We start from the raw sequence: 56300 nt of genomic DNA on the forward strand, positions 1-56300 counted from the left end.
CTGCGCGTCTTCATCGCCGACATCAACAATATCCTTTCGGTGCGCAACGACCTCAGGATCGCCATCCTCAAGGCTCTGCGCGAGCGCAATATCGAGATCCCGTTCCCACAGCAGGATGTGCACCTGCGCGATCTCGACGACCTCAGGGCAGCACTTGCTCGCGCACGGGAGCGCGTCGCCAGCGAGCGCTCGAGCGACGAAAAATAAAACGGCGCGCGAGCGGTCCCCTTCAGTGCGTCGAGCGCACTCCGGCTTCGTGCGGCCCGATGGCACCAACGTCCCAGTCACCGAATGCCTCGGCCGCGAGTCGCATGGGGTCGAAGCGGGCCACGCTGACCTCGATCTCGCCATCCTGGCCGTCGATGGCGACCGGCGCCACCTGGTCCGCATCGAAAGGAGTGCGCGCCTCGGCGGTCAGCGTGCAGTGACCGGCGATGAGCGAGCGCGAGTCGAATGTGGCGGTCGTGCCGCCCGTCGAGGCGAGCAGCGCAACCATTGCAAAGAGGACGATCGCGCCACGTCGCGGCACGCGCTTGCCGGCGAGCCCGGTTGCAGCGGCGGCATTGTTCATTTTCGAGGTCCTCATCGATGCTGCGGGACAATGGACCGAACGCCAGCGACCATGTGGCGGGACGGCGGTTCGCCCGAGAGTGCGCATCTCCGGGTTAACGAGGCGATAATGGGCGTGCCATGGTGGCACGGACGGGCGATGAGTGATCCGCCGCCGCCCCATTCAGTCCGGTGCGCACGCGGGCCTCGATGCCGCTGCTGACGAAATCGTGTTCCGACGCCGCGCGCCTTCGCACTTGCGGGCTCGTGCCTGCGCGCCGAATTTCAACCCGACCCTGTGAACACAGACGTTCCGAAAGGTATCGCCATGCCCCGCTTCCTTGCCGCGCTGTTGCTCGCGACGGTCCTTGCCGCACCCGCCGCGGCCGGTCCCCAGTATGTCGACGCGAGCACGTTTGCCGCCTCCGGATACGACGTCGTCGCCTATCACGATCTCGCGCAGGTCGCGCCCGGCAAGCCACAGCCGGCGGCGGTGCCCGGCTCGGCCGCAATCACCGCCGAAAACAACGGCGCCCTCTGGGCCTTTTCCAGCGAGGAGAACCGGGCCCGCTTCGTCGCCGACCCGGCGCGCTATGCCCCGGCCTTCGACGGCCACTGCGCATTCGGCGTCAGCAAGGGCTACAAAGTGCCCGCCAACCCGCACCTTTGGCGCATCGTCGATGGTCGGCTCTATCTCAACTACAGCACGCAGGCGGCGCGGCTCTGGGAGCGAGGCACCGCAAAGCACATCAAGAACGGTGAGCGGGCGTGGCGGTCGGGGCTGGATGGTGGCCCGGCCAGTCGTGAAGCGGTCCCCGATCTCGACGTCGCGCAGGCCCCGCGCCCTTGAAGCCCGAACTGGCGCCAGCCATGGCGCCCGCCTGGGGTAAAACGGCCTAGTGGGGTTCGACTGGGAGCTGATTGCGAAGCTTGCGAGGGCGCACGATCAATCGTCGCGGTAAACGCGCTCGCGACGCTCGTGACGCTCCTGCGCCTCGATGCTCATGGTGGCGATCGGGCGGGCGTCGAGGCGTTTCAATCCGATCGGCTCGCCCGTTTCCTCGCAATAGCCGTATGAGCCGTCGTCGATTCGCGCGAGCGCGGAATCGATCTTGGCGATCAGCTTGCGCTGGCGGTCGCGGGCTCTGAGTTCGATGGCCCGGTCGGTCTCGCTGGTCGCCCGGTCGGCGATATCGGCATGCTGGCCTGCATCGGTCGTCAGGCTCGCGATCGTCTGCTGGGCTTCGCGCAGAATGTCCGCCCGCCAGTCGAGCAGCTTGCGGCGGAAGTAGAGCTTCTGGCGTTCGCTCATGAAGGGCTCGTCCTCGCTCGGACGGTAGTCCTGCGGCAGGACCTCGATGTCGTTGACGGCCGCGGTCGCGCCAGTGCTCGGCTTGCCCGGCCTCTCGGACGCCCCCTTCGAGGAGCGACGCTTCTGGGATTTTTCAGGCGTCTCGGCCATCTTCGTCCCAACCATTGGCAAGCTTCTCCAGAGTGCCGAAGGGCCTCCGGACCGTCCGCCGTCCGGGGCGCGCAAGCGTCGTCCCGGATGCAAACGGCGTGCCCTTTAGTATTTTTGCAGCCTCTCAAGTCAAGTCACGATCTCAGCCTCGAGGGCGCCAACGCGGGTAGTGCGCGGCGACGGCCTTCTGCGGGGCGATTGTGGCTATTCTCGCATCGTAGATTGAATGCGTTGCAACCGCCCACACAACCCTTGAGTTCATTTCTCTATCGAATGCACGTTTACCGTGTGTTCAGGGATGTCTGGCAACTTCGATATCGGTTGCGCACGAGACGAGCAAGGAGCCCGACTTGTGAACGGGATGCAAGTGGACCCATCCGGATCACCTTCCGGACGCAGGGCCCGAGACCGCCGATGCGCATCGGCGGACGCGTATCCCAATCACATGGGTCAACCGAGCCGGTTCGTTCGACAGCCGTCGTTCGATGTCCGTTCCAGGCGTATCGCGTAATTGCCTGGCAATGGGCATCCAACGGCACGAGTGTGTCATCTCTCAACGCAAGGAGGAGAACGACCACGACCTCGAGGGTCGCCATCAAGAGCACCCCGAGACCCAGGAAGAGATGAAAGCAGCTCGGGTCCGGTCGCCCCACACGACCGCAAAGAGGTCGACGGGCACCCACCCCACACACGTCCGTCCCTCGCACCCCACGATCCCGGGCGAGCTCAATCTCGGATCCGATGCCGATGGGCATCCGGAGGCGTCGCCCCACCCCACGGGCGGCGCCTCTTGCGTTCCAGGGCCCGTGCGCCCCGCCCTGCGGCAGTTGCGACCGAGGCCTCGAGCGCCTAGGGTCCGCGCGATCCAACGGGCAAGGAGGGGCACGGCATGGCGACCGCGCTGGTCACGGGTGCGAACCGGGGCATCGGCCTCGGACTGGTCGAGCGACTGGTCCGGCGCGGTGACCGGGTGATCGCGACCGTCCGTTCCCTCGATGGCGCACGCGAACTGGTGGCTCTCACCGACGATCCGGCGGCTGGCACCCTCGTCGAGATCGTTGCCCTCGATGTGACGGACCCTGGCTCGATCGCGGACCTCGCCCGCCATCTCGCAGGCAGACCAATCGACATCCTCATCAACAGCGCCGGCGTTCTCAACAGCTACGGCGGCATCGACGATCCGGCACACGACGCCGCGGCCTGGGCCCACGTGCTCGCGACCAATGTCACGGGTCCCTATCTCGTCACCCGCGCACTCCTCGCCAACCTCGCTCTCGCGAAAGCACCCAAGGTCGCCTTCATTTCGTCGAGCATGGCCTCGAGCACACGGGCACCGGGCAAGGCCTACCCCTACCGCGCCTCGAAGGCGGCGGTCACCAACCTCGCCGTCAATCTCGCGACCGAACTTTCGCCGCGTGGCATCGCGGTAGCGGCCATCGACCCCGGGTGGGTGCGCACGGCGATGGGCGGCGACGGCGCGGACATCGATGTGGCAACGAGCGCGGCCGGGATCGTCGCCCGGCTCGACGCTCTCACGCTCGCAACGAGCGGCACCTTCGAGACCTATGCGGGCGAGCAGGTCGCCTTTTGAGAACGTCCCGTCAAAACCACCCGCACCGTGCGCACTGCCCCGCGATCCAACCAGCCCCGTGACAACAGCACCGGAACTGCACGCCAATGGCCCGCTTCGAAGGCACCTCCCGCTATGTCGCCACCGACGATCTCAAGATCGCGGTCAACGCCGCCGTCACGCTCGAGCGCCCGCTCCTGGTCAAGGGCGAGCCGGGAACCGGTAAGACGGTGCTCGCACACGAGGTCGCCAAGGCACTCACGGCACCGCTCATCGAGTGGCACGTCAAGTCGACGACCAAGGCCCAGCAGGGCCTCTATGAATACGATGCGGTGAGCCGTCTGCGCGATAGCCAGCTCGGCGACGCGCGCGTGCGCGACATCGCCAACTACATCCGGCGGGGCAAGCTCTGGGATGCGTTCACCCATCCGACGCGCCCGGTGCTCCTCATCGACGAGATCGACAAGGCCGACATCGAGTTCCCGAACGACCTGCTGCAGGAACTCGACCGCATGGAGTTCCATGTCTACGAGACCGGCGAAGTGGTGCGCGCCGCCCAGCGCCCGGTCGTCATCATCACCTCGAACAACGAGAAGGAGCTGCCCGACGCGTTCCTGCGCCGCTGCTTCTTCCATTACATCCGGTTTCCCGATCCCGAGACGATGACGGAGATCGTCGAGGTGCATTTCCCCGGCCTCAAGGGGGCGTTGGTGCGCGAGGCGCTCGCCGTCTTCTACGACGTGCGCGACGTGCCCGGCATCAAGAAGAAGCCGTCGACCTCGGAACTGCTCGACTGGATCAAGCTGCTGCTGGTCGAAGACATCGGGCCGGAGACGCTGCGCGAGCGCGACCCGCGCAAGCTCATTCCGCCCTTGCACGGTGCGCTGCTGAAAAACGAGCAGGACGTGCACCTCTTCGAGCGTCTCGCCTTCATGCATCGTCGCGGCGAGTGAGCCCGGCACGCACCACTGCGTGGCATGAATTCAACGCGCAAAGGCACCTTGGATTTTATCCACAGATGAATGCCAGATGAACGCTCGTTTCAATCGCGGTTCACGGAAAACGCCCCATGATGCACCCAATCCTGCCAGGGTTGCGTCATCGGGAGGTCTACGATGCGGCATAGCCGGGACGGCCACGAGCCCTACACACGCTTCGAGTTGGTGCTGCTCGCGATCTCGTTCGCGGCCGCCACGTTCGCCCTAGTCGGGCTGGCCAGTGCCACGCCCATTCGTGGCGGCGAACCCTCGACCGGCACGGCGATTGAAATCTGGAGTTTTCGGGGCGAGCCCGTGGCTTGGCGGCGCGCCGGCGGCTTTCGCTCGGAGATCACCCAGGTGGCGCATTCCGATCTCGTCGGGACCGTCAGCGCACCGGCCGTCGGCACCGGCACGATCTTTCGCGGCTGGCAGATCGGCCGTCGCCTCGTCGGGCGCGCGGAGATGAGCGTGGAGGGGTGCCCGCTCGCCTTCACGTATACCGTGCGCGGGTGGGTCTCACCGGCCGGCGACAGGGCGGTGCTGACAGGTGCGTCCCCCCGTATCCGCGACTGCCGCATCGTCGGGGAAAACCCATTCGGAGCCGGCTCCACCATTCTTCTCGAGCGCATCGGCATTGCCAGCGCACCCGCCGACTGAGCCCAGAGGCGCGCCCGAGGCGCGGCGCCGCGCTTTGCCGCCTCAGTCGTCCTTGGCGCCGGAGCGGGACCGCTCCTCGATCTTGCGCTCCTCGTACTGGATGAACCATCCGATCATCTGACGCCAAAGCGCCTCGACGAGATCGGGCGGCAGCCCCTCGGCCTCGGCGCGCGCGCGCACTTTGTCGATCACCTGCTGGCTGCGCCAGGGAACGTTCGCCGGAATGCCACCCGCGATCTTGATCTCCCAGGCACGCTCGACGTAGCCGAAGCGCTCGGCGATCATGGCAACGAGGGCCTGGTCGATCCGGTCGATCTCGACACGGACATCGTCCATGTCTGCGCATTCGCCAGGGGCTTTGGCCATCACCTCGTTCCTTTCCCTCGTGGCCGGAGCGCAGAGCCGCGCTTCCGCCGTGGTCATCCCCGTTCGGTGTTCGGTCGCGCTGCGGTCACGATCGGGTTCCCGCGCCCCCGACCGATCCTAGAGCCACCAGTGGGTGGCGGGCTCGAAACGCCCGGCAGCCTCTTCGATCACATGGCCGACCTGAAAGAGCTTATCCTCCTCGAACGGGCGTCCGATGAGCTGCAGCCCGAGCGGCAAACCGGTCGTGGAGAGCCCGGCGGGGACCGAAATCCCCGGCAGGCCCGCCATGTTGACCGTGACGGTAAAAATATCGTTGAGGTACATCTGCAGCGGATCGGCGGACATGTCGCCGAGCGGGAAGGCCGCGTTCGGCGTCGTCGGCGTCAGCAGCACATCGACCTCCTCGAAGGCCTCGTCGAAGTCGCGCGCGATGAGCGTGCGCAGCTTCTGAGCCTTGGTGTAATAGGCGTCGTAATAGCCGGCCGAGAGCACGTAGGTGCCGATCAGGATGCGCCGTTTGACCTCCTTGCCGAAGCCTGCCGCGCGCGTCGCCTCGTACATCGAGACGATATCGTCTCCCTCGACGCGCAGGCCATAGCGCACGCCATCGTAGCGCGCGAGATTCGAGGAGGCCTCGGCGGGCGCGACGATGTAGTAGGCCGGCAGCGCATAGCGCGTATGGGGGAGGCTGACCTCCCTGATCTCGGCGCCAGCCTCGCGCAGCCATGCGACGCCCTGCTCCCAGAGTGCGTCGATCTCGTCCGGCATGCCGTCGACCCGGTACTCGCGCGGCACGCCGATCTTGAGGCCCTTGATCGACTTGCCGATCGCCGCCTCGTAATCGGGCACGGACACATCCACCGAGGTCGCGTCGCGCGGATCGTGGCCGGCCATGTGTCGCAGCAGAATCGCGGTATCGCGCACGTCGCGACCGAAAGGTCCTGCCTGGTCGAGCGAGGAGGCGAAAGCCACGATGCCCCAGCGCGAGCAGCGCCCGTAGGTCGGTTTGATGCCGACGATGCCGGTGAGCGCGGCGGGCTGTCGGATCGAGCCGCCAGTGTCGGTGCCGGTCGCCCCGGCGCAGAGGTGCGCCGCGAGGGCCGCCGCCGAGCCGCCCGACGAGCCGCCCGGCACGAGGTCGCGATCATCTCCCTTGGCGCGCCAGGGATTGACCACGCCGCCGTAGTAGCTCGTCTCGTTCGACGAGCCCATTGCGAACTCGTCCATGTTGAACTTGCCGAGCATGACGGCGCCGGCTTCCCAGAGATTGCGGGTGACGGTCGATTCGTAGTGGGGTTTGAAACCGTCGAGGATGTGACTGGCGGCCTGCGTGTGCACGCCCCTGGTCGCAAAGAGGTCCTTGATGCCGAGCGGAATGCCTTCGAGCGGGCGCGCGCCCTTGCCGGCCTTTTTCAGCCGCTCATCGCTCTTGCCCGCCATCGACAGGGCGAGGTCCGCCGTCACCTCGATGAAGGCGTTGAGCTTGGGGTTGGCGACCTCGATCGCGCCGAGGTAGGCCTCGGTCAACTCGCGCGCGGAGATCGACCGCGCCTTCAGCCGGTCGCGCGCCTCGGCGAGCGTCAGTCCGGTCAACTCCGTCGCTTTGCTCAACTCGACCTCTCCCCGCACCCGCCCGGTGCGCCTTCAATCGATCGGCGCGTGCCAGCCATCCCGGCACGCGCCAGCCGCGTGTTCGAGTGCCACGATCCGGCGTCAGTTGTCCGCCAGCAGGCGCTTGCATTCGTAGATGATCTCGCCCGACGCTTCCGGCTCGTCCGGCACGTCGATGCGCATCTGGAACTCGTCGATCAGCGTGAACTCGAGATCGGTCCCCGGTTCCGGATCGTCACCACCCGACTGGCAGACGGAGCTGACGCGCCAGCTTTCGCCCTTCGTCACCTCGACGACGTTCGTGAACGTGCAGGAGGCTTCCCAGCCGTACCAGCCGTGCGCATCGTAGAAGTCGGGGGCCGTATAGAGGTTCCAGCGTTCGCGCGGGAGCAGTTCGTGCACCACACAGTCCTTTGCCGTTGCCCACGCGCTCTTGAAGAACGTGGCGGGCCCTTCGGCAGCCGCGGCAGTCGCCACGCCCGCTCCCACCGAGAGGGCGCCGACCAGCGCGAGCACACCGCTCTTTCGTGCATATACCAAGGGGCGCATGACCGCCGGAAATCTCAACTTCTCGACCATCCCTATCGGATCTCCAAAAGAGCCAATGTCCAACCACGTCGGATCCGGACGCCGGATCACTCCACCACTTTCGGTACTGCGAAGAAATGACCTTCCTTGAGCGGCGCATTGGCGACGACATCGTCCGGATAGCCGCCATCGTCCACGACATCCTCGCGGCGGCGCATCGCTCGCTGCCCCACGCGCGTCATCGGCTCGACGCCGGTGGTGTCGACCTCGCCGAGTTGTTCGACCCAGCTCAGGATGCCCGAAAGCTCGCCGACCAGCGCGTCCGCCTCCTCGTCGCTGACACGCAGGCGAGCGAGTCTCGCGATATGGTGCACCGTGTCACGGTCGATCTTCATGACCCACTCCTCGGGCTCCCCGAACGGCGGGGCATCGTAAGGCACGCCGGTTCCGTTGCCCGGTCGCTCCAGGTTCTGATACCGGTAGCCGGGGCGCCGCGCAACGGTCGGCGCCGGGCCATGACGGGAGGCGGACGATGGCGGAATTGAAGGCTGCGAATCAGCGCTTTGCAGAACGCGCGCGGGCAGCCGGCCTCGGCGTCGACGTGATCTGCTTCGAGGTTTCGAGCCGGACGGCGCAGGAAGCGGCGGCGGCCTGCGGGTGCGATGTCGGACAGATCGTGAAGTCGCTCGTCTTTCGCGGTGCGCGCTCGGGGGATGCGCTGCTGCTGCTGGTTTCGGGTGCGAACCGGGTCGACCAGGACGGCGTGGCGGCGGCGATCGGCGAAGCGCTCGAGCGGCCCGACGCCGATTTCGTTCGAGCGGTGACGGGATATGCCATCGGCGGCATCCCGCCGCTCGGCCACGATCAGGCGATCCGGACCTATGTCGATCGCGACCTCGTCGCCTTCGATCGGGTCTGGGCGGCGGCCGGCACGCCGAATGCGGTCTTCGAGGTCGCCCCGGCCGCGCTCATCGAAGCGGCCGGCGCAAGCGTCATCACCGTCACCTGATCGCACCCGCCAGAGCGGCGCGTCCGATCCACCGAAGGCTAGCGCTTTGCCAGTAGCGCGCCGAGGATGTCGGAGTGGTCGTCCGTCCAGGCTGCCTCGGGCGAACCGGGTGGGAGTGCCTCGGCACCGTCGAGCGCCTCGAGACGGGCAATCGTTGCCGGATCACGTGCTGCCATCACCACCACCGAGGTCACGGCGTCCATGCTGCCAGCCGGCATACGCCCCTCGAAAAGCACGCCTTCGACGCCCTGTCCCGCATAGTGTGCAAGCACTGAGGCCAGGACCGGGCGCAGATTGAGATGCCGGTTCGAAATGTGCAGCGCGAGCACACCCGTGGGCGCCAGCTTGGCGAGGTAGAGCTCGAACGCCTCGACGGTCAGAAGGTGCACCGGGATCGAGTCCGACGAGAAGGCATCGACCACCAGAAGGTCGAGACCAGCATCCGCCTCGCCGGCAACCGTCAAGCGGGCATCGCCGAGCACGATGTCGGCATCGGGCCGGCAGTGCGACAGGAACCGGAAGCGTGCAGGATCGCGCGCGATCGCTGCCACCACGGGGTCTATCTCGTAGAACCGCCAGGCCTCCTCGCGCCGCGCATAACAGGCCAGCGAACCGGCACCGAGGCCGATCACCGCGAATTCGCCCGACCGGCCGGCGCCGGACGCGATCTCACGCGCCGCGCCGATCGCCGCGGCCATCGGCCCCGCGGCATGGTAGTAGGTCGCCGGAACCGGCACGGCGGTCGGCTTGCCGGCTTCGTCCAGGATCCGCTCGGCCCCGTGCACCGTCGTGCCGTGGAACAGCAGGCGCAGCTTGCCGTCCTCGGATAGCATCACGCGGTGCACTCCGAAGAACGAGCGCTCGACCTCGCCGCGCGTCGTGTTCGACGGCAGGAAGGCTATCGCGACCGCCATCAGCACGCCTGCCGCGAGCTGGCGCGACGGATGGCGCCAGAGCGCGATCATCGCGAGGCCCAGCGTCAAGCCGGCGGCAAAGCGCAGGCCGAGGAGCTTTTTCGCGCCGGTTGCCTCCGCGATGAGCCCCAGAGCGAGGAGCGCGAGGGCCGCCAACGCCACGAGCAGCACGAGGCGCCTCGCCTCGCCGCCCGGCGCGAGTGCCGTCCGCAGTCCAGCGAGCGAGCCGACGATGCCAGGACGGCAGGCAAGGCCGAGCACCAGGAGCAACGGGTATTCGAAGACGGTGTCGAAAACCTGCGGGGCAACGAGCGCGGCAAAGACCCCACCGAGGACGCCACCGAACGACATCCAGAGATAGAAATCGGTCAATTGGCCGACGGCCGGTCGCCGCTCGTAGAGAACGCGGTGGGCAACGAGTGTCGTGACGAGGAATGCGGCAAGCCCGACGCTGGCACCGAGCACCCAACCGCCCGTCCGACCACCGGAAAGGGCAAAGAGTTCGATCGCCACCAGCACCGGCTGCGCGAGAACGAGCCAGCGCATCGGCACGAGGGGCGTCTCGCGAAAGACGATGACGAAGGTCGCCAGGAAAAGCGCCAGCGGGATCACCCAGAGGAACGGCGCCGAGGCGATATCGGTGGTGAGGTGGGTGGTGAAGGCGACCAGCAGCCCCGAGGGAACGAAGGCGAGCGCGATCCAGGCCACGATCCGGGACGGCGCGACGGCTGGCGCGACCTCGAAACGCGAGCGCAGCGCCGCCGCCCGCGGGCCGGGTGCGGCCTGCCCGCCGGCCGCCAGAACGACGCTGAGGTAAATCAGCGCGCCGAGCGCGACGAAACCAAAGGTCCAGGCGAGGCTCTGGGCGGAGAGCCCGATGACAGGCTCGACGAGGAAAGGATAGGCGAGCAGGGAGGCCATGCTGCCGAGATTGCTCGCGCCATAGAGGAAATAGGGGTCGGCGGCGTCGGGGTGCCCGGAGCGCGCGAACCAGGATTGGAGCAGCGGCGCGTTGGCGGAAACCGCAAAGAACGGCAGGCCGACGGCGGTGGCAAAGAGCCCGATCACCCAGAAATAGGCGTTTCCGGCAGGCGGTGCGGCGAAAGCGGCCGGGATCGCGATCGGCAGCGCGAGGAAGGCAAAGGCCATCACCGAGAGATGCACGAGGGCGGCATGGCGGGGCTCGAAATGGCGATTGAGGGCGTGCGCATAGAGGTAGCCGGCGAGCAGCATCGCCTGGAAGAAGCACATCGCGATGGCCCAGACCGAGGGCGAGCCGCCAAGCTTGGGCAGGACCATCTTGGCGAACATCGGCTGCACGGAAAAGAGCAGGCTCGCCGAGAGGAAAAGGGTGAATGCGAAGGTTGCAAGGAGTGCCCGCTCCCGACCCACGCCGGAGAGCTCACGCCCCGCACCGAGCACCGCCGTCAGTCGCATCACACCCTCCGAACCACGCCGAACCGGCCGGAACCCTAGGGGCAAGTGCTTGAATTATCGTGAATGATTTGTGGATGAAGCGGACGGAGCCGGCCGCTCAGAGAGCGGCCCCCATGCCACCGTCGATGGCAATGCCGGTGCCGGTGACGAAGCGGGCGGCGTCGGATGCAAGGAAGGCCACGGCATCGGCGACATCGTCCGGCGTCCCGAAGCGGCGCAGCGGCGTCTGGCGCAGGAGCGCATCGGCGAGCAGCGGGTTCTTCAGGAAGCGCTCGGTCAGCCGCGTTTCGATGAAGCCTGGAGCGACGTAGTTCACCCGGATGCCGAAGGCGGCATATTCGACGGCGAGCGCACGGGTGAGCGCGGAGACCGCCCCCTTGGTCGCGGCATAACCCGCGAGTTGGCGCGTCGCACGCGAGGCCATGATCGAGGAGAGATTGACGATCGCGGCATTGCCTCCCCCGGCGGCCGCCTTGCGCAGGAGGGGAAAGGCGTCGCGCGAGAGGCGCACGAGCCCGTCGAGGTTGGTCGCGCGGATGCGTTCCCAATCGGCGTCCGCCATGTGGCGGAAGTCGCCGCGTACGTTGAGACCCGCGTTGTTGACGAGGATGTCGAGGCGGCCGTGGCCGGCTTCGATAGCGGCAAGGAGGGAGGCCAAATCCCCGGCCCGGGTGACGTCGGCGGCATGCGGCTCGGCCTCTCCGCCCGATGCCGATATCCCGGCCGCCGTGCGCTCGCCCGCCCCGGCGTCGACATCGCTGACGACGATGCGGGCGCCGAGGTCGGCGAGCCGGCGGGCGATGGCGGCACCGATACCCGCGCCCGCGCCCGTGACCAGCGCCACGCGCCCCGCCAGACTGCCTGCAGCAAACGTCATCGCGCCATTCCCTCCCGCGTCAACTGGCCGGCGGCTGCCAGCGGGTGCGCATGGTGACGAGTTCCTCGGCGGCGGTCGGATGCACCGCCATGGTGGCATCGAATTCGGCCTTGGTCGCGCCCATTCGAACCGCGATGCCGACGAGTTGCGCCATCTCTCCGGCGTCCGGGCCCAGGATGTGACAGCCGAGCACGCGGTCGCTCACGGGATCGACGATCAGTTTCATCAGCATTTTTTCATTGCGACCGGAGAGCGTGTGCTTCATCGGCCGGAAGCTCGACTTGTAGATGTGTACGTCGCCGTGGCGGCGGCGGGCCTCGGCCTCGGTGAGCCCGACGGTGCCGAGTTCGGGATGGGAGAAGACGGCGGTCGGGATGCAATCGTAGTCGACCTTCACGTCCTTGCCGCCGAATTGGGTGTCCGCGAAGGCGTGACCCTCGCGGATCGCCACGGGCGTCAGGTTGACGCGATCGGTGACGTCGCCGACGGCGAAGATGCTCGGCACGCTGGTGCGTGAATATTCATCGACCTTGATCGCGCCGCCGGGGCCGCGCTCGACCCCGACCAACTCGAGGCCGAGGCCCTCGCTCGCCGGTCGCCGGCCGATCGCCATCATCACCCGCCCCGCCGTGAGCTGTTCGCCGTTCGAGAGCGTGCACTCGAGGTCCCGGCCCCGGCGCTCGATGGCCTCGAAGACCGTGCCGCAGAGGACGCGAATGCCCTTCTTCTCGTACTCCTCGTGCAGCGCGCGGCGCAGGTCGTCGTCGAAGCCACGCAGGATCTCCTCGCCCCGATAGAGCAGCGTCGTGCGGGCGCCGAGGCCGTGGAAGATGCCGGCGAACTCGACCGCGATATAGCCTCCACCCGCAACGATCACGCTCTCGGGAAAGGTCTCCATGTGGAAGACCTCGTTGGAAGTGATGGTGTGCTCGACGCCGGGCAGGCCCTGGTGGACATTGGGCAATCCTCCGGTCGCGATGAGGATGCGGCCGGCCGTGACCGTCGCGTCCCGCGCCAGGAGGCGGACGGAGTTCGGGCTCTCGACGATCGCCCGGCTCTCGAAGAGTTCAACGCCGACCGCCTCGAGGTTGCGGCGGTAAATGTGCTCGAGGCGCGCGATCTCACGGTCCTTGTTGTCCCGAAGTCGCGCCCAGTCGAAGCGCCGCTCGCCCACGTCCCAGCCGAAACCGGCAGCGTCCTCGAAGGCCTCCGAGAACTGGCTCGCGTAGACGAAGAGCTTCTTGGGCACGCAGCCGCGGATGACACAGGTCCCACCGAAGCGATATTCCTCCGCGATGCCGACGCGCGCGCCGTAGCCTGCGGCGATGCGCGCGGCCCTGACCCCGCCGGAGCCGCCGCCGATGACGAAGAGATCGTAGTCGTGCTCGCTCCTGGCCATGACAATCCTCTCCATGATCGAAATGCGGCGGGACCGGTCCCGGGCGCGGCGCTATCGCGCGGCCGATTGGCGCGGCTCAGGCCGGATCGTCGAAGGGCGGCGCGGTCAGGACCTCGATGCCGTTCGGGCCGGCAATGACGGCGTTGTCGGCAAGGCCTAGGAAAAGGCCGTGCTCGATCACGCCCGGGATCATGCGCAGGGCATCGTCGAGCGCCTCGGGCTCGGGGATTCGCTTGAAGTGGCAGTCGAGAATGAGGTTACCCTGATCGGTGATGTAGAGCTCGCCGGTCGGCGTGCGCCGGTAGACCACCTCGCCGTGACAATCGGCGTCGGCGGCGAGCCCCTCCACCATGGCCCGCGTCGCACCGCAGGCAAAGCGCACGATCTCGACGGGGAGGGGAAAGCGGCCGAGCGTGGCGACGCGCTTCGACCAGTCGGCGATGACGATCATGCGCTGCGAGGCGACCGCGACGATCTTTTCCCGCAGCAGCGCGCCACCGCCGCCCTTGATGAGGCGCAACTCGCCATCGATCTCGTCGGTGCCGTCGATGGTGAGGTCGAGGAAGGTATCCTCGTCGAGCGTGGTCAACGGGATCGACAGCTCGCGGGCGCGCCGCTCCGTGCGCTCGGAGGTCGGCACCCCGACGATATCGAGACCGGCCCGCACCCGCTCGCCGAGCGCCACCAGAAGGTGCTCGACGGTGGAGCCCGTGCCGAGGCCGATGCGCATGCCGGATTCGACGTAGTCCAGCGAGCGTTCCGCCGCCGCCTTCTTCCAGGCCTCGAGATCCGCCACGGCGATTTCCTCCGTCGTTCGGGGGTGACCGGTATCGCCGGGCGGCGGAGCCGGTCGCACCGGCAATGCCGCCGCCCGGCGCGAACCTCAGGCGCCGATGCCGCCCATGAGCATGTACTTGATCTCCACGAACTCCTCGATGCCGTGGTGCGAACCCTCGCGGCCGAGGCCGGACTCCTTGACGCCGCCGAACGGCACCGCCTCGCTCGAGATGATGCCCTCGTTGATACCGATTATTCCGTACTCGAGCGCCTCGGCGACACGCCAGACGCGGCCGATATCGCGGGAGTAGAAATACGCGGCGAGGCCGAATTCGGTATCGTTGGCCATGCGGATCACATCGGCCTCGCTCTCGAAGCGAAACAGCGGGGCGACCGGCCCGAACGTCTCCTCGCGCGCGACCTTCATCTCACTGGTGACGCCCGTCAGCACCGTCGGCTGGAAGAACGAGCCTCCGAGCGCGTGGCGCTTGCCGCCGGTCAGCACCTTCGCACCCTTGCCGAGAGCGTCGGAAATATGTTCCTCGACCTTGTCGACGGCAGCGGTGTTGATGAGCGGCCCGGTGGTGACGCCCGCTTCGCTGCCCGGGCCGACCTTCAGCTTCTCGACGGCGGCGGCGAGCTTCTTTGCAAAGGCGTCGTAGACACCGGCCTGGACGTAGAGCCGGTTGGCGCAAACGCAGGTCTGGCCGGCGTTGCGGTACTTGGAAGCCATCGCCCCCTCGACCGCCTTGTCGAGGTCGGCATCGTCGAAGACGATGAACGGGGCGTTGCCGCCGAGTTCCATGCCGACCTTCTTGACGGTCTTGGCGCACTGCTCGATCAGCACCTTGCCGATCTCGGTGGAGCCGGTGAACGTCAACATGCGCACGACCGGGTTTTCGGTCAGTTCCTTGCCGATGACGCTCGCGCGGCCGGTGACGATGTTGAGCACGCCTTTCGGGATACCGGCCTTCTCGGCGAGGGCGGCGAGGGCGAGCGCGGTCAACGGTGTCTCGGAGGCCGGCTTGCAGACCATGGTGCAGCCGACCGCCAGCGCGGGGCCCGCCTTCCTGGTGATCATCGCGGCTGGGAAGTTCCACGGCGTGATCGCGGCGACGACGCCGACCGGCTGCTTGATGCAGACGACGCGCGTGCCCTGCTTGAACTGCGGGATCGTCTCGCCGTAGACGCGCTTGGCCTCCTCGGCGAAGAACTCGATGAAGGAGGCCGCATAGATCACCTCGCCGCGCGCTTCGGCGAGCGGTTTGCCCTGCTCGGCGGTCATGATCGCGGCGAGTTCGTCGGCGTGCTCGATCTGCAGTTCGTACCAGCGCCTCAGCAGCGCAGCACGCTCCTTGGCGAGCAGACCCGACCAGGCGGGAAGGGCGCGCTCGGCCGCCGCGACGGCGGCGCGCGTCTCCTCCGTGCCGAGCACCGGAACGCGGGCGACGACGCTGCCATCGGCCGGGTTGGTCACGGCCAGACTCGGCTCGCCGACCCAGGCCCCGTCGATATAGCACTGCTCGCGAACGAGGCTCTTTACGCGCTGGTCCATGGCGACCTCCTGTCGAAGCTGTTGCGGCCCGTCGATGGCGTGGCCGGGTGGCATTGAAACGGATTGCTGGCGCCGGCGGCGCCACGTGACGTCTCTCTAGGCGGACGGACCGCCGCTGACAAGGAAGCCAGACCGCTACACTTGGCGATCGGTCGGGCGCCGGGTGGCAGCCATGGAGTGGTCCCGCCCGGCCACGGCCGCGACGGCGCGAGCGCCGAAATGGGCGAGAGCGGATGACAGCGGCGCGCAAACGCCTTAGACCTTGTCGGGCTCGCTGGGCGGTTGGGGGTGACGGCAAGATGCGGCATCTCACCTTCGCATTCGATCTCGACGGCACGCTGGTGGACACCGCGCCGGACCTCGCGCGCGCGACCAACCATGCGCTCGAGCAGGCCGGCCTTTCGCCGGTGGAACTCGAAGTGATCCTGCCGTCGGTGAGCCTGGGGGCGGCCGCAATGATCGAGACGGCGATGCGGCATCTGGGGCGCGAGCCCAAACCGGAGGAAGCCGGCGCGCTGCTCGATGCGTTCCTGCGATATTACGAGGCCAACATCGCGGTGGACAGCCGGCCCTACCCCGGCGCCGCGATCGTGCTGGAAAGGCTCGTCGATCTCGGGGCCCGGGTAACCATCTGCACGAACAAGCGCGAGCACCTCTCGCGCAAGCTGCTGCATGCGCTCGACCTCGCGCGGCACTGCCACGCCATCGTCGGACGGGACACCCTGCCCATCTGCAAACCGGACCCGGGCCACCTCATCGGCGCGATCATCCTGGCGGACGGAAACCCGAACCGGGCGATCATGATCGGCGACAGCGACGTCGACGTGCGCACCGCCCAGAAGGCGGGCATTCCCGTAATCGGCGTCAGCTTCGGCTACAGCCCGGAGCCGATCGCGAGCTACGGACCCGACGCGGTGATCGCCGGCTATGGCGAACTGGAGGGCGCGGTACAGACTCTCGCCGCCCGACTTTAGCGCCCGGGGATCGCGTCGGAGCGGTGGCGAGGTCGGCGCCACTGCCACTCCGGCGGCGGGCCAAGCAACCGCATATTCGTCACAATTTCGCGACCATGGCGTCGGATAAGCCGGCGAGACAGGCGAATCGCGGATGCGACCCCGGCCCCCGGGGCGCGCACGCCGAGTGAAGGAGAGATCGTCATGAAGACTGTTCTGGCCACGGCCCTTTTCGGGTTCCTCGTCTCGGGCGGGCTGGCGACGGCCGCCGAACTGCCGACGAGCACCGGCGAGTGCGCCACGCTGGTTTCGACCATCGAAGTGGCGCTCGAGGGCAAGACCCTCTCGGAGGCCGATGCGACGAAGGCCGAGGAGCTGATGCTGGCGCTCGACAAGGCCTGCGCGGACAGTGATTTCGCAAAGGCACAGGAAACGGCCAACCAGCTGGAGCAGATGGGAAGCTGATCGCCTCGCGCGGTCGATGCCCTCTCGGCACGGGGCCGGAGGATGGCGGGCGGCGGGCCATTGCGGACGCCGCCCGAAGCGCACTACATGAGGCAGGGAGCGCCGTGGGTCGGCGCCGGCGCGCGAGACGCGCAGTCCACCTGAAGCAATGGCGGAGGCTCGCCCAGGCATGGTCGACAAACAGCTCGACGCAACCGGCCTCATCTGCCCGCTACCGATCCTCAAGGCGAAGAAGGCGATGGCGGACGTACCGATCGAGGGATTGCTCGAGGTTCTGGCAACCGACCCGGGCGCGACCGACGATTTCGATGCCTTTTGCCGCGCGACGGGGCATCGTATGGTCGAACAGGGCCTCGACGATGGAGTCTACCGCTTCGTGATCCAGCGCACGCGTTGACCGGCGGATGGCGCGGGAACGAAGGCGGCTCGCGCGAGCGCGGGTTCGAACCGGCCGCTCACCTAGAACGAGCGAAAGCAGGAGGGGGACATGGGCACGCCAGCGTCGAGCGACCGGCTTTCGAGCCACGGCTGCCACACGAGGCGCACCGCAGGCCGTGCTTCGGGCATGTTGGCGGCCGCGATCCTGGCGACAGGTTGCCTCACGGGACAGGCGCTGGCGCATCCGCACGTCTGGGTCACCGTCCAGAGCGAAGTCATGCGCGATGATGCCGGCACGTTCACAGGGCTCCGCCATCGCTGGTCGTTCGATGAACTCTATACCTCGTTCGCGATCGCCGGCCTCGATGCGGACGGCGACGGCACCTATACCCGCGAGGAGCTGCACGAACTCTCGAAGATCAACGTCGATGCGCTGCTCGGCTTCAACTACTTCACGTTCGCACGAGCCGGCACGCTCGACCTCGAACTGACGACACCGACCGAATACCATTCGGAGTTGCAGGGCGAACGACTGGTGCTGATCTTCGATCTGCCGTTCAAGGCGCCGGTCGAGGTTGCCCCGGAAGCCTTCGCTTATCAGGTCTACGATCCAACCTATTACATCTCCTTCGAGCTGGCCGAGGCGAGCGGCGTGTTGATGAGTGCGGCCGATCCGGGCAAGTGCGCCCCAACCGTCGCCGAACCGGCGGACGATACGGAGACGACGCTGTCGAGCCTGGGCGAGAGCGACTATGCCGAGTTGTCGAGTTCAGGCGGGTTCGGATCGCGTTACGTTCCGACGGTGCACGTGCGCTGTGGCAGCTGATCGAGGCGCGGGGAGAGGAACCTTGGTCGCACGGTTCATTTGTGTCATCTCCCTGCTCGCCACGGTCTGGCTGTCCTTTTGGACCGTGCCGGCTGACGCCGCGAGCATCGGGGCTCCTGGCGTCGCGGTCGCGCAGAACCAGACGACCGATCCCGCGGCCACGACACCCCCCGGCGGCCAATCCCGCCCGCCGAGCGCATTCGCTCCGCGCCAGGCAATAACGGCCGGCCGTGAACCGCCGGGCGCCGCCAGCGGCGGCTTCACTGGAATGTTCGACGGGCTCTGGCGCGATGTCCGGCAGTTGCAGGCGCGGCTGCACCGCGATCTCGCCGGCGCCGTGCGACGGCTGAAAACGGACAACCTCTTCGTCGCGGTGTTCGGCCTCGTTTCGCTGAGTTTCGTCTACGGCGTCGTGCATGCGCTCGGGCCCGGCCACGGCAAGATGATCATCACCTCCTATGCCGTCGCCAACGAGCGAACGGCGCGGCGGGGCGCGCTCGTCGCGGTGCTCGCAGGGCTCTTTCAGGCACTCAGCGCCATCCTGCTCGTCACCGTCATGTTGCTGGTGCTGCGATGCGCGGGGCTGGATATGCGCGAGACCGCCGGTTGGCTGGAGACGGCGAGCTACGCGCTGGTCGCCGTGCTCGGGCTCTGGCTCCTCTGGAGCGCGCTCGCGCGTATCGCGCGGCGGCCGGCCGTGGCGCCGCACGGCGCGCACGGTCATGGGCACGACCACGCGCACCACCATCACGCCCACGGCAACGACCACCATCACCACGACCACGACGCGAGCGGGGCCTGCTGCGGCCACCAGCACCTGCCGGGGCCGGCGATGGTCGAGGAAGCCTGGTCCTGGCGGCGGGCCCTGGCCCTGGCGCTCAGCGTCGGCATTCGGCCGTGCAGCGGCGCAATCATCGTGCTGGTGTTCGCGATCGCACAGGGGCTCTTTTGGGCGGGCGTCGCCGCTACTTTCGCCATGTCGGTCGGCACGGCCCTCACGGTCGCCATCCTCACCGTCCTCGCCGTCGGCGGTCGCGATCTCACGGCACGCATTGCCGGGGGGCGCTCGAGCCGGGGCGCCCGGCTGGTCGGCGATGTGGCGGCGGTACTCGGCTCGCTGGCGATCGTGGTGCTCGGGGGGCTGCTGTTCGCCGGTTCGCTGGCGGGGCCCACACCGTTCTGAGCGGCGCCCCGACGCGGATCGCCCTTGCGCGCGGACAGGCGATTGGCGATAGGGAGACTTGCGGTCGTACGAGCCACGGACCGGCATCTGCGAGCCCGCGAGGACCGTCCCCCTTCCTCCTCAACCGGATCCGATCATGAATCTCGAGCGCCCCTACCTGCTCTTTCTCGGCGACATCCAGGACCACCTTTCGGCCAAGACGGCTGCGGGCATCCTGCAATGGCGGCCCGATCAATGCGTCGGCCAGATGCGTCTCGAGGGCTGCAAAATCGACCTCGGCATCAAGGACATGACGGCGCGGGAGGCGGCCGCGAGCGGTGCGCGCACTCTGGTGATCGGGGTGGCGAACGCGGGCGGCAGGCTGCCGGACGCCTGGGCGGCGGCGATCGTTTCGGCCCTCGAGGCGGGGCTGGACGTCGCCAACGCGCTGCATCGCCGGCTCGCCAGCGTGCCGGGGCTCGCGGAGGCGGCGGCGCGCCACGGGCGGCGCCTCGTCGAGGTGCGCGAGCCCGACGCGAACCTGCCGATCGGCAACGGCAAGAAGCGCAGCGGCAAGCGCGTGCTGGCGGTCGGCACGGACTGCTCGGTCGGCAAGATGTACACGACCCTCGCGATCGAAAAGGAGATGCGGGCACGCGGCATGGCGGCGGACTTCCGCGCCACGGGTCAGACCGGCATCCTCATCGTCGGCTCCGGCGTGCCACTCGATGCCGTCGTCGCCGATTTCATCCCCGGCGCGATCGAGGCCATCACGCCGGACGCGGCCGCCGATCATTGGGACGTGATCGAGGGCCAGGGCTCACTTTTCCATCCCTCGTTCGCGGGCGTCACGATCGGCCTCATCCACGGCTCGCAGCCCGACGCCCTCGTGATGTGCCACGAGCCGACCCGGCCGCACATGCGCGGCCTGCCGCACTATCAGTTGCCCGACCTCGCTACCTGCATCCAGCGCAACGAGGAGGCGGCGCGACTGACCAACCCCGGCGTTCGCACCGTCGGGCTCTCGATCAACACCAGCCACATTGAGAAGGCGGCGGCCCGCGACTACCTCGCCCGCCTCGAGGACAGCTTCCAGTTGCCGGCGGTCGACCCGATCGCGACCGGTGTCGGACCGCTCGTCGATCGGCTGGCCGCGATCTGAGGCCGTCGACATCATCGGTTGCCTAGGGCGCCGGCTAGGGCACGGTTGGCGGGGCGTCGGGGGCGGTGTAACAACGGGTCACGTGCCCGATCGAGGAGGCCCAGGCATGAGCATCGAGCCGAGCGTTCGCCGCATCACCGCGCCGGAGATCGCGGCCCGCAAGGGTGGCGAGCCGATCGTCTCGCTCACGGCCTATCACGCGCATACGGCACGCCTTGCCGATAAATACTGTGATTTCCTATTGGTCGGCGACAGCCTCGGCATGGTGATGCACGGCTATGAAACGACCGTTCCCGTGCCGCTCGAGCTGATGATCATGCACGGGAGGGCGGTGGTGCGCGGCGCGCGTCGGGCGCTCGTCGTCGTCGACATGCCATTCGGCACCTACGAGGAGAGTCCCCCCGTCGCCTTTCGCAACGCCGCCCGCGTCATGAAGGAAACCGACTGCGGCGCCGTCAAGCTGGAGGGTGGCCAGCGCATGGCCGAGACGATCCGCTACCTCGTCGACCGCGGCATCCCGGTGATGGCGCACATCGGGCTGACGCCGCAGTCGATCAACGTGATCGGCGGCTTCAAGACACAAGGGCGCACCCGCGACCAGTGGCAGGCGATCGAGGAGGACGCCAAGGCGGTTTCCGAGGCCGGCGCCTTCGCGGTGGTGCTCGAGGCGATGGCCGAGCCGCTCGCGGCGCGCATCACCGAGGCCATCCCCATTCCAACCATCGGGATCGGTGCCTCGGCGGCCTGTGACGGCCAGATCCTGGTGATGGAGGACATGCTCGGGTTGAGCCCGCGGGTGCCGAAATTCGTCAAGATGTTCGGTGCGATCGGTACGGCGATCGAAGGGGCGATCGCCGAGTATGCCGGGGAGGTGAGAGCCAGATCGTTTCCCGCCGTCGATCATACGTACGCGGTGATCGAACCGGCGAACGAGGGGGCTTCCAAGGGCAAGCGTGGCAAACCGCGTAGTTGAGCCGTGGCGTCGGCTGGTTCGCCGAGCGCTCTGGTGACGAGCCGCCCGCAAGGCTCTATAGAGCGGGGTCGAGAGGAATGGCGGGCGGCGATTCGGCCGCGAGCCGCCGTGTTCGTCGTGGCCTGAGCAAAGCCGGGCTTACGGCGCGGATAGATGGAGCTGCCGCTGGCGCGGCAGGATGGAACGAGATGGTCGAAGGCGACGTTTTCCGCGAGGTCGAAGAGGATCTGCGGCGCGAGCGAATCAAGGCGCTCTGGGACCGCTACGGCGGGTATGTGCTGATCGGCGCGCTCGCCATCATCCTCCTGGTCGGCGGTAAGCAGGCGTACGACTACTGGACGCGCGAGCAGGCGCGGGCGGCGGGCCTCGCCTATGCCGAGGCCGGCCAGCTGATCGACGAGGGCAAGGCGGAGGAGGGCACGGCCGCACTCGAGCGCATCGCCGCCGGTTCGGGTGGGTATGCGGCCCTCGCCAAGCTGAGACTCGCCGCACTCAAGGCCAAGGAGGGCGCCGGCGCCGAGGCGATCGCCCTCTACGACGAAATCACGAAGGCAGGGGCGGGAGATCAGGCCATCCGCACGATGGCGCGGTTCAGGGCCGCGATGCTCAGCCTCGAGGCGAACGACTTTACGGGGGTCAAGAATCGGCTCACCCCTCTGTTGGATGCATCGAACCCGTGGCGGCACAGCGCTCGCGAGCTGGTGGCGATGGCCGAGTACAAGGCCGGCGATCGGGAAACCGCCGAAGGTCACTTTCAGGAGATTCTCGGCGACGTCGAGACCCCTGATGGCTTGCGGCGAAGGGCCCAGACGATGCTCGAGCTGATCGTCAGGCTCGACGCGAAGTCGCCCGAAAGTGGCGCTACGGGATCGAGTGGCTCGGCCGGAGCGACGGCACCGGCCAGCCAGGGGAACTGAACGGGCGCTGGTTTGCGGCGGCAGCGTCCTCGAAGCAACGCCCGTGACCATGCCGGAGGCACGTCGGTTCGTGCCTCCCGGGGCGCGAACCGGGGGAATTCGAAGAGCCATGCGCGCGCGATCGATCCTCTATCCGCTGGCAGCGACCTTGGCGGCGCTGGTGTTGTCCGGCTGCTCCGGCGGCGGCCTCGCTCTGCCGAGCCTCGGCGACCTCAACCCATTCGCCGAAACGGAAGAGCGGTTGCCAGGTGAGCGCATCGCCGTGCTGGGCCGCCAGGAGGGACTGCCCGGTGAGCTGGCGGTGGCTGCCGGTCCAGTTTCACTTCCGCCGGAGACAAGCAATGCGGAATGGAGCCAACCGGGCGGTGTACCGAGCAATGCGCCCGGTCATCTCGCACTGGCATCGGCCCTGCAAACCGCCTGGACGGCCGATGCCGGATCGGGCTCCTCCAAGGATGGCCGGCTGACGGTCAGCCCGATCATCTTCGGTGGCCGCATTTTCACCATGGATACCGAAGCCCAGGTCTCGGCCTTCTCGGCGAGCGGCGGCTCGCGGCAATGGCGCGTCTCGCTGGTGCCCGAGCACGAGGACGAAGAGAGTGGCTATGGCGGGGGCCTCGCGGCGACCGACGGCCGGCTGGTCGCGGCGACCGGTTTCGGCGTCTTCGTCGGTCTCGACCCATCCAACGGCGCCAAACTCTGGGAGACGCCGGTCGGCGTGCCGATCCGATCCTCGCCAACGGCCGCCAACGGTCGCGTCTTCGCGGTGGCGATCGACGGGCGGTTCTTCTGCATCGACGCGGCGACCGGTGCGATCGTCTGGCGCTCGCGTGGGCTTCCGCAGGACGGCAGCATGCTGTCCAATGTCAGTCCGGCCGTCGATGGTGATCTCGTGGTCGCCCCCTTCCCGTCCGGGGAGGTCGTGGCGGTGCGCTCCGATACCGGCGAGCCCATTTGGAGCGACAGCCTCGCACGGGCGCGCTCCCACTCCTCGCTCGCGGCGCTGAGCGATCCGGCGCGCCCGGTGGTCGACGGCGGCACGGTGTTCGCGGTCGGTCATGCGGGCCGCATGATCGCAACGGAGGCGCGCTCCGGCGCCCGTCTGTGGTCGCAGAACGTGCGCGGAACTCAGACGCCCTGGGTGGCCGGTGACGCCGTCTACGTCGTCGATGTCACGGGCAAGCTGCTGTCGTTGTCGCGCAAGGATGGCACCCTCAGGTGGGCCACGGCACTGCCCGAGGGCGGCACGTGGACCGGGCCCGTGCTCGCGGGCGGACGGCTCTGGCTCGCCTCCTCCAGCGGCAATCTTGCGAGCGTCGATGCCACGACCGGCAAGGTCACGGCCACCCGAAATCTCGACCATCCCGTGTTCATCGCGCCCATCGTCGCGCAGGGCCAGCTCTACGTGCTGACCGACAAGGCACGCCTCATCGCGCTGCGCTGATGGCGCCGCGGCCGCAGGCCAGGGTAGTCACGATGATGAAAACTGGATCAAATTCCAGGCGTTGAATTTCACGCCAGGCACGGCATTGTCGTGTATGATGCGGAAAATCCAGCAATCATCGGGGTCCAACGCGTGACAGTCTTGTGTTGTGGGGGGCGTTCGGCAAGGGCGGGAACCAGAGGCTCCGGCCCGGGCATCCTCGGTGACTGGTCGGCGGTTGTCGCCATCGTGGCGCTCGCGGCGTTTTCCCATGCGTTCCTTGCAAGCTCGTCAGCCCTGGCGCAGGGCCGGGCCTCGGCGGTCGTCGTGGAGCGGGCCGAGCCGCGCCAGGTGGTGGACACGCGGTCGGTGATCGGCCAACTCGTCGCGCCGACCGAGGCGGCCGTCGCGGTGCGTGCGCCCGGCATCGTCAAGCAGGTGCTGTTCGAAATCGGCGACCAGGTGACGCAGGGCCAGGAACTCGTTCGGCTCGACGACGCCCTCATCCGGCTGGAGCGCGATCAGGCGGCCGCCGCCCTCGTCGTCGCCAAGGCGGGTGTCGCCGTGGCCGAAGCCAAACTGCGCTTGTCGCGCCAATCGTTCGAGCGTCAGGCGCGGCTCAAGGGCTCGACCGCCTTCTCGAAGGGGCGTTTCGAAGACCTCGAGCAGGAGGCGGCGCAGGCCGCGAGTGAACTCGCCGAGGCTCAGGCGCGTGTGACGAGCGCCAGCGCGGCACTCGCGCGGGCCGATTATCTCGTCGAGCACGCCAGCATCCGCGCGCCGTTCGCCGGCGTGGTGGTCGCGCGTCAGGCGCAGCCCGGGGCCTATGTGACGGTCGGCAGCGCGGTCGCGACGCTCATGGATCTCGAGCACATGGAGATCGCAGCGGATGTACCGGCCGCTCTGGTGGCGGGCCTCTCGCCGGGCCAGCAGGTGACCGCGCGCCTCGAGGCAGGGCTCGATGTCGCGGCCCGCGTGCGCGCGATCGTGCCGGTGCAGAACGCGGCCACGCAGACCATCGCGGTGCGTTTCGTGGCCGACCTCTCCAAGCTCGATCCGACCCGGATCATCTCCGGGCGCTCGATCACGCTCGCTGTGCCGGCGAGCGAGGAGCGCATCGCGCTGACCGTTCCAAAGGACGCTCTCGTGCAGGGGCGGAACGGCTGGACGGTTTTCGCCGTCATCGACGGAAAAGCCATGGCACGCCCGGTCTCGCTCGGCGACGCGGTCGGCGAACGCATCGAGGTGCGTGATGGTGTGGCGGCCGGAGATCTGCTGGTCGTGCGGGGCAACGAGCGGTTGCGGGACGGCCAGGCGGTGACCGCCGAGACGACGCCCGAGCCGGCAGCGGGTAGCAGCGAGGGCGGCCAACCGCTCGCAGGGCAAGCGCCGGCGGGCGGCGCGGCGGTGTCGGCCGTTCCACCACCGCCAACGGCCAAGCGCGAAGGATCGTAAAGGCGTGGATCTGATCCGGGCATCGATCGAGCGCCCCGTCGCGGTGCTCTCCGTGGTGCTGATGGCGGTCCTTTTCGGGCTGCTGGCGCTGACGCGCATCCCGATCCAGCTCACACCGGACGTTCGCAAGCCGGTCATCGAGGTAACGACGCTGTGGGGTGGGGCGGCCCCGGCCGAGGTCGAGCGCGAACTGATCAACAAGCAGGAGGATGAGCTGCGGGGCCTCGAGGGCCTCGAGGAGATGTCCTCGCGGGCCCAGACGGGTCGCGGCCAGGTGACGCTCGAGTTCGCGATCGGCACCAACATGGACCGGGCGCTGCTGCTCGTGGCCAACCAGCTCAACCGGGTGAGTTCCTATCCCGAAGAGGCGGACCGGCCAACCTTCAAGACCTCGGGCGCGGAAGACAATCCGATCGCCTGGATGGTGCTCAAGCGCCAGCCGGGCAACACCACGCCGATCGGTGAATTCGGCGATTTCGTCAACGACACCGTCAAGGAGCGGTTCGAGCGTGTCGAGGGGATCGCGCTGGTCCACGTCTACGGCGGCGTGGAACGCGAGTTGCAGATCGTCGTCGATCCCGAACGCCTCGCCCGCTACCGCCTCACGATTCCCGATCTGCTGGGTCGCCTGAGGAGGGAGAACATCTCGCTCTCGGCCGGCGACATCAACGAGGGAAAGCGCCGCTACGTTGTGCGCGCGGAGGGCGAGCTCAACACGGTCGATGCGGTCTCGGCGATCGTGGTGCGCAGCGGCGCCGATGAAGTCGAGAACGGCGGCGGGGGGACGGGAACAGGCGGGCGCATCGGACGCGTCTACCTCAAGGACGTCGCAACGGTCGCATTCGGGTACAAGGAGGCGAGCGCGCATATCCGCTACCGCGGCGAGCCGGCGATCGTCGTGAGCGCGGTGCGCGACACGGGAGCGAACGTCATCGAGACGATGGCGGGCCTGCGCGAAGCGATCGCGGAATTGCGCGATGGGGCCTTGAAGCGACGGGGTCTCTCCATCGATCAAGTCTACGACGAGACGATCTACATCGACAGCGCCATCGATCTCGTGCTGCAGAACATCTGGATCGGGGGCGCGCTGGCGGCCATGGTTCTGCTCCTCTTCCTGCGCTCGCCACGCGCGACGCTGGTCGTCTCGCTCGCCATTCCGGTTTCGATCGTCGCCACGTTCGTTGCCATGGCGGCGCTCGGGCGAACGCTCAACGTCATCTCGCTGGCCGGCATCGCATTCGCGGTCGGCATGGTGGTTGATGCGGCGATCGTCGTCCTCGAGAACATCTTCCGGCTGCGCGAACAGGGCCTTTCGCCGGCCCGGGCCGCCTACGAGGGTGCCCGCCAGGTGTGGGGAGCGATCCTCGTCTCGGCGCTCACCACCGTCATGGTTTTCATCCCCATTCTCGTCATGGAACTGGAGGCGGGTCAGCTCTTTCGCGATATCGCGGTGGCCATCTCCGTTTCCGTCATGCTGTCACTGGTGGTTGCGATCACGGTCGTTCCGGCGCTCTCGAGCCGCCTCCTCACGCGCTCGGTGACGGACGGCAGCGGCAGGCGGCTGCCAGGTATCGACGCGGCCGGAAGCGGTTTTTCGGCTCTGGTGCGCAAGTACGCGCGCTCGTCGGTGCGCAATCGCGTACTCGGAGCGGCGAGCGTCCTGGCCATCACGGGGATCGCGATCCTCGGATCCTGGCTGTTCCTGCCGAAATTGGAATACCTGCCGGATGGAAACCGCAACCTCGTTTTCGGGGTGATCATTCCGCCGCCGGGCTACAATCTCGAGACGACGCGCCAGATCGCCGAGCGGGTGGAGGCGGTGGCACGGCCACTCTGGGAGCGCGAGGAGACGGGCAATCCCGAAGACCCTCCGGCTATGGAAAATTTCTTCTTCGTGGCGTCGCGCGGAAATACCTTCCTCGGCGGATCGGCCAAGGACCCCGCCCGGGTGCGCGATCTCATCCCCGTCCTTTCGGCCCCGGTGTTCACGGAGCCCGGCACGTTCGGCTTCATCAGCCAGCGCTCGCTCTTCGGGCGAGGCATCGGGGGCGGTCGGGCTGTCGAGATAAACATCTCCGGCAACGAACTCGAGGACATCCTCGACGTCGCCCAGCGCGCGGCCGCCATCATCGGGGAGGTGCTGCCGCGCGAGCAGGGCCACCAGCTGCGACCGCGACCAGGGCTCGAACTCGGGGCTCCCGAACTCAGGGTGCAGCCGGACCGCGTCCGCCTCGCCGATGCCGGGGTCGATGCAGCAACCCTGGCGCTGACGCTCGATGCCTACAACGACGGCGTGCGGGTGGCTGAGGTGACGGTCGGCGCGGAGCGGATCGACCTGACGCTGATGGGCGCCGAAACGCTCGGGTCGCAATTGCGCACGCAGGACATCGGCGCCTTTCCCGTGGTCACGCCCGGCGGGCGCATCGTGCCGCTCGCGGCACTCGCCGACATCTCGCTCACGGCGGGTCCCGTCGAAATCCGCCACCGCGAGCGGCTGCGCACGATCACGCTCGAGGTGCGACCGTCGCAGAGCCTGCCGCTCGAGACGGCACTCGCCATCATCGAACGGGACGTGGTCGACCGGCTCGAGGCGGAAGGCATGCCGACAGGCGTCCGGCTCGGCCTTTCGGGTGCCGCCGATCGGCTCAACGAAACGTGGGATGCAATCCAGATCAACCTGCTGCTCGCCCTCGTCATCGTCTATCTGGTCATGGCGGTGCTGTTCGAGAGTTTCGTGCTGCCGCTCGTCATCATGATATCAGTGCCGGTTGCGGGCGCCGGTGGTGTGGCGGGCCTGGCGCTGGTCAATGTTTTCCATCCCCAGTCGCTCGACATGCTGACCCTGCTCGGCTTCGTCATCCTCATCGGCATCGTCGTCAACAACGCCATCCTGCTGGTGCACCAGTCGCTTTACCACATCGGTTCCGACGGCATGGCGGTCAACGACGCGATCCTCGAGGCGACGCGCAACCGCATCCGGCCGATCTTCATGAGCACGCTCACCAGCGTCTTCGGCATGCTGCCGCTGGTGGTCTTTCCGGGCGCCGGATCGGAACTCTATCGCGGGCTCGGGTCCGTGGTGGTCGGCGGGCTCTCGCTCTCGGCGATACTGACGCTGCTGCTGGTGCCGCCGCTGCTGCGCCTGACGCTCAGCGTCACGGCCGTTGACGCGGCGGCGCGCCCTGCCGAATAAGGAGCACGCATCCAGTGTGCATTGGCAGCCGGCCGGGGCGGGCCGCCAATGCCTCGAACCGGGAACCCCTGCATGACCCAGTACCCCACGACGCCACTCGTTGCGGGCTTGCCGGCGACCGTTCCGTTCGTCGGCCCAGAAACCCAGGAGCGCCAGCGAGGCCGCCCGTTCCGAGCCCGGATCGGTGCCAACGAGAGCGTTTTCGGTCCCTCGCCGAAGGCCATCCAGGCCATGGCCGAGGCGGCCAGGAACGTCTGGATGTACGGCGATCCCGAAGTGCACGAACTGCGCGAGGCGATCGCCCGCCACCACGGCGTCGGGCAAGCCAACATCATGGTGGGCGAGGGCATCGACGGGCTGTTCGGCTACACTGTGCGCATGCTGGTCGAGCCAGGCGTCAAGGTGGCGACCTCGCTCGGGGCCTATCCGACCTTCAACTTCCATGTCGCCGGCTTCGGCGGGCAGCTGGTGACCACGCCCTACGTCGGCGATCGCGAAGACCCGGGGGCACTGCTCGATCTCACCCGCCGTGAAGGAGCACGTGTCCTCTTTCTCGCGAACCCCGACAATCCGATGGGGACGTGGTCGACCGCGGCAACGGTCGGCGAGCTGATCGCGGGCGTGCCCGAGGGGAGCATCCTCTGCCTCGATGAAGCCTACGGCGAGTTCGCACCCGAAGGCACGCTGCCGAAGATCGACGTCGACAACCCGCGTGTGCTGCGCTTTCGCACGTTTTCCAAGGCGCACGGGCTCGCCGGCCTCAGAGTCGGCTACGTCATCGGCGAGGCGGGACTGATCAACCAGTACAATAAAATCCGCAACCACTTCGGAGTTGGGCGCATCGCCCAGGCGGGCGCGATGGCGGCGCTCGCCGACCAAGCCCACCTCGGGCGCGTCGTCGCGGACGTGGCGAAGGCCCGCCGGCGGATCGCCGAGATCGCGGCGGCCAACGGGCTCGCCAGTCTGCCCTCGGCAACAAACTTCGTCGCCGTGGACTGCGGGCGGAACGGGGATTTCGCCCGCGCCGTGCTGAAGGGGCTGATCACGCGCGATGTGTTCGTGCGCATGCCGGGGGTGGCGCCGCTCGACCGCTGCATCAGGGTGAGCGCGGGAACACCCGCCCAACTCGAGCTCCTCGCGGAGGCCCTGCCGCAGGCGCTCGCCGAGGCAACGCGCAGCGTCGCCTGAGCAAGACGGCCTACGGGTCAGGCACCCGGTCGGCGACCCGCCGCAAAGCCTTCCAGTCGTTCGATCAGCTCGAGTGGTACGGCAACGCCATGGGTCGCCGCACACGCGCGGTGGGCTAGGCGGCTCGCCCCAGGCAAGCGGGAGCCGGGTTCGGCCGTCATTTCAGCGAGCTGGCCGGTGACGCGTTCGGCAAAGCTCGCGCCGAGACGCGTTGCGGGCGCAAAGCGTTCCGGATCGATGGCGAGGATGAACTGGCCAACGCCGGGGGGCGGGCCCTCGTTCGTCGTGAAGCCGGAGGCCTGATACGAAAAATGCGGGCCTGCGATGCCGCCGGCGAGCAGATCGACAAGCAGCGCCAGCATCGCACCCTTGGCGCCGCCCGCCGGTGCCATGCTGCCACCATCGACGACGGCGTGCGGATCGGTCGTCGGCTGGCCCTCGGCGTCCAGTCCCCAGCCGATCGGGATCGGCTTTCCGCCTGCCGCCGCCTCGCGCACGCGCACGAAGGCGACCTGGCTCGTCGCCTGGTCGACGACGAGCGGCGGGCCATCCGAACGTGGCGCGGCAAATGCGATCGGATTGGTGCCGAAAAAGCGGCGCTTACCGCCGTGGGCGGCCATCAGGGGCGAAGAATTGGCGAACGCGAGGGCCACGAGGCCGGCTTCGGCAAGCGGCTCGACGAACCAGGCAACGACGCCGGCCGACGTGCTGTCGACGATCGAAAGTCCTGCGATGCCGGTCGTGCGCGTCATGGCGATGAAGCGCGGCAGGGCATGTTCGAAAGCGGCGTGGGAAAAACCGTTGCCCGCGTCCACCTGCAGCGAGGCGGGGGCGAGTTCCTCGAGCCGGGGTCGGGCCGTACCGTCGAGCTTGCCGCAGACGAGATGCTCGCAATAGATCGGGAGATAGCCGAGCCCGACGTTGCGGATGCCATCGGCTTCGGCATCGCGGATGGAGCGGGCGCCGGGGTCGGCCTGATGGGGTTCGGCGCCGGCTCCGGACAAGGCGCGATAAGAAAGGTCGTAGACCTCGTCGAGGGTCAGGGTGCGATCCTCGTTCATCCGGCTCCTCCTCGCCTTCGGCGCCGCCCCGCATGATCCGAGCCGTTCGCGCCCCACGTCCGATGAGCCGTTCTAGGCCCGCTCCTGGACCGGATGCAATCGGTCTGGAACTGCGTGGCGACCGACCGTCGCACTTGACCGCACTGTTTCCCGCCGTCTCACCGCCGCGCCGCGGAGACGCCTTCGTCGACGATGTCCGAGACGAGGCGGTGGAGGGGCGAGGTCCAGTCGGCGACTTGCGCACGAGCGGCCGGTTCGAGTTGCGGGCAAATGACCTGGTCGATGAAGGCCGCCCGCACCGCGTGCCAGGGATTGTTGTGCAGGTCGCCGATGTATTCGCTCGCCGGGTCGCGCGCCAAACGCCGGGCGTGCTGCGAGGTGATGGCCTTTGCCTTGGCGAGGCTGGCGGCAAAGCGGCGCCGGTAGCGCATGCGCGCGGTGACGGCGGGGATGGAGCGGATCGCCGGCACGACCGCGAGGGCGAGGATGATCACGACGATTGCGAGCACGGAGCCGGCGACGATGATGGCGGTCGTCGAGAGGACCTCCCACGGCCGCTTCCAGGCAGCTGCCGCCAGCAGCCCGAGGAAAACGGCGATCGCGATCCGGTCCTTCATCCTGGTGCCTCGCCCGAGCTGTCCGCCGTGATCGACGATGGGTGCCTCCCCTGATCCGGCGGCCGAGTGTCCACCATGCCGAGGCAAATTGACAACTGGGCAGGCAAATGCCTTCGATGCGCGGGCGTGAGGCGAAGGGCGTCAAGGAGGCGACATGCGCGAGGACTTGATCTCGATCGCGGGCGATACGCCCGGCGTGACCTGGAGCCTCAGGGTGCTGCGCTTTTCGGGGCGCGAACCCGACGCCGTGCCGCGTGTCTACCTTCAAGGGGCACTCCATGCCGACGAATTGCCGGGCACTGTCGCGCTCCATGCGCTCGCCCCACTCTTGCGCCGGGCCGAGGCCGAGGGACGGCTCGTCGGCGACGTCGTGATGGTGCCCGCGGCGAACCCGATCGGCACGGCGCAGTGGCTGCACACCCGCAACGAGGGGCGCTTCGAAGCCGGCTCCATGCGCAATTTCAATCGCGGGCACCTACTGATCGATGCGGCCGGATCGCGTGCGAGCGCACTCGCCATGGAGCGCGCCGAGGATGGATCGAGGCCGGCGGTCGAGCGGCTGAAGGCGCGGTTGCTCGCGGAAGCGCTCGCGGCCGACATCGTGCTCGATCTGCACTGCGACTCCGAAGGGCTCCCTTACGTCTATCTGCACGCCTCGCTCTGGCCGGGCGCGCGCGATCTCGCGGTGGCGATCGGCGCGCGGGCGGTGTTGCTCTGGTCCGACGACAGCGATGCCGCCTTCGAGGAGGCGGCGCTGCATCCGCACCTCTATGCCCAGGCGGCCGGGCTCGAGGTCAGCGGCCGGCACCCCGTCCTCAGCTCGACGGTGGAGTACCGGGGCCAGGGCGATGTTTCGCCGGAACTCGCGCAGAGCGACGCCGCGGGTCTCATGGCGTTCCTCGAGGCACGCGGCGTCGTCGTGCCCGACCGATCGAAGGGCGCGGCGCGGGCGCTGGAATTCGATGGTCCCGTGGTGCCACTCGCGAACGTCGAGATGATGCCGGCCCCGGTCGGCGGGGCCATCCTCTATCACGTGGAACCCGGCGACCGGGTCCTTGCTGGCGACGCGCTCGCCACGATAATCACGGCGCCGGGCACGGAGAAGGGCGAGCACGTGGTGCGCGCGCCGCAGGACGGCTTCATCCTCACCCGACGCATGCACCGCCACACGCGGCGGGGCGACGACCTCCTCAAGCTGCTCGCTTCCGGCAAGAGCGCCACGAGCCGGCCGGGCGCGCTCGAAGTCTGATATCGCGGTGGCGAGGCACTCGTGCCCTGTGGCCGCAGTTGACGGCGCTCAGGGAATGGACAAGGTTGGAAGCGCAGTTGGAAATGGGGCACCATCAAGAGCAAGAACACGGGCCGATCCGGCTTGTCGTTTAAAGGGAGATCAGAATGAAGTTGACGTTCGCCAAGGCGGCGCTGGCTGCGGTCGCCGGCCTTTCCATGAGCGCCGCGGCGCTGGCAGCAGACCTCAAGATCTGTGTCGAGGGTGCCTATCCGCCCTTCTCGGAAACCACCGCCGACGGCAGCATGGTGGGCTTCGACATCGACATCACGAACGCACTCTGCAGCCAGATGGGCAAGAGCTGCGAGCTATTGAAGACGGACTGGGATGGCATCATCGCCGCGCTCGTCGAGAAGAAGTGCGACGCAATCATCGCCTCGATGTCGATCACCGAGGAGCGCCGTCAGCGCATCGACTTCACGAAGAAATACTACAACACGCCGGCCCGCTTCATCGGCAAGGCCGACGCAGGCCTCACGGACACCGCCGATGGCCTCAAGGGCAAGGTCGTCGGCGTGCAGCGCGGCACCATTCACCAGGACTTCATGGAGGGCGAGTTCCCGAACGTCGAGCTGAAGCTCTACGGTACACAGGACGAGGTCTATCTCGACCTGCAGGCGGGCCGCATCGACGCCGCCATGGCCGATAGCGTCGCCATGGACACCGGCTTCCTGCAGACCGACAATGGCAAGGGCTTCGCCTTCTTCGGCGGCAGCTACTCCATTGCCAAGTACCACGGCGAAGGCGCTGGCATCGGCGTTCGCAAGGAGGACACGGCGCTGCGGGACGCGCTGAATGCCGCCATCGAGGCGATCCGCGCCTCCGGCCAATACGACCAGCTGCAGAAGAAATACTTCGCCTACGACATCTACGGCGGCTGAACGCCCAGGGGCTCGCGGCACCGCCGCGGGCCCAGCACCCGAGTCGTCGTGGCCTCGTGCCGCGCGCTGCTCAACCGCGGGCGGGAGGTGACACGCCAGGATGGAAAAGCTGATCGCCTATACGCCGTTCCTCCTCAAGGGCGCGCTGATCACGTTCCTGCTGGCCCTGGCGTCACTCGCACTCGCCACATTCCTCGGAGCCATCGGTGCCTGGGGCAAGCTCAGCCGCTCGATGATCGCCAATGCCATCGCCTGGGCCTACACCACGCTGGTGCGTGGTATCCCCGACCTCGTGCTCATGCTGCTCATCTACTACGGGGGCCAGCGCATGCTGAATCAGGCCGCGCTGGCCGCCGGCTACGACGGACTGAGCATCAGCCCGTTCCTTGCCGGAACCGTCACCATCGGGTTCATTTTCGGAGCCTACCTCACCGAGACGTTCCGCGGCGCCTACATGTCCGTTCCCAAGGGCCAGAGCGAAGCCGCGCAAAGCCTCGGGTTGCACCGGTACCAGACACTGATCCTCGTTACGCTGCCGCAGCTGCTGCGCCACGCATTGCCGGGCTACGGCAACGTCTGGCTGGTGCTGGTCAAGTCCACGGCGATCGTCTCGGTCATCGGGCTCGAGGATGTCGTCGGGATCGCGGACAAAGCGGCCAAATCGACACGCGAACCTTTCCTTTTCTTCCTCGCGGTGATTGCGGTTTTCCTCGCGATCACGGCGGCGTCGTCGGCACTGCTGCGCTATCTCGAGCGGCGCTACAGCCCGGAGACCAGTGCCATCGCGCGCACCGCTAATGCCGATCCGACAACGACGGGCGCACTGGTGGCGAGCAGATGAGGGGGACCGTGCAATGAGCCTGGTTTGCGGACGGCCGCCGCGTTCGGCCCCTGATCCGTTCTTTGCCGACTGGCCCGACGGCGGCATCGCGCTCGCGTTCAAGCACTGGAGCATATTCGCGCATGGCGTCTGCACCACGGCCGAGCTGACATTCTTTTCCCTCGCGCTCGGAATCTGCATCGCCGTGCCGTGCGCGCTCGTACTGGCGCGCCGCACGCCAGTCGTCTTCCGCTTCGTGTCGGCCTACGTCTATATTTTCCGCGGCTCGCCGCTGCTGGTGCAGGCCTATCTCATCTACTACGGCCTCAGCCAATTCGTTTTCGTGCGCGAGAGCTTCCTTTGGCCGTTCCTTCGCGAAGCCTACTGGTGCGCGCTGCTCGCCTTCACGCTCAACACCGGCGCCTACACGAGCGAGCTCTTGCGCGGTGCGCTCGCGGCCGCGCCCAAGGGCGAGGGCGAGGCCGCCAAGGCGCTTGGCCTTTCGAGGCGCCAGATCACATGGCTCGTCGAATTACCCTCCGCGTTCCGCCGCGCCCTGCCGCAATACGGCAACGAGATCATTTTCATGCTGCACGGCTCGGTGGTGGCGAGCGTGATCACGATCCAGGACATCCTCGGCGTCGGGCGCACGGTCAATGCCAAGTATTACGTCGCCTACGAAGGCTTCCTGACGGCCGCCGTGCTCTACATGGCGCTGACGTTCCTCATCGTGCTCATCTTTCGCGGGATCGAGGGGCGGCTGCTGCGGCACATCTTCGTGCGCCAGAGCATGGACAAGCAGAAGGCCCGGCCGGCCTGAGGCCTGCGGCGTCTTCCGAGCGCGCCGGATCGTTCGCCCCGCTGGCTCAGAACCCGAGAAGGGCGGGCAAGTCGACGATGCCATCGATGATCGCGTCGGCGTCCCGGGCGAGCGTCTCGCGCGTGCCTGTTCCGGTCAGCACGCCAACGGTGAGAGCGACCCCGGCGGCCCGCCCCATCAAGAGGTCGTGCCGGTTGTCGCCGACCACCGCGATCCGCCGGGGCGATACGCCGATCTCCTTGCAGAAGGCATGCACCATGCCCGGGCCGGGCTTGACGCCGAAGCCGCTGTCATAGCCGCAGCCGAACGCGATGTGGTGCGAGATACCAAGGAGGGTGGCGGTGTCGCGCACGCCGCGCGCGTTGTCGTTGGAGGCGATGCCGAGTACGAGGCCGGCCCGCGAAAGGTGTTCGAGCGTCGCCGAGAGCTGCTCGACGGGAACCGACTGCGCCACCGAAGCCGAAAAGAGCGCATCGATCGCCGTGACCAGCGCCGACTCGCGCACGGGGCTGCCCGCCGCAACGAAGGCAGCGGCAATCTCGGCGGTGTTGCCGGCGGCGAGCAGGCTGTCGGGCCGCGCCCGGCCGCTTTCGGGATCGACACCGCCGGCCTCGAGAAGCCGCATGGCGAGAGCCTCGTTGCCCTCGGCCGCAAGACGGGCGGCACGGGCGTTCACCGGTCCCCAGGTGAGATGGTAGTCGACGAGCGTTCCGTCCTTGTCGAAGAGGATGGCATCGAGGTCCGGCAGGCCCACTGGCAACGACGTCATGAGGCACTCCCTGCTGTCGCGGCCCGGTCATTCACTGGTCGATTGCCTGCCGGCACACTCGAAGCCGGCGGCGCCCATCGCAGGCGTGGCGTGAGACACCGACCGCCAGTCTAGTGATAGCGCGCGCGCCAGCCGATGTGGCTCAGTTGCAGGCGGTCGAGGCGGCGCACCTGGATGCGCACGAAGCGGCGCAGTTCGCGGCCAGGACACCCCCCAACGCGCTTGGAGCGGTGCCGGCGATGCTGGAGCATGCTCGAACGCTGGCGGCGTACTTCGACCCGGTGGCGGCGCGCCGCTCTCGTCGCAAGCCGCACGACCTCAGTGCGGCGTGTTGAATGGACAGCTTGCCGGCTCGACTTACGACGGGCGCGATGCGCCGCGGCACGATGTCGAACCTGACGCTTTGCGACCGGGGCGCGGCGCGTGGCGAGGTTGCTGGCACCGGTTGCAGGTTCCGGGCTTGCGTGCGCGTGGCGCGGCAGGCGGCGCACCGGCATGGGAGTGACGGCTGCGGCACTGTCGTCGCCGGCAATGGCACCTGATGTCGAGGCGCTGCCAGGAGCCGTTGCGGCGCTCCCTTCATTGGTTTGCAGCGCGGCCAAGCGACGTTGCGCCAGCGCATCGCGGCCGCCAGCCGGCAGGCGCTCGGGCAGGGTCGGGGCGAAGGCCACCGACCGCGAGCGCTGCTCGGCGATGGCCAGCCCAGCGTCGGTGTGCCTCACCTCTATGGCATGACCACCGAGCCCGAGGGGTCGGTCGAGGGCGCGTTCGAGACGCCAATTGCCGGCATCCGAGGCGACAGTGCTTGCGACTTGCGCGCCGTTGACGAACACGTCGAGGCGTGCCCCGGGCACCGCCCGGCCGCTCGCCGAGACGTTGGCGCGGCCGTCCGCTCCCGCCTCGATCCGCGCGTCAGCGATGGAAAGCGCGTTGGCCGACGGGTGCGCTGCGTCGCGCGCAGCGTTGGACCGGGGCAGCGCTCCATCGCCCTCGGGCGCACGCGTCGAGGTGCCCTGCTGCGCCGCCTCGATGGCTGCCAGTCGCTCACGCTCGACCTGGCGCTCGATCTCGCGGAGCGTCTCGTTGGCGAATTCGGCGGCATCCCTGGCGGCGTCCTCACCGAGGCGCGGGGTGGTCCCGGTTGTATCGACGGTCGCGCCGGCGTCGTCCGGGGTCCGCTCGCGGCCAGCGGTCGCCGACTCGACCGTCGATGCCGTCCCAGAGCCGGCCGTTTCGGTCCGATCCGGCGCGGATCGACCGAGGTCGAGCACCGCGGTCTCCGTCGTGGACGGCATGGCCGTTCCCGCGTCGGACGGGACCGCCTCTGATCCGGTCGCAAGAGTGCCCGCGGATTTGGACGTGTCGTCTCCTTCCTGATCGAAGCGGCGCCACAAGTCGGCGACGCGCCGGCCGGTCTCGGAAGCGAGGTCGGCGGCCCGGCTCAGAATGCCGGTCGGATCCTGACGCGTGTCCTCGCCGCCCGGAAATTCTATCCGCTGCGGGGCGGCGTCATCGGCCCCAGCAGGGCCAGCCGTGCCAACGCCGGTGGCGCTCCCGCCGACCAGCCCTTCCGCTTCGGCGAGTCGCGCGCCGGGGACCGTGGCGAGCGTACCTTCGGCGGCACCGGCCTGCGAAGGCGCACCGTCCGCGACCTCGACCCCGGTCGTCCCGCCGGCCGGCACCTCGTCCGCGCCTGGAGCGGCGACAGCGCCTTCGGATCCGGTTTTCGGGCTGGCGCCCGTTTCGAACTGCTGGAGGACCTCGGTGAAGCGTCGGTTCGCCTCGCGGGCGATTTCCTCTGCGCGTTCGAAGGATCTGGGCGTCGGCTGAGGCAATCCGGCGTCCACGGCGCCCGTCGACGTCGGCTCTTGCGGCAAGGGGGCCGCCACCACCGTCCCGTCCGAACCGACCGTGGGGCCGGTGACCGATGGCAACGCACCTTCGGTCGCATCGGCCGCCGTTCCTTCGGCATTGGTCGCCGTTTCGAGCGAACCGGGCGCGCGAACCGACTGCGACGCGGCATCCGCCCCCTCGGGGACCGGACTTGCAATCGGGCCCGGCGAAGGCCACCTCGTTGGAGCCTCCGAAAGGGGGGCGACCGGTTCGCTGCGAGCAAGCCGCTCGATCGTCTCCAGCGGACGGGGTGGCGTCGAGGGGGCACCGTGCCCAGCCCCATCGACCATCTCACCAGCCGGGGCGGACGCGACCGGTGTGCGGAACGACAATACGGGCGGCAAACCGGTGACGTCGGTCGCGGTGCGCGCCCCGTCTGCCGAAGCGCCACCGGCAAGACCCGAGTCGAGCCCGGCAAGGGAAGTCGCCGGCCGCTCGCCCTGCGAGGTCGGGGCCGACTGCCAGGAATGCATCGCGTAGGCGCCGCCCAGCAGCGCCAATAGCATCGAGGCCAGAACTGTGAGAAACCGCGACCCGCTCATTGTCCCTTCCGATGGTCAAGGTGCGAACACGAAGCCAGCCTGATAACAGCTCACCGAGCCGAGGCATAGCGCACAGACAAGCACACCCCCGGCTAATTCCGAGACTTAGGGCGAGGTGCCGAGGCCCGCTGCTGGCGACGGCGGCCCGGCACTCCGCCCGAGGATAACCACAAAGGTGCGGAACGCTCCTCTATGATCAAGATTTGTGTTTACTGCGGCTCGGGGCTCGGAAGAGCGCCGACCTATCGCAAGGCCGCCATCCAGCTCGGACGCGCCCTCGCCGAAAACGGCATCGGGCTCGTCTACGGTGGCGGAAGCCTCGGCCTGATGGGCGAGGTGGCGCGCAGCGTGCTCGAGCACGGCGGGCACGTCACTGGCATCATTCCAGGATTCCTCACCGAGCACGAGAAGATGCTCAAGGATGTCCAGGAGTTGATCGTCACCGAGGACATGCACGAGCGCAAGAAGCTGATGTTCGAGCGTTCGGACGCCTTCGTGGCCCTGCCCGGTGGCATCGGCACGCTGGAGGAACTCGTCGAGCAACTGACGTGGGGTCAGCTCGGACGCCACAGCAAGCCGGTTGTCCTGGCCAACATCGGGGGATTCTGGAATCCGCTCATCGAGCTTTTCCAGCACATGCGCGCGGAGAACTTCATACGCCCGGAGATGGAGATCAGATATTTTCTCGTTTCTCGCATAACGGAAGTCGTACCGGTGGCGATGCGCGAGATCGCCAAGACGCCGGCGCTCCCGGCGGACGAGGAGGTGAGCGAGCGCATGTAGTCGCGTGCGGCACAACCGAGCCTCGGTGCCGACGCGCGACCCGGATCACTTCCTGCCGTCTGGCACCGATTTTGAAATCCAATCATGGACTTATGGGTGCCTCCACCAACTCCGGCATTTTGCTCTCGATCGCGCCGCGACGGAATGCAAATGCCAGAACCGGACCACAAGCCGCCAATCGCGTTGCCAGCGCGCGCGCCATCTCCTATTTCAATGGGATGCGACCGTTCGGGCACTCGGCCGGCGGAACGCGGATGCAACGGGGATGAGCAGGAACGCGGCCGATGGACATGCACCTGGACCCTGAGCGCCAGCGCGCCCACCGCAAGCGCAACTTCATACACACGATCGTCATCATCGCCGCCATGAGCCTGCTGGTCGGCCTCTCTGCATTTCTCCTGTTCGGCTGGCAGGGTGTCGTCGTCGCGCTCCTCGCCGTTCCGGTCGTGCTGATGCTGGCACCGCGCCTGCCGTCGCAAGTGATCATGCAGCTCTATGGCGCCCGCCCGATCTCGGGGCCGACGGGCGAGCAACTGCGCGCGATCCTGACGGAACTCGCCCAGCGCGCGGAGCTGACGGCAGTGCCCCGCCTCTATGCGGTGCCGAGCGCGACGCTCAATGCATTCGCCACGGGGCCGCGCAACGCTCCCGCCATCGCGCTCACCGAGGGACTGCTGCGCAAGCTCTCGATGCGCGAGATCGTCGGCGTGCTCGCGCACGAGATGAGCCACATCAGAAACAACGATCTGCTGCTCATGGGGCTCGCCGACATCATGAGCCGGATCACGCAGATGATGTCGTTCGCGGCCGTCGCGCTCCTCGTCTGGCACCTGCCGACGATCCTGTTCAGTGACGAGCGGGTGCCTTGGCTCGCGATCCTCCTGCTCTATTTCGCTCCGACCATCGCCAGCCTGCTGCAGCTCGCTCTGTCACGGGCGCGCGAGTACGACGCCGACCTCGAGGCGGCGCTTCTCACGGGCGATCCGGTCGGGTTGGCGAGTGCGCTCGAGCGGCTGGAGCGCTATCAGGGTCACTTCTGGGAGGACCTGGTGCCGACCGGCCGGCGCATTCCACAGCCGTCGCTGCTGCGCTCGCATCCGGCGACGGCCGACCGGGTCAACCGGTTGCGCCAGCTCGCCGGGATGCCGTCCGCGCCGCCGATCGTCGTGCGCGACGAGCCGATGATAACGATGGTCGGCTTCGGTCCCGGTCAGATGCGACCACGCTACCGGCTGATGGGACTCGGGCTCTGGTATTGAGGCGCGCGCCGCTGGACTTTCCTGCCCGATCCGCCGGATCGGGCCGTGCCCGGCGACGCGGCAAGCTCAGAGATACCACTGCCATTCGCGCGGATGGATATCGGCCATGAACGAAGCGAATTCTGCCCGCTTCACCGTCGCGTAGGCCTCGATGTAGCGGGATCCGAGGTACTCGGCGAGGACGACCGACCGCTCGAAGGCATCCAGCGCGCTCCAGAGCGTCAAGGGCAGTGTCGGGTCAGCGACGGCCCCGGCATTGCCGGTCGCCTGCGGTGTCGGCTCGAGGTTGTTCGCTAGGCCGTGGTGAACGCCTGCGAGCACAGCGGCCATGACGAGATAGGGATTGGCGTCGGCGCCGCCCGCGCGGTGCTCGATCCGCCGGTTCGCTCCGTCGGACGTCGGGATACGGAACGCCATCGAACGGTTGTTCTCGCCCCAGTCGCGCGTCACGGGGGTGAACTGGTTCGGTGCGAAGCGCCGGAAGGCGTTGAGGTTCGGGGCGAAGATCGCCATGCCCTCGGCCAGCGTCGCCTGCATGCCGGCAATGGCGCTGGCAAGGCGGCGGTTCCCATCCGGTCGCGAGGGATCGAAAATGTTGCGCCCGTCCGCATCGATGACGCTGAGGTGAATTTGCAGACCGCTGCCGGACTGGTCGAGGAAGGGCTTCGACATGAAGGTCGCATCGAACCCCGTCGCGCGCGCCGCCTCCGTCACGGCACGGCGCAACAGCGCGGCGTGGTCGCAGGCGCCGAGCGGATCGGCGACATGGGCAAGGTTGATCTCGAACTGACCGGCGCCGTACTCGCTGATCATCGAGGTCACCGGAATGGCCTGGGCACGCGCCGCAGCCTCGATGGCCGCGAGCGGGGCAGCGAACTCGTCCAGCACGTCGATGCCATAGACCGAGCCGGTCGAGACGCGCTGGCCGGTGCGAGGAGAAACGGGAAGCAGTGGGGCTCCGGCCTCGTCACGGCGCGGATCGATCAGGAAGAATTCCAATTCGACAGCGACCACCGGCTGCAGACCGAGTTCGTCGAAGCGGGCCACGACGCGCTCCAGAATGTGCTGGGGCTCGAACCAGACGGGGCGACGCGTGCCGGGCTCGGTGAGGCGCATCATGCACTGGGCGCGCGCTGGTCCCGCCCACGGCACCGGGCGGAGCGTGCCGGCGACAGGCCAGGCGTCGGCATCGGGATCACCATCGGAAAAGCCATGGCCGAGCGGGTCGGCGGTATTGCCGCGCACGTCGAGCAGGTATGTCGCGGCACAAAGCGCCGAGCCCTTCTCGAAAAAGCCGACGAGGTCCGCGCGTGGCATGCGCTTGCCGATCGCGCGCCCGCACAATTCGATGATGAAGGTGTCGATGTGCGTCACCTCTGGGTGCGCCGCAAGGAAGGCCCGCGCCTCGGCGCCGGGCTGCTCGCTCTGGTGTTCCATCTCCGCTCCGCGCGTTGGAATGATGCCTGCCGCACGATAGCGGGCGCAACGGTGTGGGCAAGCCCGCAGCCGATCACGACACGTGCCAGAGGTCGATGACGGTTGACGCTTGGCGTGCGCTCATGGGATGGCGCACCCCATGCACGCCCGGCCCGGAGGTTGTCCTTCATGAAAACCAACACGCCCCGAACCATCCGCCTCAAGGACTACGCCCCATCGCCCTTCCTGATCGAGACGGTGGATCTGGAGATCGACCTCCATCCGACCGAGACGCGGGTGCGCTCACGGCTCAAGGTCAAGCGCAACCGCAAGGCCGAGCCGGCCGAATGGCTCCATCTCGATGGCGAGGAGTTGGCACTCGAGGCGATCTCGATCAACGGCCGGCCGCTCGGCGAGGGCGGATGGCGCAGCACTCCCGAAGGGCTCAGCATAAAATGTCCCCCCAAGGGAAGCTTCGAGCTGGCGATCACCTCCACGTGCTCACCCGAGACGAACAAGGCGCTCTCGGGTCTCTATCGCTCACGCGGCATCTTCTGCACGCAGTGCGAGGCCGAGGGCTTCCGGCGCATCACCTACTTCATCGACCGGCCGGACGTGCTCTCGGTCTACACGACGCGGATCTCGGCGGACATCGAGCTGGCGCCGGTGCTGCTCGGCAACGGCAATCTGGTGGAGAGCGGCAAGTCCGACGGCGGGCGGCGTCACTATGCGGTCTGGCACGATCCGCATCCCAAGCCCTCCTATCTCTTCGCCATGGTGGGCGGAGACCTTCGCCCGACGACTTCCACCTTCACGACGGCATCGGGCCGCGAGGTGGAGCTGCGCATCTACGTCGAACCCGGCAAGGAGGACCGGTGCGCCTGGGCGATGGACTCACTCAAGCGTTCGATGGCCTGGGACGAACGGCGGTTCGGGAGGGAATACGACCTCGACATCTTCATGATCGTCGCCGTCTCGGACTTCAACATGGGCGCGATGGAGAACAAAGGCCTCAACATCTTCAACGACCAGCTCATCCTGGCCTCGCCCGACACCGCGACGGACATAAACTACGAGCGCATCGAGAGCGTCATCGCGCACGAATACTTCCACAACTGGACGGGCAACCGTATCACCTGCCGCGACTGGTTCCAGCTCTGCCTCAAGGAGGGGCTTACGGTCTACCGCGACCAGGAGTTCTCCGCCGACGAGCGCTCGCGCACGGTTCAGCGCGTGGCGGACGTCAAACACCTCAGGGCACACCAGTTCCCGGAGGACGCCGGCCCCCTCGCACATCCCGTCCGCCCGAGCAAATACATCGAGATCAACAACTTTTATACCGCGACCGTCTACGACAAGGGAGCCGAGGTCTGCCGTATGCTGGAGACCATGGTCGGGCGCGAGGGCTTTCGCAAGGCGATGGACCTTTATTTCCAGCGTCATGACGGGGAGGCCGCGACCGTCGAGCAGTTCATCGCCTGCTTCGAGAGCGCATGCGAAGTCGACCTCGGCCAGTTCATGCTCTGGTACGAACAGGCCGGGACCCCTCAACTCATCGTCAAGACACGGCACGACGCGGCCAAGGCCACCCTCACGCTCGATCTGGAACAGGCGATCGCACCGACGCCCGGCCAGGCGCGCAAGAAGCCCATGCACATCCCGGTTCGTCTCGGCCTCGTCGGAACGGATGGCGCCGACCTGGCGCTGAAGCCGGCGGCGGGCACGGTGATCGCCGGAGACGTCCTGGAGTTCACCCAGCGCCGCCAGAGCTTCACATTCGAGGGACTCGAACTGCGCCCCACGGTTTCGATCCTGCGCGGATTTTCCGCCCCGGTGAACGTGACCCACGATGCGAGCGACGACGATCTCGCCTTCCTGATCGGCCACGACCAGGATCTCTTCAACCGCTGGCAATCAATGCAGACGCTGGCGATGCGCCTCCTCACCGGCCTCATCACGGGCAGCGGCGCGCGCCCGGCCGGAATCGCGCCGCTCTCGGCGGCCGTGCGCAAGACCTTGATGGATGAAAATCTCGAGCCCGCCTACCGCGCCATGTTCGCCGGCCTGCCGAGCGAGGAGGACATCGCCAACCACATCGCGCGCAATGTCGATCCGGGGGTGATCCACGACGTGCGCTCGAAGATGTCGAAGGCGCTCGCCCGCAGCATGGAGAGCGATCTCGCCAAACTGATGAAGCGTCATGCGGTGAAAGGGCCCTACAGCCCGGATGCAGAGAGCGCCGGGCGCCGCGCGCTCGCCAATGGCGCCTTCGGCCTCCTGACCCGGCTCGACGGCGCGGCGGCGAGCGAACTGGCCGCCGGCCACTATGCCAAGGCGCGCAACATGACCGACCGGATGGCGGCGCTCGCGGCGCTGACCCACATGCGCACGCCGGCGCGAAAGGAAGCGCTCGAGGACGCCTACAAGCGCTGGAAGGACGATCACCTGACGATCGACAAATGGTTCGCGCTGCAAGCCGCCTCGAACCTGCCGGGCACGCTCGCGCAGGTCGAGAAGCTGCTGCGCCATCCGCTCTTCAGCATCGAGGCGCCGAACAAGGTGCGCGCCCTGATCGGTACCTTCGCGATGGGCAATCCGGTGAATTTCCATCGACCGGACGGCAAGGGATACGCCTTCCTCGCCGATCAGGTGCTGCGGCTCGACAGTTTCAATCCGCAGATGGCCTCGCGCATGCTCGGGACATTCCGCAGCTGGCGAACGCTCGAGGAAAACCGCGCCAACCTCGCGCAGCGCGAACTGGAGCGCATCCGCGCCCACGACAAGCTTTCGAGCGACGTCTTCGAAATCGTCGGCAAGATACTCGATTGAGCAGGCGACACCGGGACAGGAGTGCGCGACGAGCCGGAGCGGCTCAGTCGCCGTCACCCCGCCAGCTGCCACGGCCCCAGCCGCCATGGCGGCGGCGGTGCTCGCCGCGTCCCATCCATCCCGCGAGCATGCGGGCAACGAGGCGCTTTTCCTGCGGCTGCAATTGCCCGGCGACGCGCACGACGACGGGCAGCATCCGCTCGCGGGCCGCGAGTTCCTTGGCCGTGGCGTCCGCGACGGCGGCACGGATGGCCGCTTCGTCTACGTTCGCAGCCTCGAGGCGGGTGATCGCACCGCGCCAGGCCTCGCGGATCTCGTCACGCATCGGGCGCAGTTCCTGACGGGCCGCGCGGAAGGTCTCGCGCAGCGCGTCGCGGCGCTCACGCGGGATATCGCGAAGCTCGCGCATCGCGGACCAGCCGCCGGGACCGCCGTGGCCACGTACGAAATGACCGGCGACGGCGCCAACGATCAACAAGTTGATCGCCAGCGAGACGATCGCCACCACCCAGAGCCAGCGTCGGCGCGGCGGGGAGGCGGGCGAAGGGGTGCCAGCAGGGCCGTTGTTCTGGTCGCTCATATCAGGTCCTCGCTCTGGCCGACCTCACCGAAGAGGCCGAAGAAATCATCCTCCATGTCGACCACGCTGCCCGCGACCACCACGCCGATCGGCTCGAGGGCGCGTTCGGTGAGGCCGGTCGCGCCGACCGCGAAGCCAGCAACCAGCGAGGCCGCCAGCAGTGCCGCCGCCTGCCACGTTCGCCGCGTGCTCGGGAACTCCCGGCGTTCGCGACCGGGTCGGCGAACATCCTGGCCGGCGCCGACGGGCCGGTCGCGCTGGAGACGGCGCATGGAGAGATCGACGACAGTGCCGCCGATGGCGGCCTCGTTGCCGTCGGCCCGGATGCGCGCGAGCGCACCGGCGACGACCCGGCTGGCGACAGCCTCGTCCGGCTCCGTCGCTTCGCCGGTCGCCAGAAGGTCATCGAACGCGCGGGCCTCGGCCAACAGCCGCTGGGCCTCGGGATCATCCGACAGGAGCGCTTCGAGCGCTTTCGCCTCGCCGGCCGGCCAACGCCCCGCGTCGGCCCCGTAGACGTCGAGCACCCTGACCAGCCGGTCAATTCCATCTCGCCGTGACATCGTCGTGCTCTCCATCGCTCTCACCGGTTCCCTCGAAGGGACCGCAAGGCGTCACTCCCGCTCGTCAAATCAGATCCCGCCAGGCATGCGACAAGCGCTGCTTCAGGGACCGGCGGGCCCTCGAGAGGAGGGATTCGACAGCCTCCTCGGAAATCTCCATCGTCGCCGCCGTCTCGCGCAGGCTCAGCTCCTCGAAGTGGAAGAGCTGCAGCGCGGTGCGCTGACGCTCGGGCAGTTCAGCGAGCGCCGCCGCAACGGCACTGCGACGCTCGGTACCCGCCATCGCGACACCTTGACCCGGCTCGACGGTGAGCTGATCGAGCGCCGCATCGTCGACGGGCCGGCGCCGCCGGATCGCGTCGAGTGCGAGGTTGGCGGTGACCCGGTTGAGCCAGGGCGCCAGACCCAACGGCCCGATCTCGATCGAGCCGGCGCTGCGCCAAAGGCGGATCAACGCCTCCTGGGCGATGTCCTCGGCCTCGGCCGGCTCGCCGACGATCCGCGTCGCAATGCGCAGCAGCCGGCGCACATGGTGAGCGGCGAGGACCTCGAAGTCGCGCTCGCTGCCGCTGGCAACGGCGGCGACAAGCTCACGATCGTTGCCCCCCGTCGGCGCCATCACCGCTCCGTCCAACCCGATTGCGCTCTGCGCGCACCCTTCGGCGCGTGCGGCATCCGTCGTGCGGATAGCATCTTCCGGCAGGTTGCGTCTGGCCTGCAATGCCGACATCGACATGCCCCTTCTGCCCCGTTCGCCGATCCGCGTGGCGGGTTCACCCCGCCACGCGGCCGTCCATCAACCCTGAAGGATGATCGACTTACTGGTTGGTCGTGGTCTCGCCGTCGTCCAGCTTCTCGGTCTCGGGCTCACCGACTTCACCGTCCTGCTGACCGCCACGGCGCTCCATGAAGCGGCGCATCCGGGGCGGCAGTTCGTCGCCCGAGATTTCGCCATCGTCGTTGAGGTCGTTCCAGCTGAAGCGCTCCTGGGCGAGGCGGTTGAACTCATCCATCGTCACTTTGCCGTCACGATCCGCATCGAAGCGCCGGAACATGCGCTCGATGCGCCTGTTCATGCGTTCCTCCATGCGGGCGCGCATCGAGGCCTCGACCTCGCTCCGTTCGACGATGCCGTCGCTGTTGGTGTCGAAGCGCTGGAAGTGGGGCAGGCGCCGTTCGTTCACCTCGTCGAAGGTGATCTTGCCATCGCGATTGGCATCGAGCCGGGCGAAGCCGCCACCGTGGCGACCGCCATGTCGGCCGCCGTGGCGGCCCTCTCCGCGGCGCCCACCACGCGAGCCGCGCGCGTCACCATCCTCGTCGTCCCACTCGCCCATACCCATGCCCATGCCGCCACCGTCGTGGCTGCCGCGGCCGTGCCAGCCCATGCCCTGGCCGCCATGATGGCGACCCCAGCCACCGCGGTCGCGATCGGCGACGGCGTAGGTGGCTGCAAAGCCGGTTGCGAGGATCGTGGTTCCAGCCAGCGCTGCCAAAGCGACCTTTTTCCAAGACATTTTGGTTTTCTCCTTGTTCGGGCCCGCTGTCCCGGCGGGGGACCGGGTTGGGGGGGTGTCGGGCCGTCTATGCCGAGAAAACGCGCCAGCTCGGGAAATCCGTCGCGGAAAAATTCAGCCCGCCGGCAAGGAGCGGACCGGCCCCGGACAGGCGCCGACGGAGCTGGGGCGCCCGCTCAGACGACGACGCGCTCGAAGAGATCGCAGACCGCCGACTGCATGGCCTCCAGACGCTCGGCGAGGGCGCCGAAATCGTCGCTCTCGCTGGTCTTGGCGAGCAGCGACTTGAGATCACTCGGCGCATCGGCCGGCACGAACGGACCGGAGATGCAGAGAGCCAGGATCTCCGAGACCGCAGCATAGAGCCGGGCCGCGTCGGCGCAGATGGCGGTGGCTCCGGCATCGAGCGCGCCGACTTCGCCGAGCCGCGCGATCGCCTTGGGCAGATTCGTGTGGAGCACGTCCGGATGGCGGGCGGCGGCCTCGAGCAGGGCGAACTGGACGATGAATTCGAGATCGACCTGGCCGCCGCGCACGGTCTTGATGTCCCAGATGCTGGTGCCACCCTTGTGGACCGCGATGCGCTCGCGCATCGCGCGCACGTCCTCGACCAGTTTGACGCGGTCGCGGGGGCGAAGCAGGGCCGCGCGAATGGCAGCCTCGACGGCGGAACGCAAGACCTCGCCGCCGCTCAGGACACGGGCACGCGTCAGTGCCATGTGCTCCCAGGTCCAGGCTTCGTCTCGCTGATAGGATTGAAAACTCGCGAGACGGGTGGCGATCGGACCGGAATTTCCGGACGGACGCAGGCGCATGTCGACTTCATAGAGCCTGCCTTCCGCGGTCGGTGACGTGACGGCACTGACGAGGCGCTGCGTGAAGCGCGCAAAATACTGGCCGCCAGGCAATGGCCTCGGTCCGTCCGAGGCGGCAGTCTCGCCCTCGTAGTCGTAGATGAGGATGAGATCGAGGTCGGAGGCCGCGGTCATTTCGTAGCCGCCCAGTTTTCCCATTCCGACCAGCGCGGCATCGCCACCCGGCAGAACGCCGTGCTGGCGCTCGAAATCCGCTCGCACCGCCGACTGGAGCCGGTGCAGCAGGCGCGAGGCAAGTCGCGCATAGGCCAAGCCCGCCTCGATCGGGCTGACGACCCCGGAAAGCAGGCGCACGCCGATCAGGAAGGTCTGCTCGCTGGCGATGACGCGCGCCCGGTCGAGGGCATCCTGCAGGTCGCTCGACGCCGAAAAGCCGGCCTCGACGACGCGCTTGACCTCGTCGTCCGAGGGCAGCTGGCCGAAGAAGCCGGGATCGAGTACGGCCTCGAGAACGCGGCGGCGGCGGCTGAGGAGGGCCTGCAGGCGCGGGGCCGTTCCCATGATCATCGCCAAGAGAGACAGAAGGGAGGGATTCGAGCGCAGGAGGCCGAAAAGCTGGATGCCGGCGGGCAATTCGGAGAGGAAGCGATCGAAGGCGGCGAGTGCTGCATCCGGCGCGGCGGTCTGACCCAAGGTCTCGATGAGCCGCGGCTGGAGCTCGGTCAGGCGTTCGCGGGCGCGGGCGCTGCGCATCGCCGGATAACGCCCGAAATGCCAGCTCCGAACGGTCTGCCAGACGCCTTCCGGCTGGGTGAAGCCCATGCCGGTCAGGGTCTCGAGGGTCGCCGGGTCGGCGCTGTCGCCGACGAAGACGAGATTGCCCTTGCCGGTGGTCAACTCCGGGACGTCCTCGAAGAGGGCGGCATAGTGGTTCTGCACCGTCTCGAGATGGCGGCGCAACGTGCTCGCGAATTCCTCCACGCTCGCAAAGCCGGAGAAGGCGGCCAGCCGGCGGAGGCGATCGGCATCGCTCGGAAGCACATGCGTCTGCTCGTCGGCAACCATCTGGATGCGGTTCTCGACGTGACGCAGGAACCAATAAGTCTCCGTCAGCTCGCGACATGCCTCGGGCGTGATCCAGCCGCGCGCGGCAAGGCCCGACAACGCCTCCACGGTGCGGCGCAGGCGCAGTTCCGGCTGGCGGCCGCCGGCGATGAGCTGCTGCGTCTGGGCGAAGAATTCGATCTCCCGGATGCCGCCTCGGCCGAGCTTGATGTTGTGGCCGGCAACGCGAATCTCGCTGAAGCCCTTGTTGGCGTGGATCTGGCGCTTCATGGCGTGGATGTCGGCGATGGCCGCATAGTCGAGGTACTTGCGCCAGATGAAGGGCGCGAGCTGGGAGAGGAATGCCTCGCCCGCCTGCCGGTCGCCGGCAACGACGCGAGCCTTGATGAATGCCGCCCGCTCCCAGTTCTGGCCCTGGCCCTCGTAGTAGTTGAAGGCGGCGTCGGTGGTCATGACGACCTGGGTGGAGCCGGGGTCCGGGCGAAGCCTGAGGTCGGTGCGGAATACATAGCCGTCCGCCGTCTGGTCCTGCATGAGCTTGACGAGGAGGCGAACGAGGCGGACCAGGAAGACCTGCGGCTCGAGCCCGGGGCGAAGCGAGAGGCGGCCCGGCTCGTGGAAGATGACGAGGTCGATGTCGCTCGAATAGTTGAGCTCGCGGGCGCCGAGCTTGCCCATTCCGAGGATGAAAAACCCGCCGTGCGTATCGGCCGGCCCGGTGCTGTCCAGTACCTCGCCACGCTCGCGCGCCTGGCGAAAGAGGAAGGCGAGCGCGGCACCGAGAGAGCGCTCGGCGACGTCTGAAAGCCGAGCCACGGTGAGGTCGGTGGAGTCGATGCCAGCGGCGTCGGCGAGCGCGATGGAAAACGCCATGGCCGACTTGTATTGGCGCAGCGCGCGCATCGCCTCGTTGATCGTGTTGGCCGCCGCCAGGGCGCTGACGACTTCCGCCGACCTCAGCTCGAAATATTCCCCCGGTGAGGTCGAAAGGAGGCGGGCGATCTCGGCGCCGGACCGGCGCGCGATGCCCGCGAGATAGGGCGACGCAGAGAGCACGCTCGCAAGCAGATCGCCAACCGGCGAAGCGGCGAGCGCTTCGCCAAATGCACCGTCCTGATGCTCAGCGGCAATGCGCATGACGAGATCGGCGAGATGGGCGCGGCCGGTCGCGCTGTCGTAAGCGGGCGGGGCGCTCGCCTCGAGCCACTGCGGGTGGATGGTCGCCATGCTCGCCTCTCGCTCCGCCCCGTTGCCCCGTCATCCGACCTCGCCGAGAAGCTTCGGGCGAGCCTCTGGCGCCGTCGACGGACCCGGCGCGCTCACGGACGGCAGTGAAAGAACCGCGCGCAGTCCCGGCCGGTTGTCCTCGAGTGTTATGCATCCCCCATGCATTCGCGCAACCGCCGCGACCAGCGAGAGACCGAGCCCGGTGCCGGGACGCGTGCGACTCGCCTCGAGGCGCACGAACCGTTTCAGCGCCCGCTCGCGGTCGGCGGCCGCAATACCGGGGCCGTTGTCGCTCACGACGATTTCGGCGTGCTCTCCGCGACGCCGCACCGAGAGGTCGACCTGGATCGGGGCCTGCTCATGATGGGGGGCATCGTTTTCGGCAAGGGCGGCATACTTGATGGCGTTGTCGAGGAGATTGGCGATCGCCTGGCTGACGAGCTGGCGGTCGGCCGCGACCTCGACGCCCGTATCCGCATCGACGCCGAGTGCGATCCGTGCCTCCTCGAAGGCCGGCTCGTAGAGTTCGGCGACCTCCCGCGCCACCTGGGCGACGTCGATCGGCTGGCGGCGATCGTCGCTCGCTGCGGCCTCGATCCGGGCAATGCTGAGAAGCGCATTGAAGGTGCGGATGAGTTCGTCCGCCTCACCGAGGGTGTCTTCGAGGGCGGCGCGGTAGGCGGCCGAGCCACGATCCTCGCGGAGTGCCTCCTCGACGGCGTTGCGGATGCGGGTCAAGGGGGTGCGCAGGTCGTGGGCGATGTTGTCCGAGACCTCCTGCATGGCCTGCAAGAGCTGCTCGATGCGCTCGAGCATCACATTGAGGCTTTCCGCCAAGCGGTCGAGTTCGTCGCCGGTGCCCTGCAATGGCAGGCGATCGGACAGCCGGCCCGCCATGATGCGCCTGCCGGTGAGAGCCATGGCATCGATGCGCCCGAGGATGTGGCGGGCGATCAAATAGGCGGCGGCCATGCCGACCAGCATGATGGTCGCAAAGCCGGCCAGCAACAGGAGACGGAGGCGGTCGATCAGGAGCCGCTGCTCCTCGATATCGCGGGCGACGACGAGGACCAGACCCGAGGGCACCTCGAGGGCAACGCCGAAGGCGAGGCGGCGGGCCGCGTCGGCTTCACGCCGATAGGTGAATGTCGCGCCGCCACCGCCAATTTCGAGGCCATCGGGCGGCGCGGTCAGATTGCCCGCAATGACGGCGCCCGTGGCGTCGAGCAGCAGGTAGCGCCCATCGCCCTGCGGGACGCTGCGCCCGGAGATCACGTCGGCAAGCAGCGTGACGCCGCCGACCCGGTATTGTTCGCGCAGGCCGCGCACCTCGCTGGCGACGGTCTGACGCAATTGCGCGGTGAGGAGATCGCCGAGCTGCCAGAAGAGCGCCGCAACGACGACCGAGGCGACCAGCAGGAGTGCCAGCAGATAACCGAGCGCGAGGCGGAACGAGGTGGCGCCGAGCAGCCCGGAGCCGCCGCGTGAACCGACGGTGGCCATGGCGACCGGACCGAGGGTGCCCGGCGACCGGCCAGGGTCTGGCGGCTCACCGGCCGCGAGGCGAGACGCCCCTCTTTGTGCAGCTTGTTTCATCGTTCTCGTGGCGCCCGCGGCAGAACCGCCCGGAGCGCGACCGCGCCGGTCGACGGCACCTAGCCGCCGTCGCCGACCATATAGCCGACGCCGCGCACGGTGTGCAGCAACGGACGCGAGAAAGACCGGTCGATCTTGGAGCGCAGGCGCGAAATATGGACGTCGATGACATTGGTCTGAGGATCGAAATGATAGTCCCAGACGTGCTCGAGCAGCATGGTTCGCGTCACCACCTGACCGGCGTGCTTCATCAGATACTCGAGCAGCCGATACTCGCGCGGCAGAAGCGCGATAGGCTCGCCGGCCCGCGTCACCTTGTGGGCGAGGCGATCGAGGACGAGATCGCCGACGGTCAGAGTCGTGCTCGCCTCCTCGGGCTGCGCGCGCCGGGTCAGCGCCTCGACCCGGGCGAGCAGTTCGCTGAAGGCGTAGGGCTTGGCGAGATAGTCGTCGCCGCCGGCACGCAACCCTTTGACGCGGTCGTCCACGTCACCGAGCGCGCTCAATATGAGAACCGGCGTGCGGATCGACTGCTCGCGGAGCCGGCGCACGATAGCCAGTCCATCGAGACGAGGCAGCATGCGGTCGACGATGAGGACGTCGAAGCCCGCCTCCTGGGCCAGCAGCAGGCCGGTTTCCCCGTCGTTGGCGACCTCGGCGACATGGCCGGCCTCGCGCAGCGCCTTGTGAAGGTACTGGGCCGCTTCCCGGTCGTCCTCGATGACCAGTATCCGCATTTTCAACCTTCGAACAGACCACGCGTTGGGGCGGCGGGCCGAATGTCGGGCCCGGGGTGCCCGGCACAGGGAAAGTGGGCCGGCCGGCGCGAGGCGACAAGTGCCCGGAGCGAATCCCGCATCAACTCGGATCGGGCAGACGCGGCGAGGGGCGGATCGTGCCACGACGCTCCGCCCCTCGCATTGGGTGCTTCAGTTCAGTTCGGCATACTCACGACTTGCCGAGCGGCAGTGCGACGAAGCGCTCGCGGTTGCCGGACTTGATCCGAAGCAGAACCGCCCGACGCCCGCGCTTGCCGGCTTCCTGGACGCCTTCGACCACGTCCGCGGGTTCGGCAACGGCCGTGCCGGCCACCTCGAGGATGATGTCGCCAACCTGCAGGCCCTTTTCAGCGGCCGTCGAGTCCGGGCTGACCTTGGAGACCAGGACACCGGGTTCGCCATCGCTACCCTCGGGCAGTCGGGCGAGCGCAAGGCCCAGATCCTCGATCTCGCGGGTCGCGCCGGCCGTGGGGCCGGCCGAGCCATCGTCCTCCTCGAGGCTCGCCAGTTCCTGGTTGCCCGGGAACGTGCCGAGTTCGATGGCGACCTTCTCCTCGCGGCCGTCGCGATAGACGGTGACGTCGACGACGGTGCCGGGACGCATTTCGGCGACCTTGCGTGCGAGATCGCGCGAGTCGGCGATCGGGTCGCCGTTGACCGCGACGATCGCATCACCGATGCGGATGTCCGACTTGGAGGCTGGGCCATTGCGGGTGATCTTGGACACAAGAGCGCCCTTGGGCTCGTCCATGCCGAGGCTGGCGGCGAGATCCTCGTTGAGCGACTGGATGTGAACACCGAGCCAACCGCGACGGATGGAGCCGTTGTCCTTGAGTTCCTGGATGACCTGGGCGGCCAGGCTGGCGGGAACCGCGAAAGCGATGCCGACATTGCCGCCCGAGGGGCTGTAGATCGCCGTGTTCACGCCGATCACGCGACCGGTCATGTCGAAGGTCGGACCGCCCGAGTTGCCACGGTTCACGGCCGCGTCCACCTGGATGTAGTCGTAGGGGCCGGAACCGATGTCGCGGCTCTTGGCCGAAACGATGCCGGCGGTCACCGTACCACCGAGACCGAACGGATTGCCGACGGCGATCACCCAGTCCCCCACCCGCACGTCCTGGGTGGAGAATTCGACGAAGTTGAAGGTGCGCTCGGCGTCGATCTTGAGAAGCGCGAGATCGGTGCGTGGATCGGCGCCGATCAGGCGCGCGTCGTACTGCTGGCGCGCGTCGATGCTCACCTTGATCTTGTCGGCGCCGTCGATCACGTGGTTGTTCGTGACCACGTAGCCGTCGGCCGAGATGATGAAGCCGGAACCCTGCGAGGCCGTGCGACGCGGCGGGAACGGGCCATCGGGCTGGTTGCCCTCACCGAATCGCTTGAAGAACTCGTTGAAGGGGTGATCCTCGGGCAGGCCCGGAATGCTCGGCGCGCCGCGCCCGCCACCGCGTTCGGATTGCTTCGGCGTCTTGCCGCCGCTCGTGACGTCGACGCTGACGACGGCACCCTGCACCTGCTCGACGAGGTCGGCAAAGCTCGCGGGTGCGCCGACAAACGGCGTGATTCGCCCCGAATCCTGCGCCAGAGCCGGGCGAATTGGCTCGAAAGTTGCGATGGTGCCGGCACCGACGATCCCGGCCACGATCGCGGCGGCGGCAGTTCCACGGACCAAGATCCGGCGCAATTTCATGGTCGGGCTCAATGTCTGCGAAAGATTACTTGATGGCGTCATGCCTTGGACCTTTCCGTTCATAAGGGTCATCCACGAGCGTGACGGTGGGTATAGGAACAGGCGCCTTACAGCGCTCTTTCCGGACGATTAAAATTTGGTAAGGTGTACTAACGGGGATATGGGGCGAGGGCTCGAACGTTGCAGCGTGGGATCACTTCGATCATTGCCGGTTCGGCTGCCTTGAGCGCGATCGCGCGGGTGAGCCGGATGTATGTGCCAGTGGCGCTCCTTGCAGCGGGCGCTCTCGTCGGCACCATGACCGGCACGGCCAACGCTTTCTCGCCGCTGAAGAATCCGGCACATCCCTCCAGAATGAGCGCGGCCCCCGTGCCCGTGGCCATTTTCGGGCGGGACGATCGCACCCCGGTACCCGAGCGCTACCGCAAGCTGGCCCGGGGAATCGGCCTTCTCTACAACAGCTCGGCGCGCACGCTCTGCACAGCTTTCTGCGTGGCGCCGGACGTGGTGGCGAGCGCCGCCCACTGCCTCTTTCGCACGAACGACGGCACGCGCCAGCCGCTGAGCGAGTTCTGGTTCGAACTGCGGGGGCCGGATGGCGAACCGGAACATCAGACCCGAATCAAGGGCGCGTCCTCGTCGTCGGGGCTGCAAAGCATCATCGCCGGAACCGTCAATTTGCGCGTACGCCCGCCGATCGATGCGGCGAACGATTGGGCGCTCGTCAAGACCGCCGAGCCGATCTGCAAAGGTCGCGCGCTCGAGTGGCGCAGGATGTCGCCGCGCCAACTCGAGACGGCCGGTGACGAGGGGCGTGCCTTCCAGATCGCGTATCACCGCGATTACGAGCATTGGCGGCTCGCCTACTCGCGACCCTGCGCGATGCGCCGCGAGTTCCCGGAGCTGTCCTCCAAGCAGATTCGGCAGGAGTTCACGAACGCCGAGAACCTGGTGCTCCACCAGTGCGACACAGCCGGGGCCTCGTCCGGCTCACCATTGCTGGTCGATACCGACGACGGGCCGGTGGCCGTCGCCATCAACGTCGGAACTTACGTCCAGTCGCGCAATCCCGTGCGCACCAGCCAGATCTCTCAGAGCACCGATGCGCGCACCATCGCCAACACGGGCGTCAACATCGGTGTCCTCGCCCAGCACATCGAAATGATGACGGCAGCCGCAATCGCCTACGACCGCCAGGCGGTCAGCCTCATCCAGCAGGGGCTCAAAGCGCGCAACTACTACGGCGGCCCGATCGACGGCATCTATGGGCTCATGACGCGTCAGGCGATCCTGAGCTTCGAACGCGATGCCGGGCATGTCGAGCGCGGCGTGCCGCTCGCCAGCTACGTGAAGGAGCTGGCGGTCGCCCCGCCGATGCCGGATCGCAAGCCGGACATTGCCCGAAGTGCCGGTCGGGGCTCTCCGGCGGCGGGCGTGCAGAACGTCGGCGACCTCATCAAACGGTTCGGGCACTGGGGCCGCCGCTGGGGTCTGACAACGGATTGACGATCCGGAACGACCTGACGATCCAGCAAGGCCTGACGTCGCGGCGGAACCTTCCTGAACGACCGGGCACATCCCTGACAATTTGGACCGACAGCATCCCTGACACTGCTAGGCGTCTTCCTTAGCCGGTTCCGGCGCCGAGCGCAGCCGCGCACGCGGCGGAGCGAAGCGGTGGAACCGGCCAACGCGATCGAC

50 protein-coding genes (1 of these 50 only partly in view) are annotated in these 56300 nt (G+C 67.9%); 26 read left to right on the forward strand and 24 right to left on the reverse strand.

Features of this window, described 5'->3' with window-relative positions:
- Window positions 1-207, forward strand: partial view of a DUF3772 domain-containing protein gene (locus tag GC150_15105; protein MBI1386232.1) — the final stretch only. 2259 nt of this gene lie to the left of the window's left edge; only the last 207 of its 2466 coding nucleotides appear in the window; the start codon falls outside the window, past its left edge; the stop codon is at window positions 205-207.
- Window positions 208-229: 22 nt separating this feature from the next.
- Here the strand turns inward: GC150_15105 and GC150_15110 are convergent, their stop codons facing one another.
- Window positions 230-571 carry a hypothetical protein gene (locus GC150_15110; GenBank protein ID MBI1386233.1) on the reverse strand — a complete coding sequence of 114 codons (342 nt, stop codon included), beginning with the start codon at window positions 569-571 and terminating at the stop codon, window positions 230-232.
- A gap of 306 nt (window positions 572-877) precedes the next feature.
- On the opposite strand from GC150_15110, the gene GC150_15115 reads away from it, so the two are divergent.
- Window positions 878-1399 carry a hypothetical protein gene (locus GC150_15115; GenBank protein ID MBI1386234.1) on the forward strand — a complete coding sequence of 174 codons (522 nt, stop codon included), beginning with the start codon at window positions 878-880 and terminating at the stop codon, window positions 1397-1399.
- 96 nt (window positions 1400-1495) lie between these two features.
- Here the strand turns inward: GC150_15115 and dksA are convergent, their stop codons facing one another.
- On the reverse strand, window positions 1496-2011 hold the full coding sequence (gene dksA / locus GC150_15120; protein ID MBI1386235.1) for an RNA polymerase-binding protein DksA: 516 nt from the start codon (window positions 2009-2011) through the stop codon (window positions 1496-1498).
- Window positions 2012-2900: 889 nt separating this feature from the next.
- Between dksA and GC150_15125 the strand changes: the two genes are divergently transcribed.
- From GC150_15125 to GC150_15135, 3 genes are all read left to right on the forward strand, one after another.
- Window positions 2901-3602: an SDR family NAD(P)-dependent oxidoreductase gene (locus GC150_15125; protein MBI1386236.1), complete on the forward strand. Its 702-nt coding sequence runs from the start codon at window positions 2901-2903 to the stop codon at window positions 3600-3602.
- Window positions 3603-3688: 86 nt separating this feature from the next.
- Window positions 3689-4534 (forward strand): AAA family ATPase, encoded by an 846-nt coding sequence (locus tag GC150_15130; protein ID MBI1386237.1) that lies wholly within the window; start codon window positions 3689-3691, stop codon window positions 4532-4534.
- A gap of 162 nt (window positions 4535-4696) precedes the next feature.
- Entirely contained in the window at window positions 4697-5218 is a 522-nt protein-coding gene (locus tag GC150_15135) for a hypothetical protein (GenBank protein MBI1386238.1), read from the forward strand.
- A gap of 42 nt (window positions 5219-5260) precedes the next feature.
- Here GC150_15135 and GC150_15140 read toward each other — a convergent pair whose 3' ends face one another.
- From GC150_15140 to gatC, 4 genes are all read right to left on the reverse strand, one after another.
- Window positions 5261-5587 (reverse strand): chorismate mutase, encoded by a 327-nt coding sequence (locus GC150_15140; GenBank protein MBI1386239.1) that lies wholly within the window; start codon window positions 5585-5587, stop codon window positions 5261-5263.
- A 114-nt stretch (window positions 5588-5701) separates the two neighbouring features.
- Window positions 5702-7195, reverse strand: a complete 1494-nt coding sequence (gene gatA / locus GC150_15145) for an Asp-tRNA(Asn)/Glu-tRNA(Gln) amidotransferase subunit GatA (GenBank protein MBI1386240.1) — start codon at window positions 7193-7195, stop codon at window positions 5702-5704.
- A 102-nt stretch (window positions 7196-7297) separates the two neighbouring features.
- A complete protein-coding gene (locus GC150_15150; protein MBI1386241.1) occupies window positions 7298-7774 on the reverse strand; it encodes a hypothetical protein in 477 nt (158 codons plus the stop codon).
- A gap of 56 nt (window positions 7775-7830) precedes the next feature.
- Entirely contained in the window at window positions 7831-8118 is a 288-nt protein-coding gene (gene gatC, locus GC150_15155) for an Asp-tRNA(Asn)/Glu-tRNA(Gln) amidotransferase subunit GatC (GenBank protein ID MBI1386242.1), read from the reverse strand.
- Between the two features lie 137 nt (window positions 8119-8255).
- Between gatC and GC150_15160 the strand changes: the two genes are divergently transcribed.
- Window positions 8256-8732, forward strand: a complete 477-nt coding sequence (locus GC150_15160) for a YbaK/EbsC family protein (protein MBI1386243.1) — start codon at window positions 8256-8258, stop codon at window positions 8730-8732.
- Between the two features lie 38 nt (window positions 8733-8770).
- Here GC150_15160 and GC150_15165 read toward each other — a convergent pair whose 3' ends face one another.
- The 5 genes from GC150_15165 to GC150_15185 all read right to left on the reverse strand — a co-directional run bounded on the left by GC150_15165 (window position 8771) and on the right by GC150_15185 (window position 15691).
- Window positions 8771-11083 carry a hypothetical protein gene (locus tag GC150_15165; GenBank protein ID MBI1386244.1) on the reverse strand — a complete coding sequence of 771 codons (2313 nt, stop codon included), beginning with the start codon at window positions 11081-11083 and terminating at the stop codon, window positions 8771-8773.
- A gap of 97 nt (window positions 11084-11180) precedes the next feature.
- Entirely contained in the window at window positions 11181-11960 is a 780-nt protein-coding gene (locus tag GC150_15170; GenBank protein ID MBI1386245.1) for a glucose 1-dehydrogenase, read from the reverse strand.
- 19 nt (window positions 11961-11979) lie between these two features.
- Window positions 11980-13359, reverse strand: coding sequence for a glutathione-disulfide reductase (gene gor / locus GC150_15175; protein MBI1386246.1), 1380 nt, complete (start codon window positions 13357-13359; stop codon window positions 11980-11982).
- Between the two features lie 76 nt (window positions 13360-13435).
- The gene (gene rpiA / locus GC150_15180; GenBank protein MBI1386247.1) at window positions 13436-14155 is read right to left on the reverse strand and encodes a ribose-5-phosphate isomerase RpiA; all 720 of its coding nucleotides are present in this window, start codon (window positions 14153-14155) and stop codon (window positions 13436-13438) included.
- Window positions 14156-14242: 87 nt separating this feature from the next.
- Entirely contained in the window at window positions 14243-15691 is a 1449-nt protein-coding gene (locus GC150_15185; GenBank protein MBI1386248.1) for a succinate-semialdehyde dehydrogenase, read from the reverse strand.
- 233 nt (window positions 15692-15924) lie between these two features.
- On the opposite strand from GC150_15185, the gene GC150_15190 reads away from it, so the two are divergent.
- The 12 genes from GC150_15190 to GC150_15245 all read left to right on the forward strand — a co-directional run bounded on the left by GC150_15190 (window position 15925) and on the right by GC150_15245 (window position 29786).
- Window positions 15925-16665: an HAD hydrolase-like protein gene (locus tag GC150_15190; protein ID MBI1386249.1), complete on the forward strand. Its 741-nt coding sequence runs from the start codon at window positions 15925-15927 to the stop codon at window positions 16663-16665.
- A 183-nt stretch (window positions 16666-16848) separates the two neighbouring features.
- The gene (locus tag GC150_15195; protein ID MBI1386250.1) at window positions 16849-17109 is read left to right on the forward strand and encodes a hypothetical protein; all 261 of its coding nucleotides are present in this window, start codon (window positions 16849-16851) and stop codon (window positions 17107-17109) included.
- 169 nt (window positions 17110-17278) lie between these two features.
- Window positions 17279-17506: a hypothetical protein gene (locus GC150_15200; protein ID MBI1386251.1), complete on the forward strand. Its 228-nt coding sequence runs from the start codon at window positions 17279-17281 to the stop codon at window positions 17504-17506.
- Between the two features lie 90 nt (window positions 17507-17596).
- A complete protein-coding gene (locus tag GC150_15205) occupies window positions 17597-18313 on the forward strand; it encodes a DUF1007 family protein (GenBank protein MBI1386252.1) in 717 nt (238 codons plus the stop codon).
- On the forward strand, window positions 18240-19496 hold the full coding sequence (locus GC150_15210) for a nickel transporter (protein MBI1386253.1): 1257 nt from the start codon (window positions 18240-18242) through the stop codon (window positions 19494-19496). The genes GC150_15205 and GC150_15210 overlap by 74 nt, the downstream gene beginning before the upstream one ends.
- Window positions 19497-19632: 136 nt before the next feature.
- The gene (locus GC150_15215) at window positions 19633-20637 is read left to right on the forward strand and encodes a DUF1611 domain-containing protein (protein MBI1386254.1); all 1005 of its coding nucleotides are present in this window, start codon (window positions 19633-19635) and stop codon (window positions 20635-20637) included.
- A gap of 106 nt (window positions 20638-20743) precedes the next feature.
- Window positions 20744-21610, forward strand: a complete 867-nt coding sequence (gene panB / locus GC150_15220; GenBank protein MBI1386255.1) for a 3-methyl-2-oxobutanoate hydroxymethyltransferase — start codon at window positions 20744-20746, stop codon at window positions 21608-21610.
- A gap of 77 nt (window positions 21611-21687) precedes the next feature.
- The gene (locus tag GC150_15225; protein MBI1386256.1) at window positions 21688-22527 is read left to right on the forward strand and encodes a tetratricopeptide repeat protein; all 840 of its coding nucleotides are present in this window, start codon (window positions 21688-21690) and stop codon (window positions 22525-22527) included.
- A 109-nt stretch (window positions 22528-22636) separates the two neighbouring features.
- Window positions 22637-23971 (forward strand): PQQ-binding-like beta-propeller repeat protein, encoded by a 1335-nt coding sequence (locus GC150_15230; protein MBI1386257.1) that lies wholly within the window; start codon window positions 22637-22639, stop codon window positions 23969-23971.
- 42 nt (window positions 23972-24013) lie between these two features.
- Window positions 24014-25405 carry an efflux RND transporter periplasmic adaptor subunit gene (locus tag GC150_15235; protein ID MBI1386258.1) on the forward strand — a complete coding sequence of 464 codons (1392 nt, stop codon included), beginning with the start codon at window positions 24014-24016 and terminating at the stop codon, window positions 25403-25405.
- Window positions 25406-25409: 4 nt separating this feature from the next.
- Window positions 25410-28598, forward strand: a complete 3189-nt coding sequence (locus GC150_15240) for an MMPL family transporter (protein MBI1386259.1) — start codon at window positions 25410-25412, stop codon at window positions 28596-28598.
- Window positions 28599-28670: 72 nt separating this feature from the next.
- A complete protein-coding gene (locus GC150_15245; GenBank protein ID MBI1386260.1) occupies window positions 28671-29786 on the forward strand; it encodes a pyridoxal phosphate-dependent aminotransferase in 1116 nt (371 codons plus the stop codon).
- 17 nt (window positions 29787-29803) lie between these two features.
- On the opposite strand, the gene GC150_15250 is transcribed toward GC150_15245, so the two are convergent.
- Together GC150_15250 and GC150_15255 are read right to left on the reverse strand one after the other, a co-directional pair.
- Window positions 29804-30847 (reverse strand): Ldh family oxidoreductase, encoded by a 1044-nt coding sequence (locus GC150_15250; protein ID MBI1386261.1) that lies wholly within the window; start codon window positions 30845-30847, stop codon window positions 29804-29806.
- 158 nt (window positions 30848-31005) lie between these two features.
- Window positions 31006-31464 (reverse strand): hypothetical protein, encoded by a 459-nt coding sequence (locus GC150_15255; GenBank protein ID MBI1386262.1) that lies wholly within the window; start codon window positions 31462-31464, stop codon window positions 31006-31008.
- Window positions 31465-31618: 154 nt separating this feature from the next.
- Between GC150_15255 and GC150_15260 the strand changes: the two genes are divergently transcribed.
- From GC150_15260 to GC150_15275, 4 genes are all read left to right on the forward strand, one after another.
- A complete protein-coding gene (locus GC150_15260) occupies window positions 31619-32713 on the forward strand; it encodes a peptidase M14 (GenBank protein MBI1386263.1) in 1095 nt (364 codons plus the stop codon).
- A gap of 146 nt (window positions 32714-32859) precedes the next feature.
- Window positions 32860-33633, forward strand: a complete 774-nt coding sequence (locus GC150_15265; protein ID MBI1386264.1) for a transporter substrate-binding domain-containing protein — start codon at window positions 32860-32862, stop codon at window positions 33631-33633.
- Window positions 33634-33733: 100 nt separating this feature from the next.
- Window positions 33734-34474 carry an ABC transporter permease subunit gene (locus GC150_15270; protein MBI1386265.1) on the forward strand — a complete coding sequence of 247 codons (741 nt, stop codon included), beginning with the start codon at window positions 33734-33736 and terminating at the stop codon, window positions 34472-34474.
- Between the two features lie 13 nt (window positions 34475-34487).
- Window positions 34488-35273 carry an ABC transporter permease subunit gene (locus tag GC150_15275; GenBank protein ID MBI1386266.1) on the forward strand — a complete coding sequence of 262 codons (786 nt, stop codon included), beginning with the start codon at window positions 34488-34490 and terminating at the stop codon, window positions 35271-35273.
- Window positions 35274-35319: 46 nt separating this feature from the next.
- On the opposite strand, the gene GC150_15280 is transcribed toward GC150_15275, so the two are convergent.
- The gene (locus GC150_15280; GenBank protein ID MBI1386267.1) at window positions 35320-36042 is read right to left on the reverse strand and encodes an HAD-IA family hydrolase; all 723 of its coding nucleotides are present in this window, start codon (window positions 36040-36042) and stop codon (window positions 35320-35322) included.
- Window positions 36043-36152: 110 nt separating this feature from the next.
- Window positions 36153-38477: a hypothetical protein gene (locus GC150_15285; protein ID MBI1386268.1), complete on the reverse strand. Its 2325-nt coding sequence runs from the start codon at window positions 38475-38477 to the stop codon at window positions 36153-36155.
- Between the two features lie 192 nt (window positions 38478-38669).
- Between GC150_15285 and GC150_15290 the strand changes: the two genes are divergently transcribed.
- Together GC150_15290 and GC150_15295 are read left to right on the forward strand one after the other, a co-directional pair.
- Window positions 38670-39260, forward strand: a complete 591-nt coding sequence (locus GC150_15290) for a TIGR00730 family Rossman fold protein (protein MBI1386269.1) — start codon at window positions 38670-38672, stop codon at window positions 39258-39260.
- Between the two features lie 284 nt (window positions 39261-39544).
- On the forward strand, window positions 39545-40519 hold the full coding sequence (locus GC150_15295; protein MBI1386270.1) for a M48 family metalloprotease: 975 nt from the start codon (window positions 39545-39547) through the stop codon (window positions 40517-40519).
- 66 nt (window positions 40520-40585) lie between these two features.
- Here GC150_15295 and GC150_15300 read toward each other — a convergent pair whose 3' ends face one another.
- Window positions 40586-41956, reverse strand: coding sequence for a glutamine synthetase (locus GC150_15300; protein MBI1386271.1), 1371 nt, complete (start codon window positions 41954-41956; stop codon window positions 40586-40588).
- Between the two features lie 168 nt (window positions 41957-42124).
- Here GC150_15300 and pepN point away from each other — a divergent pair, with 168 nt between their 5' ends.
- Window positions 42125-44764, forward strand: coding sequence for an aminopeptidase N (gene pepN / locus GC150_15305; GenBank protein ID MBI1386272.1), 2640 nt, complete (start codon window positions 42125-42127; stop codon window positions 44762-44764).
- 43 nt (window positions 44765-44807) lie between these two features.
- On the opposite strand, the gene GC150_15310 is transcribed toward pepN, so the two are convergent.
- The 8 genes from GC150_15310 to GC150_15345 all read right to left on the reverse strand — a co-directional run bounded on the left by GC150_15310 (window position 44808) and on the right by GC150_15345 (window position 54599).
- The gene (locus tag GC150_15310) at window positions 44808-45344 is read right to left on the reverse strand and encodes a periplasmic heavy metal sensor (GenBank protein ID MBI1386273.1); all 537 of its coding nucleotides are present in this window, start codon (window positions 45342-45344) and stop codon (window positions 44808-44810) included.
- Entirely contained in the window at window positions 45341-45907 is a 567-nt protein-coding gene (locus GC150_15315) for a hypothetical protein (GenBank protein MBI1386274.1), read from the reverse strand. Before GC150_15315 ends, GC150_15310 begins: the two co-directional genes overlap by 4 nt.
- A 64-nt stretch (window positions 45908-45971) precedes the next feature.
- The gene (locus GC150_15320) at window positions 45972-46643 is read right to left on the reverse strand and encodes a sigma-70 family RNA polymerase sigma factor (GenBank protein MBI1386275.1); all 672 of its coding nucleotides are present in this window, start codon (window positions 46641-46643) and stop codon (window positions 45972-45974) included.
- Between the two features lie 82 nt (window positions 46644-46725).
- Window positions 46726-47424, reverse strand: a complete 699-nt coding sequence (locus GC150_15325) for a hypothetical protein (protein MBI1386276.1) — start codon at window positions 47422-47424, stop codon at window positions 46726-46728.
- A gap of 176 nt (window positions 47425-47600) precedes the next feature.
- Window positions 47601-50531 (reverse strand): bifunctional [glutamine synthetase] adenylyltransferase/[glutamine synthetase]-adenylyl-L-tyrosine phosphorylase, encoded by a 2931-nt coding sequence (locus GC150_15330; protein MBI1386277.1) that lies wholly within the window; start codon window positions 50529-50531, stop codon window positions 47601-47603.
- Between the two features lie 30 nt (window positions 50532-50561).
- The gene (locus GC150_15335) at window positions 50562-52127 is read right to left on the reverse strand and encodes a HAMP domain-containing protein (protein ID MBI1386278.1); all 1566 of its coding nucleotides are present in this window, start codon (window positions 52125-52127) and stop codon (window positions 50562-50564) included.
- 59 nt (window positions 52128-52186) lie between these two features.
- On the reverse strand, window positions 52187-52864 hold the full coding sequence (locus tag GC150_15340; protein ID MBI1386279.1) for a response regulator: 678 nt from the start codon (window positions 52862-52864) through the stop codon (window positions 52187-52189).
- A gap of 211 nt (window positions 52865-53075) precedes the next feature.
- Window positions 53076-54599 (reverse strand): Do family serine endopeptidase, encoded by a 1524-nt coding sequence (locus GC150_15345; GenBank protein ID MBI1386280.1) that lies wholly within the window; start codon window positions 54597-54599, stop codon window positions 53076-53078.
- Between the two features lie 180 nt (window positions 54600-54779).
- Here GC150_15345 and GC150_15350 point away from each other — a divergent pair, with 180 nt between their 5' ends.
- Window positions 54780-56105 (forward strand): hypothetical protein, encoded by a 1326-nt coding sequence (locus GC150_15350; GenBank protein ID MBI1386281.1) that lies wholly within the window; start codon window positions 54780-54782, stop codon window positions 56103-56105.
- Window positions 56106-56300 lie beyond the last annotated feature (195 nt).

This window comes from Hyphomicrobiales bacterium (assembly GCA_016125495.1).
Classification (GTDB): domain Bacteria; phylum Pseudomonadota; class Alphaproteobacteria; order Rhizobiales; family RI-29; genus RI-29.

Bases quoted from the DNA above. Each gene is read 5' to 3' on its own strand.
- GC150_15110 (MBI1386233.1), bottom strand. From the start codon at position 571: ATGAACAATGCCGCCGCTGCAACCGGGCTCGCCGGCAAGCGCGTGCCG.
- GC150_15115 (MBI1386234.1), top strand. From the start codon at position 878: ATGCCCCGCTTCCTTGCCGCGCTGTTGCTCGCGACGGTCCTTGCCGCA.
- dksA (MBI1386235.1), bottom strand. From the start codon at position 2,011: ATGGCCGAGACGCCTGAAAAATCCCAGAAGCGTCGCTCCTCGAAGGGG.
- GC150_15125 (MBI1386236.1), top strand. From the start codon at position 2,901: ATGGCGACCGCGCTGGTCACGGGTGCGAACCGGGGCATCGGCCTCGGA.
- GC150_15130 (MBI1386237.1), top strand. From the start codon at position 3,689: ATGGCCCGCTTCGAAGGCACCTCCCGCTATGTCGCCACCGACGATCTC.
- GC150_15135 (MBI1386238.1), top strand. From the start codon at position 4,697: ATGCGGCATAGCCGGGACGGCCACGAGCCCTACACACGCTTCGAGTTG.
- GC150_15150 (MBI1386241.1), bottom strand. From the start codon at position 7,774: ATGGTCGAGAAGTTGAGATTTCCGGCGGTCATGCGCCCCTTGGTATAT.
- gatC (MBI1386242.1), bottom strand. From the start codon at position 8,118: ATGAAGATCGACCGTGACACGGTGCACCATATCGCGAGACTCGCTCGC.
- GC150_15160 (MBI1386243.1), top strand. From the start codon at position 8,256: ATGGCGGAATTGAAGGCTGCGAATCAGCGCTTTGCAGAACGCGCGCGG.
- GC150_15165 (MBI1386244.1), bottom strand. From the start codon at position 11,083: ATGCGACTGACGGCGGTGCTCGGTGCGGGGCGTGAGCTCTCCGGCGTG.
- GC150_15170 (MBI1386245.1), bottom strand. From the start codon at position 11,960: ATGACGTTTGCTGCAGGCAGTCTGGCGGGGCGCGTGGCGCTGGTCACG.
- gor (MBI1386246.1), bottom strand. From the start codon at position 13,359: ATGGCCAGGAGCGAGCACGACTACGATCTCTTCGTCATCGGCGGCGGC.
- GC150_15185 (MBI1386248.1), bottom strand. From the start codon at position 15,691: ATGGACCAGCGCGTAAAGAGCCTCGTTCGCGAGCAGTGCTATATCGAC.
- GC150_15190 (MBI1386249.1), top strand. From the start codon at position 15,925: ATGACAGCGGCGCGCAAACGCCTTAGACCTTGTCGGGCTCGCTGGGCG.
- GC150_15195 (MBI1386250.1), top strand. From the start codon at position 16,849: ATGAAGACTGTTCTGGCCACGGCCCTTTTCGGGTTCCTCGTCTCGGGC.
- GC150_15200 (MBI1386251.1), top strand. From the start codon at position 17,279: ATGGTCGACAAACAGCTCGACGCAACCGGCCTCATCTGCCCGCTACCG.
- GC150_15205 (MBI1386252.1), top strand. From the start codon at position 17,597: ATGGGCACGCCAGCGTCGAGCGACCGGCTTTCGAGCCACGGCTGCCAC.
- GC150_15210 (MBI1386253.1), top strand. From the start codon at position 18,240: ATGCCGAGTTGTCGAGTTCAGGCGGGTTCGGATCGCGTTACGTTCCGA.
- GC150_15215 (MBI1386254.1), top strand. From the start codon at position 19,633: ATGAATCTCGAGCGCCCCTACCTGCTCTTTCTCGGCGACATCCAGGAC.
- panB (MBI1386255.1), top strand. From the start codon at position 20,744: ATGAGCATCGAGCCGAGCGTTCGCCGCATCACCGCGCCGGAGATCGCG.
- GC150_15225 (MBI1386256.1), top strand. From the start codon at position 21,688: ATGGCGGGCGGCGATTCGGCCGCGAGCCGCCGTGTTCGTCGTGGCCTG.
- GC150_15230 (MBI1386257.1), top strand. From the start codon at position 22,637: ATGCGCGCGCGATCGATCCTCTATCCGCTGGCAGCGACCTTGGCGGCG.
- GC150_15245 (MBI1386260.1), top strand. From the start codon at position 28,671: ATGACCCAGTACCCCACGACGCCACTCGTTGCGGGCTTGCCGGCGACC.
- GC150_15250 (MBI1386261.1), bottom strand. From the start codon at position 30,847: ATGAACGAGGATCGCACCCTGACCCTCGACGAGGTCTACGACCTTTCT.
- GC150_15255 (MBI1386262.1), bottom strand. From the start codon at position 31,464: ATGAAGGACCGGATCGCGATCGCCGTTTTCCTCGGGCTGCTGGCGGCA.
- GC150_15260 (MBI1386263.1), top strand. From the start codon at position 31,619: ATGCGCGAGGACTTGATCTCGATCGCGGGCGATACGCCCGGCGTGACC.
- GC150_15265 (MBI1386264.1), top strand. From the start codon at position 32,860: ATGAAGTTGACGTTCGCCAAGGCGGCGCTGGCTGCGGTCGCCGGCCTT.
- GC150_15270 (MBI1386265.1), top strand. From the start codon at position 33,734: ATGGAAAAGCTGATCGCCTATACGCCGTTCCTCCTCAAGGGCGCGCTG.
- GC150_15275 (MBI1386266.1), top strand. From the start codon at position 34,488: ATGAGCCTGGTTTGCGGACGGCCGCCGCGTTCGGCCCCTGATCCGTTC.
- GC150_15280 (MBI1386267.1), bottom strand. From the start codon at position 36,042: ATGACGTCGTTGCCAGTGGGCCTGCCGGACCTCGATGCCATCCTCTTC.
- GC150_15285 (MBI1386268.1), bottom strand. From the start codon at position 38,477: ATGAGCGGGTCGCGGTTTCTCACAGTTCTGGCCTCGATGCTATTGGCG.
- GC150_15290 (MBI1386269.1), top strand. From the start codon at position 38,670: ATGATCAAGATTTGTGTTTACTGCGGCTCGGGGCTCGGAAGAGCGCCG.
- GC150_15295 (MBI1386270.1), top strand. From the start codon at position 39,545: ATGGACATGCACCTGGACCCTGAGCGCCAGCGCGCCCACCGCAAGCGC.
- GC150_15300 (MBI1386271.1), bottom strand. From the start codon at position 41,956: ATGGAACACCAGAGCGAGCAGCCCGGCGCCGAGGCGCGGGCCTTCCTT.
- pepN (MBI1386272.1), top strand. From the start codon at position 42,125: ATGAAAACCAACACGCCCCGAACCATCCGCCTCAAGGACTACGCCCCA.
- GC150_15310 (MBI1386273.1), bottom strand. From the start codon at position 45,344: ATGAGCGACCAGAACAACGGCCCTGCTGGCACCCCTTCGCCCGCCTCC.
- GC150_15315 (MBI1386274.1), bottom strand. From the start codon at position 45,907: ATGTCACGGCGAGATGGAATTGACCGGCTGGTCAGGGTGCTCGACGTC.
- GC150_15320 (MBI1386275.1), bottom strand. From the start codon at position 46,643: ATGTCGATGTCGGCATTGCAGGCCAGACGCAACCTGCCGGAAGATGCT.
- GC150_15325 (MBI1386276.1), bottom strand. From the start codon at position 47,424: ATGTCTTGGAAAAAGGTCGCTTTGGCAGCGCTGGCTGGAACCACGATC.
- GC150_15330 (MBI1386277.1), bottom strand. From the start codon at position 50,531: ATGGCGACCATCCACCCGCAGTGGCTCGAGGCGAGCGCCCCGCCCGCT.
- GC150_15335 (MBI1386278.1), bottom strand. From the start codon at position 52,127: ATGAAACAAGCTGCACAAAGAGGGGCGTCTCGCCTCGCGGCCGGTGAG.
- GC150_15340 (MBI1386279.1), bottom strand. From the start codon at position 52,864: ATGCGGATACTGGTCATCGAGGACGACCGGGAAGCGGCCCAGTACCTT.
- GC150_15345 (MBI1386280.1), bottom strand. From the start codon at position 54,599: ATGAAATTGCGCCGGATCTTGGTCCGTGGAACTGCCGCCGCCGCGATC.